The organism is Herminiimonas contaminans (genome assembly GCF_015645465.1).
Taxonomy (GTDB): Bacteria; Pseudomonadota; Gammaproteobacteria; order Burkholderiales; family Burkholderiaceae_D; genus Oxalicibacterium; species Oxalicibacterium contaminans.
Genome location: NZ_JADOEL010000014.1, coordinates 57,672 through 101,708, shown reverse-complemented (window position 1 = coordinate 101,708; position 44,037 = coordinate 57,672). Strand labels below are relative to the sequence as shown.

The following is a 44,037-nucleotide window of genomic DNA, read 5'->3' as shown; positions in this document are numbered from 1 at the left end:
CGTCGGAAAAAAGTTTGAGGGCTTTCGGTTTCTTGGGCTTTTTTACTGTGCTCATCGATGTAGTCATGGTGTTTCCCTTTCGGTATCATCTCATGACCTTCGGCACACAAAAAATCTGACAGGCTCGAATTCCATGGTCTGTATCAGCCCCGCCAGCATTCTGGCAGTTCACGCATTACTGCGTCAGCTTGTTCTTTGCTTCCTGCAGTTCGGTTTCAGCTTCCTGCAGTTTCTTTTGTTGCTTGGCGATTTTTTTGGTTTTGCCGCTGGCCTGGACTTTTTCCAGTTCAGCTTTGCGTTCAGCTACATTGTTTTCTTTTTTCTTGATGTCGGCTTCGCGTTCTTTACGCAGGCCTTCATCGGTGCAGTGATCGACGATTTGCTTGAGCGCGATATTCAATTTCTTTTCCTGCGCCTTGTTGCCATGTGCGCGCGCATGCTCGATCTGGGTTTCTACTTCCTGCCGTTTGGCGGCGCAGCCAGTCAAGGGTTCGGCTGCATGTGCGGTGATGATGACGGCTGCCAACAGCAGGCCGGACAAACAGCTGGTCTTGATGATCTTCATTACGCAACTCCTAGCTAGGTTGGAAGTCGCTTTACTGTATAGGAACTGTAGGAAACCTGGCAACACAAATAACGTGCCGCAAATGATTACGGCGACCATCAAGGTCGCCGTAGAAGTAGGGAGCTGGCAAGCTGTGATGCTTGCCGGTGCCGCCTCAGTGATTACTGTGCAGCTGGTTTAGCGGCTGCTTTGGCTGGTGCTTTTTTCTTTTTAGGTGTCGGGCTGTCGTCACCTTGTACCTTGAGCTGACCACCGGTACCCAGGCCACCTTTTACCGTTTGTTGACGGTAGTTTTTCACAGCGCGTACGACGTTGTTATACGAGTCGGTGAAAGCGGCGACGATAACCTTACCTTCAGCGGTATTGGAGTAACCACCCATGCTGCCACCAGCGCTGGAGCCGAACAATTGGCCCATAGCGCCAAAGTCCATGCTTTTCGCGCTGCCTTCAGCCGCTGCGATTTGTACGCTGGAACGGTTATCGACGACGCTCAGCAGTGTGCTGGCTTCCTTGCTGTTGATGTTGCCTGCGATGCCAGCGACTGCGCTACCCAGACCGCCACCCAGCAAACCGGCTACGCTGCCGCCCATGCCGCCAGCATTGTTGTTGCTGAAGGTGATCGATGGAACCAGACCGTAGTCGGCGGAAACCATTTTGCCTTTGCCGAAATTCGATTTCTTGCGCAGTTCACCGGATTGTTCCAGCGCGCGTTCGCCCATGATGGCGTTCATGCCACGGCCGCGTTCAACCACGACGAAGCAGTTAGATTGTTGTACCAGCAGTTTGAGGACAGGCACGGTCGAACCGAGTTTGTATTGGCCGGTCAGGACGCCATACCACGGTGCGCTCGTGTCTTCGATAATGGCGATGGTGCCCATAGGCGCATCGCAACGTTCCAGTGCGGCGTTGGCATTTTGTGCATTGGCACCACCGGCGGAACCGGTCGCTGCTGTTTTAGCACCGCTGTTGCCCATGTCCATGGTGGAGCAGGCACTCAGCAGAACGCCGGTCAGACAGAGCGGCAAGATACGCAATAAACGTTTCGACATTTCTTTCTTCCCCTAAAGATCAAATAAGCAAATCAAAATAAACAAAAATCTAATTCTTTTAACTACTCCCCGGTATATCGGAGTTGCGAATGTGAAATATTACGCGATTTTTTTGTAAATTTTGCTCAGCGGAGATGGAAAAGTCTCGTATTAGCAAATATTTACCTTTTTAGCGAACAGTCTCCCTGCGCTGACAAATAGAGATTTTCACCGTGGAAATAAAAAAGCCGCGTGAGGTACACGCGGCTTTTTAAATGTGGGCAGTTGTGAATACGTAAATCTTATTTGCTGGCCAGCCCCAACAGCATTTCATTCAGGCGCTTCACGAAGCCAGCCGGATCGTTGAGGTTGCCGCCTTCAGCCAGCAAAGCCTGGTCGAACAGGATATTCGACCAGTCGTCGAATTTCGCATCTTCGTATTTCAGGCGCTGCACCAATGGATGATCCGGATTGATTTCCAGTGTCGGTTTGGCATCCGGTGCGTCCTGTCCAGCCGCTTTCAGCATGCGCATCAGGTTGCCGGACAATTCATTCTCACCTGCAACCAGACAGGCTGGCGAGTCAGTCAGACGGAAGGTGACGCGTACTTCCTTGGCTTTGTCGGCCAATGCAGTTTGCATCTTCGCGACCAGTTCTTTGTACTGGTCTTCGGTTTCCTGGTGCTGCTTCTTCTCTGCTTCGTCTTCCAGCTGGCCAAGGTCGAGATCGCCTTTGGCGACTGATGACAATTCCTTGCCGTCGAATTCTTCGAGGAAGGACAGCATCCATTCATCGACGCGATCCGTCAGCAACAGGACTTCGATGCCTTTCTTGCGGAAGATTTCGAGGTGCGGGCTGTTCTTCGCTGCGTTATAGGATTCGCCGGTTGCGTAGTAAATCTTGCTTTGGCCTTCCTTCATGCGTGCGACGTAGTCGGCGAAGGAAACGGTTTGCGCATCGCTATCGTTATGGGTGGATGCGAAGCGCAGCAGTTTGGCGATGCGTTCCTTGTTCGCTGCATCTTCGCCTATGCCTTCTTTCAATACCTGGCCGAAGGCATTCCAGAAGGTGACGTATTTATCCTTGTCCGCCTGCTCATCGCTGTTGGCCAGCTCTTCCAGCATGGACAGCACGCGCTTGGTCGAGCCTTCGCGTATGACTTTGACGTCACGCGACTCTTGCAGGATTTCACGCGAGACGTTGAGTGGCAAATCAGCTGAGTCGATTACGCCTTTGACGAAGCGCAGGTAGACCGGCATCAGTTGTTCAGCATCATCCATGATGAAGACGCGTTTGACGTAGAGCTTGATGCCGCCACGTTTGTTGCGATCCCACAGGTCGAACGGTGCCTGGGTCGGGATGTAGAGCAGTTGCGTGTATTCGCTGCGGCCTTCGACGCGGTTATGCGTATAGGTCAGCGGTTCGCCGAAGTCGTGCGATACGTGTTTGTAGAACTCGGTGTATTGCTCAGGCGTGATTTCGTTCTTGTTGCGTGCCCACAAGGCGCTGGCCTGGTTGATGGTTTCCCATTCGTCACGCACCACGGTTTCCTTTTTCTCTTCGTCCCATTCTTCTTTCTGCATCATGATAGGCAGCGAGATATGGTCCGAGTACTTGCGGATGATGGATTTCAGTTTCCACGACGAGAGGAATTCATCTTCACCTTCGCGCAGGTGCAGGATGATGTCGGTGCCGCGATTTGCTTTGTTGATGGCTTCCACCGTGAAGTCGCCTGCGCCTTCCGACTCCCAGCGTACGCCTGCGCTGGCATCAGTACCGGCGCGACGGGTTTCGACCGTGATGCGGTCAGCGATGATGAAGCCGGAGTAAAAGCCGACGCCGAACTGACCGATCAGTGCTGCATCCTTTTGCTGGTCGCCGGACAGTTTCGAGAAGAATTCCTTGGTGCCGGATTTGGCGATGGTACCCAGATGCTCAACCGCGTCGTCGCGGGTCATGCCTATGCCGTTATCCGAAATGGTGATGGTGCGTGCGTCCTTGTCGAAGCTGACTTTGATTTTCAGGTCAGCATCGTTTTCAAACAAGGCGCCGTTGTTGATAGCTTCAAAGCGCAGTTTGTCGGCAGCATCGGAAGCGTTCGAGATCAGTTCGCGCAGGAAGATTTCCTTGTTCGAGTACAAGGAGTGGATCATCAGTTGCAGCAGTTGTTTGACTTCAGCCTGGAAACCCAGGGTTTGTTTTTGTTCTGAACCAGCCATTTTTACCTCAAAAATCAAAGAATTAGGGGGATTGCTAGTGCAAGCCTGTCTATGCGGCAGGGTTTTGCAAGCCGCTATGATGTTGCCTCGCCGCGGGCGGGTCAATCCAGACTTTCAAAAGCCTGGGCAGCAAATGGGGCTGCCCTTACTGATTTCAAGCCTTGCCCAGCTCACGTTCCAGGAAGCGCAAGATGCCCGGATCGGCCATGGCGGCGACGTTGAAGCGCATATTGGTGGACGGCAGCTGGTGCGGTGAAAACAGGCTGCCCGGTGCCAGCAGATAACCTTGCTCCATCGCTTTCTCGGTCAGGATGTTGGCATCGCAGCCTATGTCGGTCCAGGCAAACATCCCGGCCGGGGTGTGGAAATGGACCTTGATGCCTATGCGTTCCATCTGCCGGATGGTCTTGTCGCGTACTGCGGTCAGCTTGGTGCGTAGCCGGTCTGCATGCTTGCGGTAATGCCCTTCCGACAGGATGCGATACACCACGCGCTCGGTGATTTCGGTCGTTGTTAATGCGGTCAGCATCTTGCGATCGGCCAGTTGTCGCGCGATCTCCGGCGACGTGGCGATGAAGCCGACACGCAGGTTGGCGGCCAGTGTCTTGGAGAAGCCTCCGAGATAAATCACGCGATTCAATTGATCCAGCGCCGCGATGCGGGTCGCGGCTTGCACTGCGGTGCCGGGATGCATATCGCAGTAGATGTCGTCTTCCACGATCATGAAGTCGTATTGTTCGGCGATCTTTAATACCTGGAAGGCCTTGGCCGCTGACAGTGAAGTCGAGGTCGGGTTGTGCAGGATGGAGTTGATGATAAACAGCTTGGGGCGATGCAGCTCAGCCAGCGCGGCCAGTTGCGCGATGTCCGGCCCGTCCGCCAGACGTGGAATGCCGACCACCTTGGCGCCCAGCGCAGCGAAAGAACCAAACATCAGGAACCAGCCCGGGTCATCGACAAAGATGGTATCGCCCGGCTGTATGTAATGGCGTGCCACCAGATCCAGTGCTTGCGTCACACCAGCGGTGGTGACGAATTGCTCCGGCGTCGCAGCGATTTCCAGCTCCGCCATTTTCAATTGCAGTTGCTGGCGCAGTGGCAGGAAGCCTTGCGGGATGCCGTATTGCAGCAGCAGGCTGGGGTTTTGCCGGCTGACTGCGCGCAAGGCATTCGCGACCAGGTCGCCATCCAGCCATTCATTCGGCAGCAAGCCTACGCCCGGCATTTTTTGCGGTGGCAACTGACGGAACATATTGCGTACCAGCCAGACCACATCGACCGGTTGCGGTGTTGCCGTGAGCGTGCCTTGCGCGCGCGGCGTCAGCATGGGCGAGCGATCACGGACGTAGAAGCCGGAGCCGCGCCGCGATTCCAGCAAGCCGCCAGCGACCAGGCGATCGTAGGCTTCGACCACGGTAAAGCGCGAGACCTGGTGCTGATCCGAGAACTGGCGTATCGACGGCATGCGTGCGCCGGTGCGCAGAATTTTGTCATCGATGCGGCTGGTGATCAGTTGCACGATTTGCTCTATCAGCGAGCTGCCGGACGTACGCGACAGCAGCGGGCGTTGTGCTTCGGCAGGGGCGGGCGAGGCTGATGCGGATTTGGCTGTATTGGTCATTTTGCCATGACAGTGAGTAAATTAATTCCTTAAGTGTACTGGTACTGTATTGGTTTTGTCGATTACGATGTTTTCCTGAAAAATCGGTAATCAACACTTGTTAAGTGTTTTGCCATACCCGTGGAAAATTATGGAATCGCTGCTGCCACTTTCCTTATTCGCCTTCGTTTCGTCGATTACGCCGGGGCCGAATAACATCATGCTGACTTCGTCCGGCATACGCTTTGGCTTTATGCGCTCGCTGCCGCATATGTTTGGCGTAGTCTTTGGTTTCAGCGTGATTCTCGCACTGTGTGCAGCGGGCATAGGCAGCCTGATCGTTGCGATGCCGGCTTTGCATATCGTATTAAAAACGATAGGTTCTACTTACCTCGTGTATCTGGCCTGGCAGTTGCGCAGCATGGCCTTTACGCAGGAGGTGGATGCCGATGTGCGTCCGATGTCATTCATCGGTGCTTCCCTGTTCCAGTTCGCAAATCCGAAGGCGTGGGTGATGGCGGTGACCGGCGCTTCGGCTTTCCTGCCGCCGGTACAACCGGTGTGGCTGTCGATCGCCGTGTTTTGCTTCATCTTCGGCATCATCAATTTTCCATGCATCAGCATCTGGGCCGGTACCGGCGCAGTGTTGCGGCGCTATCTGACGCAGGCTAAATGGCGGCGCGTGTTTTGCGCAGTCATGATCGTCCTCACTTTGTACTCTGCTGTGGCAATCTGGCTATGAATATCCAATCAAAAATAATGACAAGGTCATCTGTAATGACACAAGAAACCAAAGGCATGTGGCTGGGCGCAATCGGTGTGGCGATGTTTAGCCTGACGCTACCGTTTACCCGTATCGCGGTCGCTGAGTTGCATCCGGTATTTGTTGCGCTCGGACGTGCGGTGGTGGCAGCGGCGTGCTCGGCCATTTTGCTGTGGTGGAGTGGTGCGGTGCGTCCGACCAAAGCGCAGATGAAATCCTTGCTGATTACCGCGCTGGGCGTGGTGGTCGGTTTTCCGGTGTTTTCTTCGATCGCGATGCACTATGTTCCGGCGTCACATGGCGCGATCATCCTCGGCATCCTGCCGTTGGCGACTGCCTTGTTCGGCGCCTTGCGTTTTGGTGAGCGGCCTTCAATCGGTTTCTGGATTGCGGCAGTAGTGGGCAGCGCATTGGTGGTTGGCTTTGCCTTGCAGCAGGGCGGTGGTGAATTGCACATTGCCGACCTCGCATTGTTTATAGCGGTGCTGGCGGCGGCCATGGGCTATGCCGAAGGCGGACGTTTGTCGCAAACGATGGGCGGCCAGCAAGTCATTTCGTGGGCGTTGGTGTTATCGATGCCTGTAGTTTTGCCGGTAACGGTATGGCTGGGCTGGAAGCACGGGGTGACTGCGTCGCCTGCAGCCTGGGCAGGTTTTGCCTATGTGTCGCTGTTTTCGATGTTTATCGGCTTCTTCTTTTGGTACAAGGGTTTGGCGCTGGGCGGTATCGCACGCGTCGGGCAGGTGCAGTTGATACAGCCGTTCCTGACCCTGCTGGGTGCGGCCGTGATCCTTGGTGAATTGCTGGAACTGCGCACCTTTTTGTTTGCGCTCGCCATTATTGCTGTGGTGGCAATAGGGAGAAAGATGCCGATCAGACGTCTAAGTTGATGCCCATTCCTGGACGAATTCCGCTTTAGCGGCGATTTTGTGACGATAGTTCGGAAGGAAAGCCGCGGATTTGAGATAATCGCAGGATTCCTTCCGTGAGCCATATTGCTGCGATGGCAATTTGCCATCATCGTAGCCACGGACTTCTGTTCATTGCCATTCCTGCTTTGCACGGAGTGGCATCAATTTTTTGGAGTACTTATGTCTGTTTACGACAAGCTGAAAGCCTTGAACATCGAATTGCCAGCTGTCGCTGCACCAGTCGCAGCCTACGTCATGCATGCGCAAACGGGTAACACGGTTTTCCTGTCCGGCCATATCGCGAAGAAAGACGGCAAGCCATGGGTAGGCCAATTGGGCAAGAACATCACAACTGATGAAGCCAAGCTGGCAGCACGCGGCGTGGCGATTGACCTGATCGCGACCTTGCAGGCAGCATGCGGCGGCGATCTGAATCGCGTCAAACGCATCGTCAAAATCATGGGTCTGGTGAACTCCACCGGTGATTACACCGAGCAGCACCTGGTCACTAACGGCGCCTCCGAATTGCTGGCTGAGGTATTCGGCCCGCAAGGCTTGCATGCCCGTTCTGCATTTGGCGTCGCGCAAATCCCGCTGGGCGCATGCGTAGAAATCGAATTGATCGCTGAAGTGATCTAAGCAGTACCCATGCCCCGGAGTGCCGGGGCGTGAGCCTTGTATATACCGTGAAGTAATCATGAAAATCGAACACCCAACGCCGATTAACTGGCAATTCGCCAAACGTGCAGAACAACTGCAAAGCTCGGTCATCCGCGAAATCCTGAAAATCACGATGCGCCCGGACATCATCTCCTTTGCCGGCGGACTGCCATCACCGGCAACCTTCCCGGTCGAGCATATGAAAGCGGCGTTCGATAAGGTGTTGTCGCAACAGGGCAAGATCGCGCTGCAATACGGACCGAGCGATGGCTATGCGCCCTTGCGTGAATGGATAGCGGATTCGCTGTCCATCCCGGGTTCGGTAATCACGCCGGATCAGGTCTTGATGGTGTCCGGTTCGCAGCAGGCGCTGGATCTGCTCGGCAAAGTACTGATCGAAGAAAACAGCAAAGTGCTGGTTGAAACTCCGAGTTACCTCGGTGCCTTGCAAGCGTTCTCCGTGTACCAGCCGCAATTCGTTTCGGTGCCTACCGACGACTACGGCTTGTTGCCGGAAGCAGTCGATGGCATCGCCGACGGTGCGCGTCTGCTGTATGCCTTGCCTAACTTCCACAATCCGACCGGACGCACCATGTCGGTGGAACGTCGGATGGCATTGGTGGAAACTTGCGCGCGCCATGGCTTGCCGCTGATCGAGGATGATCCGTACGGCGCACTCAGCTATCGCGCTGAACCGCTGCCGAAGATGCTGACCATGAATCCTAGCGGCGTGATTTACATGGGTTCGTTCTCCAAGGTGCTGACACCGGGCATACGCCTTGGTTACGTCGTTGGCCCGACCCCATTGATACGCAAACTGGAGCAGGCGAAGCAAGCTGCTGATCTGCACACCTCGCAACTGACACAGATGGTGGTGTATGAAGCGATCAAGGATGGCTTCCTCGCGGAACACATTCCATCGATCCGTACCTTGTACGCGAACCAGTGTCAGGTGATGCTGGATGCGTTGGCTGAATTTGCACCGGAAGGCGTGAAGTGGAACAAGCCTGAGGGCGGCATGTTCATCTGGGTCACGCTGCCTAAGCATATTGATTGCATGCAGTTGCTGGAAGAGGCGATTGCGCAGAAAGTGGCATTCGTACCGGGTGCGCCTTTCTATGCGAATGAGGCGGAGAAAAATACTTTGCGCTTGAGTTTTGTGACTGTGCCGCCGGAGAAGATACGTGAAGGCGTGGCTACATTGGCCAAGTTGATTGCTGCGAAGATTTGATTGGTTGCTTGGGATTTAAAAAGCCGCTCTGTATAGAGCGGCTTTTTTATTGTCTGTTCGCACAGTCGACCTGACACTACGTGGGCTTACCGCCTGTCGTGCGTTCTTTCGCTAAACCCGGCTGTCACCATACTAAAAATAATATGATTTAGGCAACAAGATAATTGTCTTGACAAAAAAATCCATAGATATAATCTTTCGCAAGCATGTGCGATTGTATACATGGACTCATGTTCTTGTATGCAAATGACTTCTTAATATAAAAAATACAATTTTGGAGACAAGATCATGAAACTCAAAATCCCCCTCTTGCTGCTTGCCGGACTGTGCCTATCCGTCAGCGCGTTTGCTCAGTCCTGGCCGACCAGGCCGGTGACCTTGATCGTACCGTTCCCTCCGGGTGGCGGAACGGATGCTTTTGCACGTCCGCTGGCGGCGCAGCTGACCAAACAGCTGGGCAAGACGGTCATCATCGATAACCGTGGTGGTGCAGGTGGAACGCTTGGTGCGGGCGTTGCAGCGAAATCTCCGCCTGATGGATACACGTTTTTCATAGGCGCAGCGCATCATGCAATTGCACCGGCGCTGTATCCTAAGCTCGCTTACGATCTGCAAAAAGATTTCATCCCGATTACCGTCATTGCCACGCCACCACAGGTGATCGTAGTCAACACGCAGCGCGTTCCGGTGCAGGATCTGAAAGGCTTGCTGGATTACGTAAGAAAGAATCCAGGCAAGCTGAACTTCGGCTCGGCCGGTAACGGTACTTCGCATCATTTGGCGGGTGAACTGTTCAAGATACAGACCAAGACCTTCATTACCCATATTCCATACCGTGGTGCAGGGCCTGCGTTGCAGGACTTGATCGGCGGCCAGCTCGATATGATGTTCGACGGCCTCGGTTCTTCGGCCAGCCATATCAAGAGCGGCCGCATTAAGGCACTTGCCGTCGCATCGCCCAAGCGCGCACCGGGCTTTCCTGACGTTCCGACAGCTGCAGAAGCCGGTGTACCAGGCTATGAAGTATCTACCTGGTACGGTCTATGGGCGATCAAGGGCACGCCGCCCGAGGTGGTCGAGCGTATGACGGAAGAAGTCAAGAAAGCGCTGGCATCTCCGGAAATCCAGCACAACTGGACGAGTGCAGGCTCGGATATTCCGCACATGTCACAGGCAGAATTTACTGCGATGATCGCGTCCGAAATAGCGCGCTGGGGGCAGGTGGTCAAGAGCTCCGGCGTCAAGCTGGAATAGATGGGTAAAACAGCCGCCACTTGGCGGCTGTTTTCTTATATGGAGAAGCATGCCTGGGGTCGTAAGCAAATGTCTGCTTACGTGTGGATTTGCATCGAGAACTGACCCACGTTTAGAACCCAATCCTACTTACCAAAGTGAGTAGGAGATTGGAGTGATCGACGTTCCCCGACTTCTCTCGATAAATATGCGTTCAAACTTTCAGCCTGGTTAAAGACCGATGCAACGAAGTCACGCAAGCAAAGACGGACTTTGAAACAGATGTACATCGACTTGTGTGCATTGGGATTTGAAGGGTCGTATGACCGGTTCGCAGCCTTCGCCAGACAGTGGAAGGTGGATCAATTAGAGAGGGGCAATTCTGCGAGCAAATCAACAGACGGTATACACACCATTGCTTGCGGATACTCCAGCGTGATCGCTATGTCAGCTATCGGCCAATAGCGGACACGCAGAGATGTAAAAAAAGCGACCAAATGGTCGCTTTTTTTTGGGGCACTTCTAAGGCGTCAGAACGCCCACTTCGCCCGAACCGATGCGGTGTGATTCAGGTATTCCGAACGACCTTCTGCATCGTAGCGGAAACTAACTTCCGTACTATTGGCAGCCAACATGCTGTAGCCGATGCCACCACGCACCAGCCACGGGGAGTGGTCAATGCCGGTCGTCACAAATGCTTGTCCAGGCGCACCAGCATAGGTAGAAATGATATTGCCCCGCTCATTGATGGCGTCGTAGCCGATACCAAGATTGGCATCTAGGCGAGATGTGTTCGAGAAGCGATGCTGCAGATACCCATCCGCACCAATCACAAACGCTTCTGCTTTGTTCGAACCCACGGCCAGGTTTAATGCATCCGCACCATTCTCGGTGTAGCCCTGAGATTTGAGCCATGTGTAATCGGCACGCAGTGTCGGCGTCAGCGTCGTCTTTTCATTTAACGCGAACGCTTGCGAAATAGCTGCACCAACATGCGCGCTATAAGTACGGTAATCGGCACGTGCTGTGCGGTTTAATCCACCAAAGTCGATGTGGCGTGTGGATTCGTTGTTACTGACGCCAAGGTCACCTTGAAACGAGAAAGTGCGATTGTCACCAATATCTTTACTCCCATACAACGCAACAATGTGCGAACCGATATTGGCACGTTGTGCGGACCCATTCAGTTCGGTATTGCCGTTGACCGAGGTCTTGGCGTAAGCGTAGGCCACACCAAAGCGAGCACCCTGCGCGACTTGTGCATCGGCACCCAATGCCAGCCCCCAGGTATCTGCTTTGAAGCCAGCAGCGCCACTGCGGTCATCCTGCTCAGCACGGGAGCCAAATACCTTGCCCCATGCATTTTTATTGGACAGTGCATCGCCTGATGACAAACCGGTTGTGTTGCCATTACCCTGCATCTGGTTCTGCACCACTTTCTGGAAGCTGCTCAAGGTGCCTTGCACAGCGTGATTGCCGGAGATAAGCGGCAGTGTCTGGGCCACGGCGCGGGCCACACTGCGCTCGTCCGGTTGCCGGCCAAGTGCAGTGACGACGTTGGCCATATCGCCGGTTGGAGTTCCCTGAACCTGGGTGTCAAGGACGCTGGCTGCACCTAAGGCTGAGTACAGACCATGCTTGAGTGCCGAACCGTAGACGGTGGTGCCGGATGTGCCGCTACCACTGGCAATGACATTCAGGTCAACGCTGTTGCTGTTGACGGTGGCGTTGAAGTCGAACAATGCGGAGTTGTCAGTTACGATGAAGCTCGTTGCGTTCAGCGTACCGGCCGTGACTACACCCGTCAAAGTGAGGTTGTTGGCCAGCGTAGGGCTGCCAATGACATTGACGGCGAGGTTGCTGTTGTTGAAGTTGGCCACGCCACTGACTTGCAGCCTGCCGTAGTTCGTGCTGTCGGCGACGCCAATGGTCAAGGTCTGGCTGCCACCCTGGGTGTAACTGCCTAGTGCCAGTGTGCCAGCGTTTACGGTCGTGTCACCACCCCAGGAGTTGTTGCCGGCGATGGTGAGGGTACCTGCGCCCAATTTGGTGAAGCCACCGGTGCCGATTAGGATGCCGGGCCTTTGCACACCAACGTTATAGCCATTGGTATCGAAGAAGGCACCGCCACCGTTAATAACAATTTCCCCGGAACTGAAATTGGGGAAGAATTCGAACTCATCGGATCTGGCCTGCAGAATACCGCCATCCCAATGAAGCTCCCCCGTACCGATACCCTTAAAAATGTAAGGTGTTGATAACACGCCACGAGAGCCGCTGGTGCCGCTGATTGTCAACTGAGAGTAGGCGGTGGGATTCGCTGCAAGGATCGTCGCAGTACGAGCGATGATGCTTGCACCATTCTCAACCATGACAAAAGCGTTCCCATCCCAGCCTACATAGAGATCGCCGCTCGTTGTCCATGTTGCGCCTGTGCCGCTAACGAATACTTCGCCCTGGCTAGTATTGCTCAAGCCGATAAAGGCATTGGTATTGGTCACTGTGCTGCCGCTCGTAACATTCAGTCGAGCGGTAGTATTTAGGCCAACATAAAGATCCCCTGCAGCATCAAGACTCGTACCTGAGGGCACGGTCTGGGTAACTCCGTCAATGGTTGCATCTGCTACTGCAGTGCCTGCTGACAGTCCAAGCAAGGTAGCGAGCGCCAGTTTGTTGACTGATTTACCTGTTCTGCCTCCATTGCGTGCTTTTTCTGAAGTAACCTGAGAGGTGCCTGAACATAGATTAAGGACAGATTTAAAGCAGTGGTTCATGAGTATTTTCCAGGTTAGATGGATAGCCTAGGGCGGCAGATGACAAATGAATTACGGGCCAATTGGATCGACAAGAAAAATATGTCGTCGGCCGCCTGTGTTACTGATGTTTTATTTAGGCAACATTAGACAGCAAAACTAGAAGGTTGAACATCCCCGAAATCAGTGATGTTCAGGGAGTATGTGGCATTGATGAAGAGAGGCACTTCAAGACGAATGTCTGCATTGGGTCGAAAGCGGACATTCTTTCTTAGCGCGCTTGCGATTGAGTGGCAGTGTAGGCGTTCTTGCTGTGCATATAAATAAAAAGGGCAGACATTTATATGTCTGCCCTTTTTGCTTCCGGCGCACTAAGCGCCAGCCTTAAAGCTAGTTCCGAATTTCCAGTGCTCTATTCAGACTCAGTGCCGCCAGCGAACCAACTGCACCAGACAGCAGGTAGAGGCTGACATAACCCAGGCCGAAGTGTGCCGACAGGCCCAGTGCGACCAGCGGTGCAAATGCAGCACCGACCAGCCATGCCAGATCCGAGGTGAGGGCAGCGCCGGTGTAGCGGTACTTCGCGTGGAAGTTGGCCGATACTGCACCAGCAGCCTGACCATACGACAAACCGAGCAGCGCGAAGCCGATCAGGATGAAGAGGTCTTCACCGCGGGTGCCGCCATTGAGCAGCATAGGAACGAAGCCGCTGAAGATGGCGATCAGGCAGGCCAGCGTACCGAGTGTGGTGCGACGTCCGAATCTATCCGCAACCAGGCCGGAGATGACGATGCCGACTGCTGCCAGCGCTGCGCCCATCATTTGTACGTGCAGGAAGGCACTGATGGAGCGATCCGAGTACAGGCTGATCCACGACAATGGGAATACAGTTACCAGATGGAACAGGGCATAGCTGGCCAATGCTGCCAGTGCGCCGATGATCAGGTTGCGGCCTTGTTTTTGCACAATTTCAGTCGCGCTGACCGGCTCCAGCTCTTGTTCATCCAGCAGGTGCGAGTATTCAGGTGTGGACACCAGACGCAAGCGGGCGAACAGTGCCACCACGTTGATCGCAAACGCTACATAGAACGGATAGCGCCAGCCCCAGTCGAGGAAGTCGGCGCGCGACAACTCGGACAGGAGATAGGAGAACAATCCGGCAGCAATCGCGAAACCAACCGGCGCACCGAGTTGACCCAGCATCGCATACCAGCCGCGGCGGTTTTGCGGTGCATTGAGTGCCAGCAGCGAAGGCAAGCCGTCCCACGAGCCGCCCAGCGCGATGCCTTGGCCTATGCGCAACAGCGACAGGGCCAGGATGGCGCTGGCACCCAGTTGGGCGTAATTCGGCAGGAAGGCAATACCAGCCGTGGAGAAGCCGAGCAGGAAGAGCGCCAGCGTGAGCTTGGCTTCCCGGCTAAACCGGCGTTGAATTGCCATAAAGATAACGGTCCCTAGCGGTCGGGCCAGGAAAGCGAAGGCAAACACGGTAAATGAATACAGTGTGGCTTCTAGAGGTTGTGCAAATGGAAAGAAAACAGCTGGGAATACCAACACCGAAGCGATGGCGTATACAAAGAAGTCGAAATACTCTGATGCGCGACCAATAACAACGCCAATGGCAATTTCCCCCGGGGCAATGTGACCACCACGAGTGTTGATCAGTCTAGGACCATTACCAGGCGAGGCAAGTTTGGAGTCATCTGGAAGTACGGTGTCATACGTGTTAGCCATAATTATGTCTCCAATCATGTTGAACACCGCGCTGACGCCGTCCCACACCACAAGTCCCTTACCCGTAGGGTGGGACAAAACGTCCAATCGGCAACGCGCGCTGTTTGTATTACATTATCACGATCTCCCAACCTCCGTAATGCATTGAATGACTTCTTTGATAACTCGTCGCGGATTAATGCTGTTACCACTCACATTGCTGGCCGGATGTGACTGGGTAGTATTGAATCCATCAGGTGACATTGCCGCTCAGCAGGGACAACTAATCGTTGTTTCCACGCTACTTATGTTGTTGATTATTGTTCCTGTCATCGCCCTGACGATTTTATTCGCATGGCGCTACCGCAAGAGCAACACCGAAGCTAAATACGACCCAGACTGGGATCATTCTACACAACTCGAATTGGTGATCTGGGGCGCTCCGCTGCTGATCATTATCGCATTGGGTCTGATCACCTGGATCAGTACTCACAAGCTCGACCCATATCGTCCGCTCGACCGCCTGGATGCCAACCGTCCGATTTCGGCTGCTGCTGAACCGCTGACGATTGAAGTTGTGGCGCTCGACTGGAAGTGGTTGTTCATCTATCCGGAACAAGGTATTGCAACTATTAATGAGTTGGCGACACCTGTTGACGTGCCTATCCGCTTCAAGATCACGGCATCGACAGTCATGAACTCGTTCTATATTCCTGCACTGGCTGGTCAGATCTACGCAATGCCAGGCATGGAAACCCAGCTGAACGCGGTTATTAATAAGCCAGGTACGTTTGACGGCTTCTCGGCGAACTTCAGTGGCCCGGGCTTCTCGCACATGCGCTTCAAGTATCACGGCATGGACGTAGCTGACTTTGATCAATGGGTGAAAGACGCGAAGAAAAACGGCCAGACCCTGGATCGTGCGGTTTACACCGAACTCGAACAGCCTAGCGAACGTGAGCCGGTACGTCACTTCGGTAAAGTTGCGCCAGACCTGTATCACGCTGTCCTGAATCGTTGCGTCGCTGAAGGCACTGTCTGCATGAATAAAATCATGCACGAAGACATGACCCGTATGAAGGTTCAGGCTGCAGCGAAGAATTTCCTCAGAGACGACAAAACAGCCCTTGCTGAAATCGATGCAGCGGTATGTACTCCGTCCACCAATTTATTGAAGAGTAACTAATGCAAGACCATACTGATCTGACGAAGCTTATCTTCGGCCGTCTGAATTGGGACGCAATTCCGTTCCATGAGCCTATCCTGCTGGTGACGTTTGCAATGGTTGTCCTGGGCGGCATCGCTGTCCTGGGCGGCATTACATACTTCCGTTTGTGGGGTACTTTGTGGCGTGACTGGATCACCAGCATCGATCACAAGAAAATCGGCATCATGTACATGATCCTCGGTTTGATCATGCTGATGCGCGGCTTTGCCGATGCATTGATGATGCGCGCCCAGCAAGCGATTGCTTTCGGCGACAACCCAGGCTTCCTGCCACCACATCACTACGACCAGATCTTCACCGCGCACGGCGTGATCATGATTTTCTTCGTGGCGATGCCATTGGTTACCGGTCTGATGAACTACGTAGTGCCACTGCAAATCGGTGCACGCGACGTTGCTTTCCCATTCCTGAATAACTTCAGCTTCTGGATGACCACCTTCGGTGCTGTCCTGGTGATGGCTTCACTGTTCGTTGGTGAATTCGCAAAAACCGGCTGGCTGGCTTATCCACCGCTGTCGGGTATTCTGGCGAGTCCGGACGTCGGGGTTGATTACTACATCTGGTCATTACAGATTGCCGGTGTCGGCACGCTGCTGTCAGGTGTCAACCTGATCGTCACCATCGTCAAGATGCGTGCACCAGGCATGGACATGATGAAGATGCCAGTGTTCAGCTGGACCGCTCTGTGTACCAACGTTCTGATCGTTGCTGCGTTCCCGGTACTGACCGCAGTACTGGCGATGTTGTCGCTGGATCGTATCTTCGGCACCAACTTCTTCACCAATGATCTGGGCGGCAACGCGATGATGTATGTCAACCTGATCTGGATCTGGGGACATCCTGAAGTCTACATTCTGATCCTGCCGTTGTTCGGCGTGTTCTCGGAAGTGGTATCGACCTTCTCGGCCAAGCGTCTGTTCGGTTACACCTCGATGGTGTACGCGACCGTGGTTATTACCATCCTGTCTTACCTGGTGTGGCTGCATCACTTCTTCACCATGGGTTCAGGGGCCAGCGTCAACTCGTTCTTCGGTATCACCACGATGATTATCTCGATCCCTACCGGCGCGAAGATTTTCAACTGGTTGTTCACGATGTATCGCGGCCGTATCCGTTTCGAACTGCCTATGATGTGGACCATCGGCTTTATGATCACTTTCGTGATCGGCGGTATGACCGGCGTCTTGCTGGCAGTACCACCAGCTGACTTTGTATTGCATAACAGCCTGTTCCTGATCGCTCACTTCCATAACGTGATTATCGGTGGTGTGTTGTTCGGCCTGTTTGCAGGTATCAACTACTGGTTCCCGAAAGCATTCGGCTTCAAGCTGGACGTGTTCTGGGGTAAATGCTCGTTCTGGTTCTGGATCGTCGGTTTCTGGATGGCCTTCATGCCGTTGTACGTACTCGGCCTGATGGGTGTTACCCGTCGTATGAGCCAGTTCCAGGATCCATCGCTGCAAATCTGGTTCCAGGTTGCTGCGTTCGGTGCGGTCCTGATCGCGCTGGGTATCGGTTCGATGCTGATCCAGTTCTACGTCAGCTTCCGTCGTCGCGATGAATTGCGTGACGTGACTGGTGATCCATGGGATGGCCGTACTCTGGAATGGTCGACTTCGTCGCCACCACCAGACTACAACTTCGCGTTCACACCTAAGGTCTACGATAACGATACCTGGGCTGACATGAAGAAGAATGGTTACAAGCGTCCGCTGGAAGGTTTCACCGCTATCCATATGCCGAAAAACACTGGCGCAGGCTTCATCATTTCGGCGATCAGCGCAGCGATTGGTTTCTGCCTGATCTGGCAAATGTGGCTGGTGGCAAGCGTGACCTTTGTGGTCCTGCTGGCAGCGATCATCATCCATACCTTTAATTACAAACGCGATTATTACATTCCGGCGGAAGAAGTAGCCCGTACCGAAAATCTTCGCACTCGCTTGTTGGAAAGCCATGTCTGAAATTACCGCAAACTCAAGCGCTCTGAGCGCTGACCCAAGCGCGCGTTACTACGTGCAAGAGCATCATCCGGAAAACGGCACCTTGCTGGGTTTCTGGTTGTACCTGATGAGCGACTGCCTGATTTTCGCGTGTCTGTTCGCAACCTACGCAGTATTGGGTCGCAACTACGCAGGCGGTCCTACCGGTGCTGACCTGTTTGACCTGCCACTGGTAGCGATGAATACGGCTTTCCTGCTGTTGTCGTCGATTACCTACGGCTTCGCCATGCTGGAAGCACAACGCAAACGCCTGAACGCCACCATGATCTGGCTGGCAGTCACCGGTTTGCTCGGCGCAGCCTTCCTGGCACTCGAACTGTATGAGTTCAGCCACCTGTTGCACGAAGGTGCAGGTCCGCAACGCAGCGGCTTCCTGACGGCCTTCTTTGCCCTGGTTGCTACCCACGGTCTGCACGTGACCTTCGGTATCGTCTGGCTGGTTACCCTGATGTTCCAATTGAAACGTCACGGTCTGATTCCTGAAAACGGTCGTCGCCTGATGTGCCTGTCGATGTTCTGGCACTTCCTGGACGTGATCTGGATCGGTGTATTTACCTTTGTTTATCTGATGGGAGTGTTGCCATGAGCGATCATCACGCACACGGCGCGCATGGCGCCGACCACGGCCATGGTCATGGTCACGACGACGGTCACGCACACGGCAGCCTGAAAAGCTACGCCATCGGTTTCATCCTGTCGGTCATCCTGACAGCGATTCCGTTCTGGCTGGTCATGGCCAAGGTGTTTGACAGCTCCAGCACTACCGCATTTGTTATCCTCGGCTTTGCTGCGGTACAAGTTGTAGTGCATATGATTTACTTCCTGCACATGAACACCAAGTCGGAAGGTGGCTGGTCGATGCTGGGTCTGATCTTCACCGTGATGGTGGTTGTGATCATGCTGGCTGGTTCGATCTGGGTCATGTACCACATGAACCACAACATGATGCCGCACCTGATGGATCCTACCAATGAGCTGCACACTTCATCGAATGCGATGACGGGCGCAGCCCAGCAGATGAATCATCGCTAATGACTGATCAGTCTGCACAGACGAGCGGCTCGGTTTCGAAGGAAGCCGGGCCGCTTTCACGTTCGACCACCACCTTGACGGTGCTGGCCGTGATAGCGCTCGTTTTGTTCACCGGCCTGGTCGCCCTTGGCACCTGGCAGGTATATCGGCTGCAGTGGAAGCTGGCGTTGATCGAACGTGTCGAACAACGCGTGCATGCTGCCGCTACCCCGGCACCGGGACCTCAAGCATGGCCGCAAGTCAGCGCAGCCAATGATGAGTACCGGCATGTCAGCGTCAGCGGCAATTTCCTGTATGAGCAGTCGGTCAAGGTACAGGCAGTCACCGAACTGGGTGCAGGTTTCTGGGTGTTAACACCGTTGCGTAGCGCAGACGGCAATATCTTCCTGATCAATCGTGGTTACATACCGGAACGCAGCACACCGGCGGCAGGTGATCCGCAGCAAGTGGTCAGCGTCAGCGGCTTGTTGCGTATCAGCGAGCCGGGTGGTGGTTTCCTGCGTCACAACGATCCGGCCGGCAATCGCTGGTATTCGCGTGACGTGCAGGCGATCGCTGCGCAACACCAGCTGGCACCGGTCGCACCTTACTTCATCGACGCGGAAGCGGCCAAGCCTACAGCTGGCAGCGCGGTCGCAGATCGGACTATCGCTGAGCCGGTCGGTGGTCTGACCATCATCTCATTTCATAATAACCATCTCGTCTATGCACTTACTTGGTATGCTCTTGCCTTGATGGTGGCGGGCGCGGCTTTTTGGTTCAGGCGCGAAGAGCGCAAGGCGCGCGCTGCCGGCACCCGTGCTGACCGTATAGACCGAGAAACCGAAGATGTTGGGAAAAACCGAAGCGCCAGCGAATAAGGACGCCGTAAAAGAGCGGGATCGCTGGTCGACCACGGATAGCGAAAATTCCGTAGGCCACAAAAACATGCAACAGTTGATCCAGCTGCGCTGGATCGCCGTCGTTGGACAAATTACAACGATAGCTGTGGTCACGCTGGGTCTGGGCATCGAGCTACCGGTACGGCATATGCTGGAGGTGCTGGTCTGCCTGGTTGCTTTCAATATTGCCAGCCACCTGCGCTGGCACGAACGTCCCCGGGTTTCGAATAGCGAGTTGTTCCTCGCCCTGCTGGTCGACGTTGCTATCCTCACAGCCCAGCTCTATCTCAGCGGCGGCACCACCAATCCTTTCATCTTCCTCTACCTGCTACAGGTCATCCTCAGCGCCGTGTTGCTGGAAGCGTGGTCGACCTGGATTATCGTCGCGATCACCAGCGCCTGCCTGGTCGCCTTGTCGATACTCTCCAGCCCGCTGACGCTGCCTTACGATCACGAATACCTGGTCTTCAGCATGTATGTGCAAGGTGTGCTGATCTGCTTTTCGCTGAACGCCATCCTGCTGGCTTTTTTCATCACGCGTATCAATCGCAACCTGCGTACCGGTGCGACGCAACTGGCCGACCTGCGCAAGCGTGCGACGGAAGAGGAAAACATTGTGCGCATGGGGCTGTTGGCTTCCGGCGCTGCTCATGAATTGGGTACGCCATTGGCGACGCTGTCGGTGATCCTGGGTGACTGGCGTCGCATGCCAGAGTTCACCAACAATCCGGAACTGCGGGCTGAAATCGTCGAGATGGAAACGCAACTCAAGCGTTGCAAGGCCATCGTCAGCAGCATCCTGTTGTCGGCCGGTGAAGCGCGCGGTGAATCGTCGGTGAAAACCACGCTCAACACTTTCCTGAATGATTTGGCGGCAGAGTGGCGCAGCAGTCGTGCGATTACCTACTTTGAATACAAGAACCGCATAGAACAGGACGTACCTGTTGTATTCGATTCGGTATTGAAACAAATGATCTGCAATGTATTGGATAATGCGGTCGAAGCGTCGCCACATTGGGTTCGGCTGGAAGTATCAAGCAAGGAAGATGTGCTGACTTTGCTGATTACCGATGCAGGTCCCGGTTTTCCACCCGACATGTTGTCGCAGATAGGCAAGCCTTATCAATCGACCAAAGGACGTCCGGGTAGCGGTCTGGGCTTGTTCCTGGTGGTGAATGTTGCACGCAAACTGGGTGGTACTGTTGCCGCCCGTAACCGTAAAGAGGGTGGGGCGGCTGTGGAGCTGACCTTGCCGCTCTCTGCTATCAGTCTCGACGAGGATGATGAAGATGTCGGCTGATAACCGTCTATTGCTGATTATTGAAGATGACGCGGCGTTTGCCCGCACGCTGGGTCGTTCGTTTGAACGACGCGGTTACACCGTGCTGCTCGCCGCCAACCTGGAAGCAGCGAGTGCGCTTTTGCGCGAGCACAATCCCGGCTATGCGGTAGTCGATCTCAAGCTGGAAGGAAATACCTCCGGTCTCGCTAGCGTACAGATGTTGCACAAGCATGATCCGGCGATGCTGATCGTGGTCCTGACCGGTTTCGCCAGCCTCAACACCGCAGTGGAAGCCATCAAGCTGGGTGCCTGCCAATACCTTGCCAAACCATCGAATACAGATGACATCGAAGCAGCCTTCGGTCATGTAGCAGGTGTGGTCGAGATCGAAGTGAGCAATCGTTCGACTTCGATCAAGACGCTGGAGTGGGAGCGCATACATGAAGTGCTGGTGGAAACTGACTTCAATATTTCGGAAGCGGCACGACGTCTTGGTATGCATAGACGGACGCTGGCGCGCAAGCTGGAAAAGCAGCGTATCAAATAGTGGTTCTATATCGCTCCTTGCATAGATAACTCAGGGGCTTGTCTGTATGACAGCTTATTTGCTAGTGCTGACAAGCTTTCCGGATTTCCTTTAAGCTTCTGCTATGTCATCCGCAGATTTTCCTACTCCCGCCGCAGTTTCCGCTGTTCCGCCCAAATATCTCAATACTTCAGCCTTGCTCCTGATGGCACTGGCTTCTGGTCTGTGCGCGGGCGGCAATTATTTCAACCAGCCTTTATTGCATTCGATTGCACTTAGCCTGGACGTCAGTGAAACGACGGCCGCGCTCACAGTAACCATGGCGCAGGTGTCATATGCGTTGGGCCTGGTGTTGCTGGTGCCGCTGGGCGACAAGCTGGAGCGGCGCGGCCTGGCAGTCACGCTTATGTTGCTGGCTGCCACCGGACAATTCATTAGCGGTTTCTCTGTCAGCATCACGATGCTGTCCATCGGCATCATCATGGCGGGTTTGTTTTCCGTGGCGGCGCAGATCATGGTGCCGATGGCGGCGACCCTCTCTGATCCCGGTCGTAGTGGTCGTGCGGTCGGACTGGTGATGAGCGGTTTGCTGATCGGTATCCTGACTGCGCGCAGCCTGGCCGGTTTGTTGTCAGAGCTGGGTGGCTGGACCACCGTGTATCGGGTTGCAGGTGTCATCATGTTGCTGGTGGCGCTGGCTTTGTGGCGTTTGCTGCCACCTTCGCGCAATCCGGCACAGGTAAGTTATCTGCAAGTACTGCGTTCGATGACAACACTGATCGGACGTTATCCACGCCTGCGCAGTCGCTCGCTGATGGGAGCGTTGACCTTCGCTTCGGTGAGTGTGTTGTTCTCCACCATGGCCTTGTTATTGTCGGGCCCGAATCACGGTTTGAGCGATGCAAGCATTGGCCTGGTGGGTCTGGTCGGTATCGCTGGTGCATTGATGGCCAGCGTGGCCGGGCGTCTGGCCGACAAAGGCTTTGGCGTGACCACCAGCATTACTTGTCTGCTCTTGCTTTTGCTGGCCTGGGTTTGTTTCTGGCTGGGTAGCACCAGCCTGCTGTGGTTCCTGGTCGGCATGCTGGTAATCGACCTGGCGCTGCAAGGTTTGCACATCACGAATCAAAGCGTGGTCCTGCAACTGGAACCGCAAGCGCGTTCACGTCTGAATGCGGTGTATATGACCAGCTATTTCATCGGTGCCGCTTCTGGTTCCGCGCTGGGTTCGCTGGCGTGGCGTCTCGGTGGCTGGCATGCAATCTGTATCGTCGGCGTGGTGCTGACCTTGCTGGCGGGTGCGGTGTTTTTGTATGATCGCAAACTGGCACGTGCAGAGTTAAAAGCAATATGAGTACTTATCCAAACCAACATCTCTCCACCGTCGACAATAGCGAATTCGCGCTGTTGACGGAGATCTGGGAACAGTCGGTGCGTGCGACGCATGACTTCCTGAGCGAAGCAGATATCAGGGATCTCAAGCCAAGAGTATTGAACGACTATTTGCCGCTGATGGCTTTGCGCGCATATCGCGATGAGGCTGGCAATGTACAGGGATTCATAGGTGCTTTGAATGGCAAGATAGAGATGCTGTTCATCGCACCCGGGAGTCGCGGTCGCGGCATAGGCAAGGCACTGGTGCGCTATGCAGTCGATATCATGGGCGCGCATGAACTCGATGTGAATGAACAAAATCCGCAAGCGCTGGGTTTTTATCAGCGCATGGGGTTCGAGGTAGTGGGGCGCTCCGCACTGGATGGGCAGGGTAATCCTTTTCCCTTGCTGCATATGAAATTGGCTGCGACTCCGGCTTAAATTTTCCTGTTCAAGACACTTCTGTCCAGACACCGGTGCGTGCGGTAGTCGGTGCAATTTCGCGCAGGCTCCAGCGCAGCGGGATCGCATGTGCCTGCCACCAGCCGCCATTGATGTGAAAGCGCCATATGCGTTCCGCACCAGTCAAGGCAGCAGCCTCCTTCGATTGCCACAGTACTTCGGTCCGGCCTTGCAGATGCAGCAAACCACCGCTGGCGTAGTCAACGAAGAGCAAGGCTGCACGCGGCTCCAGCAACATATTTCCGAGCGTATTGAAGTACTTGTTGCCGTTGAAGTCCGGTATCGTCAGCGTGTTGCCATCAATCCGGATGAAACCTGGCATACCGCCACGGTGCGAGATATCCGGCCCGCCCATGCTGGTTTCATGCGTCCCTGAAGTGGTCGCTACAAAAAGACTGTCCGCGTTGTGGATCAGCTTGCGTGCGGCCGCATCGAGGTCGGTAAAACTTTGCACCGGTTGTGCAACTTCACCCGGCGGCGCTGCATACACATCGCGTAGTTGTATATAGCGTGGGCAGTTGCCGAACGATTGCGTCACGCTGATGCTCACACCTTCATCACCTGTCTGCTGTATTACACCGTTAGCGCGATTACGCCTGCGGGTGTTGAAGTCTATGCCCAGCATGCCTACCTGCTTAGCGCTTAAAAATTGCTGCTTGCTGCTGCCCGGCCAATGCGCATCTGCGGTGATGTGCAAATGCTGCGGATCGGGCGACGAGACGAAACCTGGCGCGCCGGTCACGATGTTGGCGACCGGCCAGCCGCTGTCGTCCGTCGTTGCCAGCATCAGATAGGGCAACAACGGAAAGAATTGCCGGTGCTGTTCCGGCATGAAGTTGCGTATCGCAGCGGCAGGCGTACCACTACCTGCCAGTGCATGCGCCTGCACTTCTCCAGTATGAAAGAGCTCCGGCTGGATGTTCATGCTGCTTCCGGTATCGCTGAACGTGGCATTGCCACAAAGCCTGGCAGTTGCTCTATGCGTGCCAGCCATGAACGTACTGCCGGATATTGATCCAGCGGAATGCCGCCTTCCGGTGCGTGCGCTATATATGAATGACAAGCCAGGTCGGCGATGGTTGGATGATGGGTCGCGAGATAGTTGCGGCTAGCGAGATGCTGTTCCATGAAGCCGAGCAAATCGTGACCGATCTCGGCTGCACGGACTGGATCATCCTTGCCCATTTTCCATAAGCGATAGATACGCGCATTGGCCGGGCCGTAACGTAATTCGCCCGCCGCAATCGACAACCAGCGCTGCACTTGTGCTGCACCTACGGCATCTTCAGGCAACCACAGGCTGCCTGCAGCGTAACGTTTGGCCAGATAAACCAGGATGGCATTGCTGTCGCTCAGCACCACGTCGCCATCGCACAGCACCGGAATCTGACCGAGTGGATTCAGTTGACGGAAGTCAGCAGAGGCGCGCACCGTCGCATCGGCATTCACGGCTTCAAATGGAATATTGAGCAGATTCAGGAAGAGGGCGACGCGATGGCAGTGACCGGACAGGGTGACGCCATAGAGTTTGATGCTGGGGGTGGTCATGATTTACTCCTTCGGTTTGGGTGACTAAATCTTAGTTATTCCTTAAATTGATGTAAATTAGGCGAAATTGAAATTTACTGTTTCAAAATTAGGAAGAATTAAATGGACAGACTGGACGAGCTCGAAGTCTTTATCGCCATCCTGGATAGCGGCAGCCTGATAGGTGCCAGCCGTAAACTACGACGCTCCCCGCCAGCCATCACGCGGGCCTTGGGTGCGCTGGAAGAACGTGTCGGCACCCGTCTGATTGAACGCACCACGCGTCACCTGGTGGCGACCGAGGCAGGCTTGCGCCTGGCGCAACATGCGCGGCGCGTACTGAGCGATTACGAGGAAACGGTGCAGGAAGATGCGTCTGCGCCTTTGCGCGGTGTGTTGAAGGTGACGGCGCCGGTTGTGTTCGGGCGGCGTCATGTCGCGCCTATCGTTAATAGCTATCTGGATCTATATCCCGAGATGCGGGTGGAGCTGGTTACCAATGACCGTAACCTGGATTTCATAGAAGAAGGAATAGATGTCGGCGTGCGCATAGGTGCAATGGCCGATACCAGCATGGTGGCGCGGCGGGTCGGGCAAGTGCAGAGCCTGCTGGTCGCCAGTCCTGACTATATTGCGCGCAAGAGTGCGCCGAAATCGATCGCGGAGATTGCTGAGCACGATGTGATTTTTACCGCCATCCGCGAGAAAGCACCGGAGTGGCGCTTCCGGCATAACGGGCGTGAACAAATTGTCGCGCTGACGCCGCGCCTGATTGTGAATGAAATCGATGCGGTGTTACTGGCGGCCAAAGCCGGACGCGGTCTGGCGCGGGTGTTGTCGTATCAGGTTGCAGATGAATTGCTGGCAGGTACTTTGTTGCGCGTGCTGCCTAAAATTGAATCGCCTGTTTTGCCGGTTCAGCTGATCGTCCCCAGCGCACGCCTGATGGCACCCAAATCCCGCGCCTTCCTTGACCTTGCCATCAGCAAATTGAGTACATTGAACGTTATCCAGACTTCCTGATATTTGGCGTTTGAATTCGCGCACTTATATTTGCCGAACAGTCCGCATTACCAGTTTTTTGCCACTTCCGGCGGGGACAGTCACGCTACTGTTTCCGCCCGTTTCATTCCCATCGTTTTAACCGGCTGTAGCCGTTTTGCTGAATCCGTTTTTTCATTTCCTCAGTATAAGTATCCGTGACGAATTAGTTTTCATTTGTCAACGCTTGTTGTGTAAAGTACGTTGGTATTAAAGTTGACAAATGTAAATGAACTTATTCACCATTTGTGACTCATGTTATAAATGTTTATAACGAGAATTTAATACTTTGGTTCACGGGCTGTTTTCTTTGCAAGAGACAGAAGAAGCACCCCGGCTTCAAGCGCTGCAAATCTAAGAAACCAATCAATAAGTTGTCGAGTTAGTTTTCAAATGACAACTTTTTTAGAAAGGGCAATAGGCGCATGAAAGTACTTTCCATTTTCGGTACCCGTCCGGAAGCCATCAAGATGGCTCCTTTGGTACGCACCCTGGAGCAGGCTGCCAGCGTAGACTCGGTGGTTTGTATCACCGGGCAACACAGAACCATGCTGGAACAGGTGATGAACCTGTTCGATATCAAGGCGCATCACGATCTTGATGTGATGGTTCCCAATCAATCGCTGAATTCCTTGTGCTCGCGCATCTTTGCCAAGCTCGATCCGATACTGGAAAGCGAGCGGCCGGATCGCGTGTTGGTGCACGGTGACACGTCAACCGCAATGGTGGCGGCAACTGCTGCCTTCCACCGCCGCATCCCGGTCGGTCACGTCGAAGCGGGTTTGCGTACCGGCGACCTGAGCCAGCCGTGGCCGGAAGAGATGAATCGCCGTGTGGTGGATGTGATGAGCGATTTTCTCTTTGCACCTACCGTCAGTTCGCGTGACAACCTGCTGCGCGAAAACCTTGCCGGCCGCATCGTCGTGACTGGTAATACGGTCATCGATGCCTTGCAACTGACCGCGCAGCGCCTGGATAAGGATGCAAGCCTGCGCGCCAGGCTCGATACAAAGTTTCCTTTTATTTCACCGCAACGCCGTGTCTTGCTGGTGACTGGCCATCGCCGCGAAAATTTCGGTGATGGCTTCGCGCACATCTGCGAAGCGCTGGCCGAACTGGCCCAGCGTCCTGATATCGATATCGTTTATCCGGTGCATCTCAATCCAAATGTACGCGGCCCGGTGCAGCAATTGCTCTCGAATTTGCCGCGTGTGCATTTGATAGAGCCGCTGGATTATCTGGAGTTTGTGCGACTGATGCAGCTATCGCACGTGGTGTTAACCGATTCCGGCGGCGTGCAGGAAGAAGCGCCGTCGCTCGGCAAGCCGGTACTGGTCATGCGTGATGTTACCGAACGTCCGGAAGCGGTAGCGGCCGGGACTGTGCAGCTCATCGGCACCAGCAAGAAACGCATAGTCGACGGCGTCAGCCTCTTGTTCGATGACGAAAAAAAATATCAGCAATTTTCGAATGTAGTGAATCCCTATGGTGATGGTCATGCGTCATCCCGTATCGTGCGTGCCCTGTTGGGTAAGGATTTCGAAGAATTCAATGCTGCTACCGATGCATCCCTAAGCGAATTTATCTCCCGAGGAAATTATGCGCGTACTTAATCGCATCTCCCACCCATCCCGTTCTTCCATGTTAGTGCCGCTAGCGGCCGCTATCCTTTTATCTACCGTGACCGCTACTGCATCGTCAGCGGATGGCGTAGGACGTCACTTCCTGCAAATGGCATCCGACCAGTCGGTGCAGCGCCAGGTGACCCTGAAAGAACTGGGCATTACCACGCCGCTGATTTTTACCGGTGTTGAAAGCCAGCGCGAATTATTCCTGCCGGTGCCTGCCGGTGTGCAGGTGACGAACGCTGCGCTGCAATTCAATGCGAGTTATCTGCGGGCTGACGGTGGCCGTACTTCGATGGCTTTGTCGGTCGACGGTTATCCGACCGTGGCGCGCAGGCTGGCGGAAGAGCAGGGTGATCTGAGCCAGGGCATTGCGATTCCGGGGCAGGCGCGCGCCGATGGTTTTGTAAAGTTCGGGGTCAAGTGGTCTTCGGTCATATCTGAGACGGTGTGTAGCGACCAGCGCGCGCCGGGTAATGCTTTAAGGATAGAGCCCAGCACCAGATTTACCTATAGCTACGATCGCAGCGCGATCAAATCGATCGCTACCGCGTGGAGCGCTTTGCCACCGAATCCGGTCTTGCTGGTATCTGGGCGCAACCTTACGCCTGACGCGTATGACACAGCATGGCGTATGGGCCTGACCATCAAGCGCGCAGGCAAACGGCCACGCTGGATGGCGATGCCGGCAGTGGGGGACACCGTCAATCTTTCCGAGATTAGCGTGCCACCTGAATTGCGTAGCATCCCGTCTTTTGCTTCCCTGATGAATGGCGATGCGAAATACAAGATCAAGAACAATGCCGAAATCGCCGCTTTGTTCATCCTGGGAAACCAGGGACAGTTCCGCGCTGACCTGGTGGTGGCTGATGCAGCGATGAAGACCAACTTGCGTAATGCGATGAATGCGCTGGGCGCAGAGATACAGGCCAGCTCGCCCGACGCCAGCACCATCTTCCAGAATTGGTTAAAAACCGATGTGGCCATCCTAGATCAGAAAGACGAAGCCGACCAGCTTAGCCTGGTGTCCTTCGTTGGTAGTCCCGTCATCATGGTGTCTGCCAAAGGAGGCAAGAAAGCCGCCGCATTGCTGGATACCTTGTGGCGCCCGATTGCAGCGGCCAAGGATTTAACGGTAGAGACCGCCGAAGCATTACCGGTCAAAGCGTCCACTGTATTGCTTAGTCAGTTTGGCGGTATCAACGGCACGATGGACGTATCGGAAAAAGCCGAACGTGCAGTGTCATTCGAGATAGGTGAACTGGTCGGTAGTGGTCGCCTGCCTAGTCAGGTGGTGTTTGACTTATCCGCCGCTCCAGGCACGAATGGCGAAGCGCCGGTGGTGTCGATTTTTATGAATGACTATTTGCTCGGTGCACGTGTGATGACGGCGGATGGACAGCCGCATCGTGTGATAGTGGATATTCCGTACTACACGCTGGCGGCACGCAACATCATCCGTATCGCGTTTATACGTCAGTCTTCCAAGCTCCAATGTCATGACGTGACTTCGTCGTTCCCGGTTACGATTTTCCCGGGTAGCCATTTGAAACTGAAGCAAATGGCACCAGGCAATAACTTCGTCGGTATTGCAGCACGTTACGCGAAAGAAAGCACGCTTATCGTCAAGGATGCCTGGTTGCAGGATGCGCTGGCCATGTTGCCGATGACGGTACGTATGGCCGATGCAGCCGGTCTGTCATCGATACATACACAATTCTCCGTGCTGAAACAAGGCGAGCCACTGAAACCTGCTACTCCGTTCCTGGCATTGGACGTAGCACCGGAAGGCAAGCCGACGGCCGAAGAACATAACGGTGCACTGGTGCTGAACGGTGCGGAGAAGACACCTATCCTGCAGTTAAAGGGACTGGATCGTATCGGTGTGGCAGAAGTGGTCGAAGTCAATGGACAGAGCGGTATACGCTTTTACAGCGTGGGCAAAAACATGCCGGTACTCACCAGTTCATTCCGTCTCGCGCATGGCAATCTGGCGGTGATCACCGATGCCGGACCTGTGCTGCAAATTGATAAAAACGACCCGACCGACAGCCGCTTCGCGAAAGAAGATAATCCGCAATCCTTGTGGCAGCGCCATATGGAATGGTGGCTGGCTGCGATCGCAGTCATTATCTTTATCCTGATCTCTGCGCGTGTGGCACAAGTCCGTCGCAACAAGCGCAAAGCGTTGGAAGCACAACAGGGCCTATGATTTGAGTGCCGATTCTCTATTCTGGCCGATTTTCTTCGCGCAGTATTACAGCGCACTGGAGAGTATCGCCGTCGTAGTGGCGGTACTCATCATGATTTCCAGTTTCGATGATTTGTTTATCGATGGTTGGTATTGGACGCGTGAAATCATACGTAAATTCCGCTTCAGGAATAACGACAGCTATCGCCCGTTGACACCGGAACAGATCAAGGAGCGCGAAGAACAGCATCTGGCCATCATGGTGCCAGCCTGGCTCGAATACGATGTGATCGCACAGATGATAGAAAGCATGGTGGCAACGCTCGACTATCGCAATTACACCGTCTTCGTCGGTACTTACGTCAACGACCAGCGGACGATAGAAGAAGTCGAACGCATGCGGCGGCGCTACAAGCAATTGCGGCGCGTCGAAGTGCCGCATGATGGTCCCACCTGCAAGGCCGATTGTCTGAACTGGGTGATCCAGGCCATTTTCCTGCATGAGCAGCAAGCCGGGATCGAGTTTGCCGGTGTCATCCTGCACGATAGTGAAGACGTGCTGCATCCGCTGGAACTGAAGTTCTTCAACTATCTGTTGCCACGTAAAGACATGATCCAGTTACCAGTCGCTTCGCTGGAACGAGAGTGGTACGAGCTGGTGGCAGGTGTTTACATGGATGAATTCGCCGAGTGGCATGCCAAGGATCTGGTGGTGCGTGAAAGCGTCACCGGTACCGTGCCATCGGCTGGTGTTGGCACCTGCTTCTCGCGCCGCGCCTTGCTGGCACTGGCGGCGACTACCAATAACCAGCCCTTCAATACGGAAAGCCTGACGGAAGATTATGACGTCGGTAATCGCCTGGCTGCGATGGGCATGAAATCCATCTTTGCTGTATTCCCGGTTGATTTCGTGACGCGTGGGCGGCGCTGGTTTGGCCTTGGGCCGGATAAGGAGCGTGTTATCCGCATGCCTTTATGTGTGCGCGAATTTTTCCCGGATACCTTTCGCACTTCCTATCGACAAAAAGCACGCTGGGTGCTCGGTATCAGCATGCAGAACTGGGAGCAGATGGGCTGGCGCGGTTCGTTCGCGCATAAATACCTGTTGTTCCGCGATCGCAAAGGGATAGTGACCTCTATCGTCAGCGTGGTTGCTTATGTGTTGTTCTTCCAGTTCATCCTGTTTTATCTTGCCCATCTGGCCGGGATCTGGACCCTGGAGTTCCCCAGTCTCTTCGTCGAGGGAAGCTGGTTGCAGTGGGTGGCGCAGTTCATTCTGTTTGCGCTGGCTTTGCGTGTAATCCAGCGCTTCTATTTTGTCGCGCGGCTGTATGGCTGGGAACATGGACTGATGTCTATCCCGCGCATGGTGGTCGGTAACATCATCAACTTCATGGCGGTATGTCGTGCATGGAAACTATTCTCCGGCCATATGCTGATGGGGAAAAAGATGGTGTGGGATAAAACCATGCACGACTTCCCGACTACCTCGCAATTGGTGCAGAAGCGGCAATTGCTGGGTGAAGTGCTGACGGCATGGCAAGCAGTCGATGCGCAAAAGATGAGCGATGCATTGCAGGAGAGGGATAAAACACACAGGCCGCTCGGTCGCATCCTGATTTCAAATGGCTGGCTGGATGAAGAAACACTGGCCGAAGCGATAGCCTTCCAGTCTGACTTGCCGCGTGCGACTCTGGATGCAGAGCTGGTGGAGAAGTATGCCGGGTATGTCCCGCTGGAATTATGTGTGCGCCTGCGTATGCTGTATATCGGCAACGATATGCACAATCGCCCGCTGGTCGTAGTGGCAGCACCGTTGACCCCCGAGGAGATGCAGGAAGTATCCATCGTATTCGGTCAGGATCCGGCGTTGCGTATCGCGCGTGATAGCGAGATCGCTGCCGGTTTGCGTTACTTGCGAGGGGAAACAGATGCCTTCAGGCCGTTGCCGGAAGGTGCGACCAGCGTACCGTTGCTCGGCGATCTGCTGATAGAGCATGGCCTGGTAAACAAGGAAGCCTTCGATGCAGCGATGGACGCTTACCGGCCAGAAGAGCATGGTCGCATCGGTGATTATCTGGTGGAGAGCGGTGTGATCGAACGGCATGTCATAGAACAGGTAGTGGAAGAACAACGTCGTCTACGTGCAGCACAAGAGAGCCAATCATAATGAAAAAAACAAATCTTCTTTTATTGCTGCTGATGAATGCAGGGATGTTGACACATGTCGCTGCGGAGGAAACAGATTTGCCACTGAGCGGTCCCGCTTATGAAATGGCAGATGCAGCATACAAGTCATACGCAAAAGGTGACTATGCGAAAGCGGCCGAGCAGGCACGCGAAGCCGTGCGCCTGCGCCCCGATGTAGCACGCCTGAAACAGTTGCTGACACAGGCGGAAGCCTCGCAAAAGAGCCAGCAACAAGCGATAGCCGCAGCACGAAAGCCAGCGTCAGCTGCCACCCCGGCAAACAATCCCGCCTATATCGCTGCTGATAAGGGCTATAAGGCCTATAACAAAAAGGATTACGTCGCAGCCATCGACCATGCACAGCATGCGGTGCGACTGGCACCGGCTAATTCAGCGTACTGGACCTTGCTGATCAATTCCCAATTGGCAGCGCAGCGATTTGATGAAGCGGACCAGACCGTGACGCAGGCCTTGCAACGCTTTGGCCCACGTTCTTCGTTCGCGCAAGAGCGCGTAGTGGTGAATCAGAATCTCGCGAATGCAGCAGGCACGCAGATATACCAGGCACTGGATAAGCAGAATTACGCGCAGGCCATCGACGCAGCACAACGTGCTGTGAAGTACGCACCGGAGCGTCGCGTTTATCGCTTGCTGTTGGTGCAGTCATTGTTGGGTGCGGACAGGCTGGATGAAGCATCGCAGGCGCTGGAACCCTTGCTGCAAAAAGGAAATGATCCGGTGGCTTTGACCTGGCACGGCTATATCCGGCAACGCCAGGGCCAGCGTGCGGCCGCGACTGCTGATTTTGAACAGGCACTGACGCTGCGTGGCAGCATGACGACTGAGGATATGGTCAATCTGCGTTTGATCATTGCCGATACCGATTTATACGCGGGTGAACCGGATGCTGTGTTGAAGGTACTGGAATCGCTGGATGGCAATGCTGCAGTCGCAAGCCGCAAGCGCAGCGCCGCCGAGTTACGCTTACGCCGAGCGAGCCAGCAACAAATAGTCAGCTCGCAGGTGATGCCACCGCCTGTCTTGCGTTGTCGTGGCGAGATGAATGCCGAAGTTTGTGGTTTGATGCCAGGTAGTCCGCCACCTGACCCGGCATATGCTAGTGCAGATGCTGCGTACAAGGCACTCGCCAGTAATGACTACCCGCTGGCGCTGAGCCAGACCCGGGCAGCCTTGCAGAAGTCGCCAGGTAATCCCGCCTATCAATTACTGCTGGTGAATATCCTGAGCCGCGATAAGCAGCTGGAAGCCGCCGAACGCGAAGCGACACTGGCTATCGATGGTGGCAACCGTGATCCGGAGATGCTGGCGCAACGCGGACGGGTGCGTGAAGCCTTGGGTAAAAAAGAGCAGGCCGAACAAGACTACAAAGATGTCCTGCAGCTGGGTACCGCTTCGGTGCCGTTGCAAATCAATATGCTGTCCCGCCTGCATGAGCGCAAGGAAGCCAGTCGTCGCTACAACGCTGCTGAAGAAGCTGGTGTGTTCGACGGCATGCCGAAAGTCGAACAAGCTTACGTCGCTGCATCAGCAGGTGAAAGCAAGCGCGCCTTTAGCTTGTTTGACCAGGCGGATCAGGAAGTCGGCCTGCCACCGGCAGCGATACCGGATACAGCCTATGCAGCATTGAGTGCACGACGTGATCCGGATGCATCCAAATACTTCCGCCGTACCGTTGATGCAGTAGACAAAGGCGATATCGCGCTCACGCTGCAGCAACTATTTGAAACCCGACGCGCGATTGCAGATATAGAGCGTACCTGGGGGGCGACCGCCTCTCTTAACTATCGCGGTGCCAGCCTGCAGCCAGGTTCCGGTATTACACCTAGCGGCACCAATAATAGTGCGCAGATAGGTGGTGAAGTTTACTGGCGGCCATTCGGTTATCGCAGCGGGCGTCCGATAGAGATTTACGCCAGTGTGTTTGAGACCGTGTACAACAAAAACAATGCCGTCACCGGTGCACCAACCGCGCAAGGTGGTATCGGTATCCGCTGGAAGCCATTCAGCGAAACCAACTTCATCATGGCCCTGCAGCGCCAGATCAAGATAGGCTCAGCCTCCGGTGAGGGCGACTGGATCGCACGTCTCGCCTATTCGAATTCTTTCGGTACCGATTTACGGGTCGATCAGCCTAGCTGGTGGACGGGACAGATCTTCGGTGAGGTCGGGCGGTATATAGACAATAAACAGACCTACTCGGTGTTTGAAGGTCAGTTGGGGCGTACCTACCGACTGGATAACATCAATCCGAAGCTGACCATCACGCCGCATGTCGTTATCGGTTCGGATTTCAATTCGAGCTTGAAACTGCCAGCCGATAAAACCGCGATCGGCATGGGGCCCGGTGTCAGCATGCGTTACTGGTTCCGCGAAGATCACTACAAGGCACCGCAATCGTATGTTGATTTCTCGCTGCAGTATCGCTTCAAGTTGTCAGGTGATGACAGGGCAGAAGGGGTGGTCTTTCGTACCACACTTGCTTACTGACATCTTGCTGCGCGGACATGAAGCAGGTGCCGATTTCCCCCTGACGCGTAAAGAGTGCACAATGAACTACTTTGTCGTCAGGGATCACTATGTCGTCTGCAGTTGAATCCAGCTTCTTTCCTTCCGCACGACCTTTCCTCGCTCGCTGTTTGTTGCTGTCTGCATTGTTAGGTGGCGTCAGCATGCTTACCGCTTGTGCCTCGACCATCAGCGGCGTCGTATGGCAGCCTGAGAATGCAGTCATCGATCCCAAAGGTAAATGGGATCAGATAGGCGCGCGTCAGCTATTGGTGCAGTGGACAGCCGTCGACAACCTGGCATTCGTCAGCGGTGCCGGGATTCCGACCGCACCCAAACTGCCTGACTGGAAACGCATAGCAGCGGAACCATGGGCCAAGGAAGTGATACTTGGCCTGGCCGGGAATTTTGATGAGACCAAGGCGCGTGCCAATGTGGAACAGCTGGGTGCCTTGTCGGAACGCCTGGCAAAATTGCCGACACCGTTGAATGTAGTCGGCTGGTATTTCCCGGTAGAGATAGATCCGACCTGGGGTGATGCTCCCAAGCTGGCCACCATCCTCAACAAGTTGCCGCGCCCTTTGTGGATCAGCGTGTATGACAGTGCAAATGTCGGGCCGGATGATGTGGCGAAGTGGCTGGAACTCTGGTTACCCAAGGATGTAGGCGTGTTTTTCCAGGATGGTGTCGGTGTGCATGCGCGTGAAGCCAGCGTCGCGCTTGATTATGTGACCGCGATGGAAAAGCGGCTCGGCAAGAATCGTGTACGCGTGATCGTCGAGGCATTCCGGCCACAGGTGGGTGGTGGTTTTCGCGCCGCGACCGCAGCCGAGCTGATGCCGCAACTGAATACCTACGGCGCACGTCAGGTGTATTTATTTGACGGGCCGCATTACGTGCCGGATGCGCTGGTGGATGAACTCAAGGCTGGCCTGGCAAAAGGTGGCAAGCAGCCTTGAGCCAGCCAGGTCAGGAGTAAATCGAAGGCGTGGGCACCTCTCCGGTCAGCACCCAATGGCCGACATCCTTGAGTTTGTAGTCCAGTGAATCGTGCAGTGTGTGTACCCGCACATTGCGCCAGTAGCGATCAAAGCCATACTTGGCCGCCGTAGCGCGCGCGCCCATGACTTCAAATATCCTTGCGGTGATATCCAGTGCGACGCGCGCTGCCGCTATCTTGGTTTCATAGATAGCTACTGCCAGCGTGCCGCGTTCTTCTGCGGTCAGTGCATCGCCACGTTCCCATGCTTTCTGCAATCTGGTCGCTGCATCCTCTGCCAATGCGATTGCTCCGCGCAGCGCGATGCGCAAATCACCGTAGTGTTGCTGTGTAAACGGATCGTCTATCGCACGCGCCACACCGGAAGTTAACCACGGGCGACCCTGCTCATGCGTGTACTTCCACGCGTTCAGCAACGCACCTTGCGCATTGCCGATATAAATTTCGATCAGTATCAGTTGCGAGACCAGTGTACGTAGCGTCGCGCGTGGTGTACCGGAAGTGCCCGGTGGGCCGAGTACTTCATGTGCTTCCACCCACACTTTGTCGAAAGTAACAGAGCCGCTGTCGGTCTGTCGCTGACCCAGGTTGTCCCAGTCATCGAGTACATTGACACCGTCTCGTGCGGTCGGGATGGATAGAAAGACGCGATCCGCCGGATCAACTGAACGCGGCGCGGTGATGTTGAGCATGTCGGAGCCGGTTGCACCCGAGCAGAATGACTTGATGCCATTGAGCTCGTAGTAGCCTGCATCGCCATCCTTGCCATCACGCCAGACCAGTGTGGCACGCGTATCTAGCCCATTCGTCGCATTGCCCCAGAACCAGTTTTCACTGACGGTTTTGCCGAGGTAGCGGGCTTTTTGTTCCGGATTGCCGAACAGCGCGACACTGGCTACCTGCAAATGCTGGAAGCCAAACAAATGTGCGAGCGAGCTGTCGACTTCGGCAAAGCGACGGATGATTTTGTATATAGTCGGCCATGGAGTCTCCGGCCCACCGAAGGCGGCAGGTACCGCCAGCTTCAGCAAACCACTGTCACGCAATACCTGGCGCTCGGTCCAGGCGGTGCCGCCGCTGCGATCGCGCTCGGTTGCAGTGAGTGCCAGTGCAGCCGCGGTTTGCTCGACCGCATCTGTCAACGCACCGAAATCGCGTGCTACCAGATGATCCGGCGTATAGCGTGCTGCGGCTTGCTCATCGAGCTTCAGTATTTGACCCATGATCTGATTATTCCAATGCTGGTGTTACGTGAATTAAAAAACGGGTACGGCAGTCGCGTTGACCTTCTTCGGCAATAAACCTTCAGCCAGGAAGGCGTCGGCGATTTTTTGTTGTTCGCCCAGACGTTCCGGCAACACGGCGCGTACTTCGTAGCTGCGGCGTGCATTCGCTTGTTCAACCGTTGCTACATCCAGACCCCAAACCGGTGCCAGCAGCGCAGCAGCGTCTTTGGGGGATTGCTTGACCCACTTACCGGTCTCGGACAATGAGTCGACGATGACTTTGACGATATCGGGACGTGCTTTCGCATACGGTGTCGATGCCAGGTAATAGCGCTGGTAATCAGCCAGGCCACGACCATCGGTCAGTACGCGTACTTGCGCCTGGCGTTGTACGGCAGCGAGGAAAGGGTCCCAGATGACCCATGCATCTATCGAACCACGCTCAAAGGCAGCGCGACCATCGGCCGGGGCCAGGTAGGCAAGTTGGATATCCTTGAGTGAGAGACCAGCTTTTTCCAGTGCAGCGATCAGCAGATAGTGTGCGCCCGCAGCCTTGGCAAAGCCGATGCGTTTGCCGCGCAAGTCGGCCAGTGTTTTGATATTCGAATCAGCCTTGACGACGATGGCTTGTGCGCTCGGCGATGGCGATTCCTGTGCGATATAGGTTAGTTGCGCACCTGCTGCTTGTGCGAATACCGGGACGGTATCAGCGACGTCTGCGGAGACATCGATTGCACCGACGTTCAGTGCTTCTAGCAGTGGCAGGCCGCTGGCGAATTCATGCCAGCTTACTTTTACGCCCAATGCGCCGAGGCGTTGTTCCAGCGTGCCGCGGGTTTTCAGTACGGTGATCAGGGTCGACGACTTTTGATAGCCGATGCGTACGGTATCGCCGGCTTTCTGCGCATGTGCCGGCAGTGCAAACAGCGGGCTGAATGCCAGCAGGGTCAGTAGTGTACGGCGTAGTTTGGAATTGGTTTTCATGATTACTCCCGATGTTGAATATTTAAATGGCGTGGATTTCTTCCAGCACCCTGAGGATGTTGTCGCGTGCAGTGGCCAGCTCCGGCGAATGACGATTGCGCGGACGTGGCAGGGCGACGCGGGTGTCTTCGATGATTTCACCTTGTCCCATGGTCAGCACACGGTCACTGAGGTAGGCTGCTTCATCGATATCGTGTGTCACCAGCAGCACGGCAAAGCCATGTTCAGCAGCCAGCGTCAGCAGCAAGTCCTGCAGGCGCATGCGGGTAAAGGCATCGACTGCTGAGAACGGTTCATCCAGCAATAGCAGGCGCGGCTGGTTGAACAGGCCGCGCGCTATGGCGGCGCGTTGCGCCATGCCGCCGGATAATTGCTTGGGTAAATAATCAATCGCGGCGCTCAGTCCGACTTCATGCAACAAGGCCTGTACTTGCGGGTTGTCATGTGCACGAGTGCGGTCCTGATCCGGACGGTTGAAGCCGACGTTCTCTGCGACGCTAAGCCAGGGCAATAGACGCGGCTCCTGGAAGATCAGGCCGATGTCGGGCGTGACACCTTTGAGCGGTACGCCAGCCAGTGAAATCTCACCGCTATAGTTTTGGTCGAGACCGGCGATCAGGCGCAGCAAGGTACTTTTTCCGCAACCGGATTTACCGACCAGGCTGACCACTTCACCGGCGGCGAGTGTCAGTGTGACCGGGTCGAGGACGATATGGTCGCCGAAGCTCTTGCTGCGTACATGCAGGTCGAGTAAAGGTTTAGTTGCTGTGTTCATCGTTACGACCTCACACCGACCGTGTGGCGAGGGAATCAGACCACGCCAGCTTGCGTGTTTCCAGCCACTTCAATAAGCCATCAGTTACTTTGCCGAGTATGGCCAGCAGGAAGATCGCTGCCAGTACCACATCCGGGCGGCTGGTTTCGCGACCATCGGTGAGCAGATAGCCTATGCCCTTGGTTGCGGCAATCAGTTCTGCTGCGACCAGGAACATCCATGCCAGCGACAAGCCGTTGCGCAAGCCGGTGAACAGGCTGGGCAGTGCGGCAGGCAACACGATGCGACGCGCCAGTGCCGGGGCAGACAGGCCATAGATTTCACCGAGTTCGATCAGCTTGCGATCAACGTTACGGATGCCGGAGACCAGGCCGAGATAGATAGGGAAGAAAGCGCCTATGGCGATGAGGGTGATCTTCGGTGTCTCATCGATACCGAACCACAGCAGGAGCAGCGGTACCCAGGCCAGGCTGGGAATGGCGCGCAAGGCCTGGAAGGTCGGTTCGAAGAAGGCTTCTGCATGTTTGCTGAGGCCGACGAACAAGCCGAACAGGACAGCGAGCACGGCGCCGATGGCATAGCCGGAAAACACGCGCGCAACGCTGGCGCTGATATGCGTCAGCAAGCCCTGATCGAGTAATGCGGACAGGGTTTGCACGACTTCGGAGGGTGGTGGCAACAGGCGTGCCTGTATCCAGCCCAGGTGGGCGGAGACTTCAACCAGGCCCAGCGCAGCCAGCGGCAGTATCCAGCCCAGCCAACCCAGGCTGCGCCCCGTGGCTTGGACAGTCGCAACTGGCGCATCCTTGCTCGTTGCGTGCGTGTTTGTGCTTGCATGCGACGAACGGATAGGGCTGGTGTTGACAGGTATAAAGCGGGCGCTGTGACTGTTATCCATGAGCTGGGTATCCGGTGAGATCAGGCCGCCGATTTCTTCGGTGCCAGGGTTTGCACGAAGCTCGGATCGATCAGGTCGTTAATGACTTTATTCAAGTCCGTTCCTTTCTTGACCAGGTCTTCCTGCAGCAGGATAGGTGCGGCCGCCTGCAAGGCTTCACGATGTTCACGGCCGATATACGGATTCGAGAAGTCGGTGCGGTTCAATTGCACTTTGGCGACAGCCAGCGAAATCTTCGCTTCATCCGCCTGGATTTGTGATGCTTCACGCGGGTTGGCCAGTATCCACAAGCGTGCGCGTTCATATGCTTGCAAGACTTGTTTGACCTGATCCGGATACTTCTTCGCGAAGTCTTCGGTCACATTGAGGAAGCCATAGGTGTTGAAGGCGACATTGCGATACAGCAGGCGCGAGCCAGCTTGCAACTCGCTGGAAGCCATATGCGGATCCAGGCCTGCCCAGGCGTCGATACGGCCGCTTTCCAGTGCTGCACGACCATCGGCATGTTGCAGGTGGACGATTTCAACATCGGATTTTTTCAGGCCGTTGACCTTCAGTGTGCGCAACAGGAAGAGGTAAGGGTCGGTGCCTTTGGTGGCGGCGATTTTCTTACCCTTGAGGTCGGCCACGGTTTTGATCGGTGAGTCTTTAGGTACCAGCAGTGCGGTCCATTCCGGACGCGAGTACACGTACACACTCTTGATCGGATTGCCGTTGGCGCGCGACAGGACGGCGGCAAGGCCCGCGGTGCTGCCGAAGTCTATGCTGTTGGCGCTCAGGTATTCGAGTGCGCGGTTACTGCCTTGCGACAGTGTCCATTTCACTTTGATGCCGCTGGATTTGACTTGCTCTTCGAGCCAGCCGAAGTGTTTCAGTACCAGGCTGGTAGGTGAGTAGTACGCATAGTCGAGACGAATTTCATCGGGTGCTGCGGCGGCACGTGCCGAGAGTGAGAGACCTGAACCCAGGCCAGCCAGCGTCAGCAATGCGGTATTTTTGATAAAAAATCTGCGATCCATGTTCTACCTTGAATAGTGAAGCAGGCACGAGTGCGTGCCCGGTTTATCGAGTCGTATCGGATGTGAGATTGCCGGAGGCGGCTGCTGGATTGGATGCCTGCGTTTGCGCACAGGAAGATGACCAAATCAGTGTTTACTCAATCGTTATCGTTGTTGGGAATAAGATTAACGACAGCTGTAAATTAACGGAACGAATCTCTTCGTTGATGCATCATCGGTTTTCGCATAAGTCGCTTTCGTCATAAGCACATGCGAAAACTATGGGTAGGATCGGGTAGGCGCTGTGTGGTCTGCTATGCTAGCCGGCAGATAGCAGGACTATCCTGTTTACTTCATTATGCAGAGGGAAATATGAGTGGGATCGACGTCGATGTCATGGCGCTGTGCGCGAGTGGTGTGTTGTTGCTGGCTTATTACCTGTACCTGATGATGCGGGTACGGCGTGATCCTGATTTTTCCGTGCACTCGGTCAATCATCGTGCCCGTGCCTTGTGGGTCAAAGATGTGATGGCCAGCGGCGGCAAGAAGGATGTGATGGCGGTTCAGACGCTGCGCAACTTCGGTATGACTGCCACCTTCAAGGCTTCTTCTTCCATCCTCCTGATCCTCGGTACGCTGACCTTGTCCGGCCAGGCCGAGAGTTTGTCGCGTACCTGGCATGTGCTCGACTTTGCCGGTGGTTCGCGTGCGGCCGAGTGGTGGGTGATCAAAATCATCTGCCTGTTGACAGTATTGCTGGTGGCGTTCTTTGCCTTTGCTATGTCGCTGCGCCTGCTGAACCATGTGGTGTTTATGGTCAATCTGTCGCAAACCGATGCACAAGGTTCGCTGTCTCCGGAGCGGGTAGGGCAGCGTCTGAATAGCGCCGGAGTGTTTTATACGCTGGGTATGCGCGCCTTCTTTGTGGCGGTACCGCTGACCTTCTGGCTGTTTGGCCCGCTGTTCCTGTTCCTGTCGACGCTGGGTCTGATCGTGGCGCTGTATCACCTGGATCGCAGTCCGCTGGCGGAGAACAATTAGGAGTGCTCTTCAGCAAATAAGCGCGCTTTGCAGTAGTCTTTACTTCTTACAGTCTAATCAGGATCAACCCATGACGACCCGTACAGAACGCGACACATTCGGCCCGATAGAGGTGGATAGCCAACGCTTGTGGGGCGCGCAGACGCAACGTTCACTCGAACACTTCAAGATATCCACCGAGAAGATGCCGCAGGAATTGATAGTGGCGCTGGCCGAAGTCAAACGTGCGGCCGCCATCGTCAACCTGGATCTCGGCAAGCTGTCCAAGGACAAGGCACAAGCCATTGCCCAGGCAGCGGAGGAAGTCATCAACGGCCAGCATCCGCATGAATTCCCGCTGGCCGTGTGGCAAACCGGCTCCGGCACGCAAAGCAATATGAATATGAATGAAGTGCTGGCGAATCGCGCTTCCGAATTGCTCGGTGGTGAGCGTGGCGAGCAGCGTCTGGTGCATCCGAATGATGATGTCAACCTCGGCCAGTCATCCAACGATATCTTTCCGACCGCGATGTATGTCGCGGCCAGCGTGGCCGTCGTCAAGACGCTGTTGCCAGCGACGCAAGCATTGCAAACCACATTGAACGGCAAGGCTGAGGAGTTTGCCGATATCGTCAAGATAGGCCGCACCCATTTGCAGGATGCGACACCGCTGACGCTGGGGCAGGAGTTCTCCGGTTATGTCGCGCAATTGGCGCAGTCTGCTACCGCCATCACTCACTTGCTGCCACCGTTGCAGGATCTCGCGGTAGGTGGCACAGCTGTTGGTACCGGCCTGAACACGCATCCCGAATTCGGTGTGCGTGTCGCCGCTGAGCTGACGCATCGCACCGGTGTGACGTTTAAAAGTGCACACAATAAATTTGCTGCACTGGCCGCGCATGATGCGATGGTGAGTGTGCATGGCGGCTTGAAAACCTTGGCCGCCAGCATGATGAAGATCGCCAACGATGTGCGCTGGCTGGCTTCCGGGCCGCGCTCCGGTCTCGGTGAAATCAGCATCCCGGAAAATGAACCCGGTAGTTCCATCATGCCGGGCAAGGTCAATCCTACGCAGAGTGAAGCGGTGACGATGTTGTGTTGTCAGGTGTTTGGTAATGATGTGGCGCTCAATTTCGGCGGTGCTTCCGGCAATTTTGAGTTGAATGTGTTCAAGCCGCTGATGGCACATAACTTTCTGCAAAGCGTACGCTTGCTGGCCGATGGCATCCATAGCTTCGATGAGCATTGCGCGCACGGCATTGTCGCCAATCGCGATCGCATCTCGGATTTGATGGAACGTTCACTCATGCTGGTGACCGTACTGGCACCACATATCGGTTACGACAAGGCGGCGAAGATAGCGAAGCAGGCGCATCAGCAAGGTGCCAACCTGAAGGAAACTGCGCTGGCGCTCGGCTACGTGACGAGTGAGGAATTCGATTTGTGGGTTAAGCCGCAGGACATGATCCATCCGGGCTGAAGATAAGCAGACGGATACGGCAGGCATACAAAAACGGCCCCGGTAGTGATACCGGGGCCGTTGTCTTCCAAGAGTCAGACTGGATAAGGTTATGCGACCTTATCGGTCATCAGTGCTTACTTGCCAGCGTTAGCGGCGGCGATACAACGTGATTTCTCGTCGCCCGCCAATGCTTCACACTTCTCTTTTTGCACGGCTACGTGCGCATCTTTCTTTTCATCGCGTGCATCTTTACGTGCATCGCTTACTTCTTTCGATGCTTTGGCATCAGCAACAGCGGAGTCATGCGTAGCTTTTGCTTCTTTTACGCAGACATCTTTTTTGTTGCCGCTAAAGTCATCACATTTTTCCTTGGCCACTTTGTAGTTGGCGTCGGCAATGTCAGTACGTGCTTTCTTTTGAGCTGCAGGCGTACCTTTATAGGTCGCTTCCGCTTCGGCTTTGGCTTTTACTTCACCAGCCTTGGCTTCTTCCTGGCAGACGTCTTTCGCATTGCCTTTCATATTGTCACAGGCTGCGCGTGCGACTTTGTAATCGGCTTCCGCGCGGGTTTTGGCCGCGTCATAGTTGGCCTTGGCTTCAGATGGTGCTGCGTAGGAAGCGCTCATAAAACCGAAGCTGGCTGCAGCCATGACTATCATAGAGAGGGATTTTTTCATTTGGCATCCTTATAGTTGTTTAGAAGGTCTTGCTGCTGGCGAGCCATAGGCCCGCACTGCAAAGCGTTGCATCGCTACTGTCTGCTAACTACATGTAGCGCTTGTCGTTGCGGTTGCGGTCTTCGAAAGCCTTGATCTGCTTCTCGGCTTCATCCTTGTTGATGCCGTAGGCTTCCTGTATCTTGCCCGCGAGCTGGTCGCGCTTGCCGGCGATCGTGTCCAGATGATCATCGGTGAGCTTGCCCCATTGCTCTTTGATATTGCCTTTGAGTTGTTTCCAGTTACCTTCAATAACGTCCCAATTCATAGCATTCTCCTTGTTCAAATTTCTCACGAGTAAATCGCGGTAAGGCAAAGTGCCTGCCTTTTACTACGCAAGGTGCAGGCCAGCTTTTGCGCCTATATAAATCAATGACTTATGTTTATTTTTTGATAT

At 54.9% G+C, this 44,037-nt stretch carries 37 protein-coding genes; 22 read left to right on the top strand and 15 right to left on the bottom strand.

Going from position 1 to position 44,037, the window contains the following annotated elements:
• Positions 1-175: 175 nt before the first annotated feature.
• The 4 genes from IXC47_RS15395 to IXC47_RS15380 form a co-directional block, all read right to left on the bottom strand.
• Positions 176-565 carry a DUF1090 domain-containing protein gene (locus IXC47_RS15395; protein WP_195876201.1) on the bottom strand — a complete coding sequence of 130 codons (390 nt, stop codon included), beginning with the start codon at positions 563-565 and terminating at the stop codon, positions 176-178.
• Positions 566-726: 161 nt separating this feature from the next.
• Entirely contained in the window at positions 727-1,614 is an 888-nt protein-coding gene (locus tag IXC47_RS15390) for a CsgG/HfaB family protein (RefSeq protein ID WP_175626236.1), read from the bottom strand.
• 281 nt (positions 1,615-1,895) lie between these two features.
• A complete protein-coding gene (gene htpG, locus IXC47_RS15385; protein ID WP_195876200.1) occupies positions 1,896-3,812 on the bottom strand; it encodes a molecular chaperone HtpG in 1,917 nt (638 codons plus the stop codon).
• Between the two features lie 154 nt (positions 3,813-3,966).
• The gene (locus IXC47_RS15380) at positions 3,967-5,433 is read right to left on the bottom strand and encodes an aminotransferase-like domain-containing protein (RefSeq protein WP_175626238.1); all 1,467 of its coding nucleotides are present in this window, start codon (positions 5,431-5,433) and stop codon (positions 3,967-3,969) included.
• A gap of 130 nt (positions 5,434-5,563) precedes the next feature.
• Between IXC47_RS15380 and IXC47_RS15375 the strand changes: the two genes are divergently transcribed.
• From IXC47_RS15375 to IXC47_RS15355, 5 genes are all read left to right on the top strand, one after another.
• Positions 5,564-6,154, top strand: a complete 591-nt coding sequence (locus IXC47_RS15375; protein ID WP_195876199.1) for a LysE family translocator — start codon at positions 5,564-5,566, stop codon at positions 6,152-6,154.
• Positions 6,155-6,189: 35 nt separating this feature from the next.
• Positions 6,190-7,065 carry a DMT family transporter gene (locus tag IXC47_RS15370; protein WP_230089593.1) on the top strand — a complete coding sequence of 292 codons (876 nt, stop codon included), beginning with the start codon at positions 6,190-6,192 and terminating at the stop codon, positions 7,063-7,065.
• 201 nt (positions 7,066-7,266) lie between these two features.
• Positions 7,267-7,725, top strand: coding sequence for a RidA family protein (locus IXC47_RS15365; protein ID WP_124574876.1), 459 nt, complete (start codon positions 7,267-7,269; stop codon positions 7,723-7,725).
• A gap of 58 nt (positions 7,726-7,783) precedes the next feature.
• Positions 7,784-8,977 (top strand): aminotransferase-like domain-containing protein, encoded by a 1,194-nt coding sequence (locus IXC47_RS15360; protein WP_195876197.1) that lies wholly within the window; start codon positions 7,784-7,786, stop codon positions 8,975-8,977.
• A 288-nt stretch (positions 8,978-9,265) separates the two neighbouring features.
• Positions 9,266-10,231, top strand: a complete 966-nt coding sequence (locus IXC47_RS15355) for a Bug family tripartite tricarboxylate transporter substrate binding protein (RefSeq protein ID WP_175626245.1) — start codon at positions 9,266-9,268, stop codon at positions 10,229-10,231.
• 509 nt (positions 10,232-10,740) lie between these two features.
• Here the strand turns inward: IXC47_RS15355 and IXC47_RS15350 are convergent.
• Together IXC47_RS15350 and IXC47_RS15345 are read right to left on the bottom strand one after the other, a co-directional pair.
• Positions 10,741-12,711 (bottom strand): autotransporter outer membrane beta-barrel domain-containing protein, encoded by a 1,971-nt coding sequence (locus tag IXC47_RS15350; RefSeq protein WP_195876196.1) that lies wholly within the window; start codon positions 12,709-12,711, stop codon positions 10,741-10,743.
• A gap of 642 nt (positions 12,712-13,353) precedes the next feature.
• Positions 13,354-14,697, bottom strand: coding sequence for an MFS transporter (locus IXC47_RS15345; protein WP_195876195.1), 1,344 nt, complete (start codon positions 14,695-14,697; stop codon positions 13,354-13,356).
• Between the two features lie 148 nt (positions 14,698-14,845).
• Between IXC47_RS15345 and cyoA the strand changes: the two genes are divergently transcribed.
• The 9 genes from cyoA to IXC47_RS15300 all read left to right on the top strand — a co-directional run bounded on the left by cyoA (position 14,846) and on the right by IXC47_RS15300 (position 23,440).
• On the top strand, positions 14,846-15,862 hold the full coding sequence (cyoA, locus tag IXC47_RS15340; RefSeq protein ID WP_175626248.1) for a ubiquinol oxidase subunit II: 1,017 nt from the start codon (positions 14,846-14,848) through the stop codon (positions 15,860-15,862).
• The gene (gene cyoB, locus IXC47_RS15335) at positions 15,862-17,865 is read left to right on the top strand and encodes a cytochrome o ubiquinol oxidase subunit I (protein WP_195876194.1); all 2,004 of its coding nucleotides are present in this window, start codon (positions 15,862-15,864) and stop codon (positions 17,863-17,865) included. Before cyoA ends, cyoB begins: the two co-directional genes overlap by 1 nt.
• Positions 17,858-18,490, top strand: a complete 633-nt coding sequence (gene cyoC / locus IXC47_RS15330) for a cytochrome o ubiquinol oxidase subunit III (protein WP_175626250.1) — start codon at positions 17,858-17,860, stop codon at positions 18,488-18,490. The genes cyoB and cyoC overlap by 8 nt, the downstream gene beginning before the upstream one ends.
• Positions 18,487-18,936 (top strand): cytochrome o ubiquinol oxidase subunit IV, encoded by a 450-nt coding sequence (gene cyoD, locus IXC47_RS15325; RefSeq protein ID WP_175626251.1) that lies wholly within the window; start codon positions 18,487-18,489, stop codon positions 18,934-18,936. Before cyoC ends, cyoD begins: the two co-directional genes overlap by 4 nt.
• Entirely contained in the window at positions 18,936-19,796 is an 861-nt protein-coding gene (locus IXC47_RS15320) for an SURF1 family protein (RefSeq protein ID WP_195876193.1), read from the top strand. The genes cyoD and IXC47_RS15320 overlap by 1 nt, the downstream gene beginning before the upstream one ends.
• Positions 19,765-21,117, top strand: a complete 1,353-nt coding sequence (locus tag IXC47_RS15315; protein WP_195876192.1) for an ATP-binding protein — start codon at positions 19,765-19,767, stop codon at positions 21,115-21,117. The genes IXC47_RS15320 and IXC47_RS15315 overlap by 32 nt, the downstream gene beginning before the upstream one ends.
• Positions 21,107-21,646: a response regulator transcription factor gene (locus tag IXC47_RS15310; protein WP_195876191.1), complete on the top strand. Its 540-nt coding sequence runs from the start codon at positions 21,107-21,109 to the stop codon at positions 21,644-21,646. Before IXC47_RS15315 ends, IXC47_RS15310 begins: the two co-directional genes overlap by 11 nt.
• A 103-nt stretch (positions 21,647-21,749) precedes the next feature.
• The gene (locus tag IXC47_RS15305) at positions 21,750-22,979 is read left to right on the top strand and encodes an MFS transporter (protein ID WP_195876190.1); all 1,230 of its coding nucleotides are present in this window, start codon (positions 21,750-21,752) and stop codon (positions 22,977-22,979) included.
• Positions 22,976-23,440 carry a GNAT family N-acetyltransferase gene (locus IXC47_RS15300; RefSeq protein ID WP_195876189.1) on the top strand — a complete coding sequence of 155 codons (465 nt, stop codon included), beginning with the start codon at positions 22,976-22,978 and terminating at the stop codon, positions 23,438-23,440. Before IXC47_RS15305 ends, IXC47_RS15300 begins: the two co-directional genes overlap by 4 nt.
• A gap of 10 nt (positions 23,441-23,450) precedes the next feature.
• Here the strand turns inward: IXC47_RS15300 and IXC47_RS15295 are convergent, their stop codons facing one another.
• Together IXC47_RS15295 and IXC47_RS15290 are read right to left on the bottom strand one after the other, a co-directional pair.
• Positions 23,451-24,386, bottom strand: coding sequence for a pyridoxamine 5'-phosphate oxidase family protein (locus tag IXC47_RS15295; RefSeq protein WP_230089591.1), 936 nt, complete (start codon positions 24,384-24,386; stop codon positions 23,451-23,453).
• A complete protein-coding gene (locus tag IXC47_RS15290; RefSeq protein WP_175626258.1) occupies positions 24,383-25,009 on the bottom strand; it encodes a glutathione S-transferase family protein in 627 nt (208 codons plus the stop codon). The genes IXC47_RS15295 and IXC47_RS15290 overlap by 4 nt, the downstream gene beginning before the upstream one ends.
• Before the next feature lie 102 nt (positions 25,010-25,111).
• Here IXC47_RS15290 and IXC47_RS15285 point away from each other — a divergent pair, with 102 nt between their 5' ends.
• The 6 genes from IXC47_RS15285 to IXC47_RS15260 all read left to right on the top strand — a co-directional run bounded on the left by IXC47_RS15285 (position 25,112) and on the right by IXC47_RS15260 (position 35,520).
• Positions 25,112-26,011, top strand: a complete 900-nt coding sequence (locus IXC47_RS15285; RefSeq protein WP_195876187.1) for a LysR family transcriptional regulator — start codon at positions 25,112-25,114, stop codon at positions 26,009-26,011.
• 443 nt (positions 26,012-26,454) lie between these two features.
• Positions 26,455-27,642 carry a non-hydrolyzing UDP-N-acetylglucosamine 2-epimerase gene (gene wecB / locus IXC47_RS15280; RefSeq protein ID WP_195876186.1) on the top strand — a complete coding sequence of 396 codons (1,188 nt, stop codon included), beginning with the start codon at positions 26,455-26,457 and terminating at the stop codon, positions 27,640-27,642.
• Positions 27,629-29,866: a cellulose biosynthesis cyclic di-GMP-binding regulatory protein BcsB gene (locus IXC47_RS15275; protein ID WP_195876185.1), complete on the top strand. Its 2,238-nt coding sequence runs from the start codon at positions 27,629-27,631 to the stop codon at positions 29,864-29,866. Before wecB ends, IXC47_RS15275 begins: the two co-directional genes overlap by 14 nt.
• 1 nt (position 29,867) lies before the next feature.
• Complete coding sequence (locus IXC47_RS15270; protein WP_195876184.1) at positions 29,868-32,015, top strand: glycosyl transferase family protein; 2,148 nt, start codon at positions 29,868-29,870, stop codon at positions 32,013-32,015.
• Complete coding sequence (locus IXC47_RS15265; RefSeq protein ID WP_195876183.1) at positions 32,015-34,543, top strand: bacteriophage N4 adsorption protein A; 2,529 nt, start codon at positions 32,015-32,017, stop codon at positions 34,541-34,543. Before IXC47_RS15270 ends, IXC47_RS15265 begins: the two co-directional genes overlap by 1 nt.
• A gap of 89 nt (positions 34,544-34,632) precedes the next feature.
• Positions 34,633-35,520 (top strand): alpha-amylase family protein, encoded by an 888-nt coding sequence (locus IXC47_RS15260; protein WP_195876182.1) that lies wholly within the window; start codon positions 34,633-34,635, stop codon positions 35,518-35,520.
• 10 nt (positions 35,521-35,530) lie between these two features.
• On the opposite strand, the gene IXC47_RS15255 is transcribed toward IXC47_RS15260, so the two are convergent.
• From IXC47_RS15255 to IXC47_RS15235, 5 genes are read right to left on the bottom strand one after another with little or no spacing between them, the layout of a single operon-like run.
• Entirely contained in the window at positions 35,531-36,784 is a 1,254-nt protein-coding gene (locus IXC47_RS15255) for an acyl-CoA dehydrogenase family protein (protein WP_195876181.1), read from the bottom strand.
• A gap of 33 nt (positions 36,785-36,817) precedes the next feature.
• Positions 36,818-37,771 (bottom strand): aliphatic sulfonate ABC transporter substrate-binding protein, encoded by a 954-nt coding sequence (locus IXC47_RS15250; protein ID WP_175626266.1) that lies wholly within the window; start codon positions 37,769-37,771, stop codon positions 36,818-36,820.
• A 22-nt stretch (positions 37,772-37,793) separates the two neighbouring features.
• Positions 37,794-38,546 (bottom strand): ABC transporter ATP-binding protein, encoded by a 753-nt coding sequence (locus IXC47_RS15245; protein WP_195876180.1) that lies wholly within the window; start codon positions 38,544-38,546, stop codon positions 37,794-37,796.
• Positions 38,547-38,556: 10 nt separating this feature from the next.
• The gene (locus tag IXC47_RS15240; protein ID WP_195876179.1) at positions 38,557-39,444 is read right to left on the bottom strand and encodes an ABC transporter permease; all 888 of its coding nucleotides are present in this window, start codon (positions 39,442-39,444) and stop codon (positions 38,557-38,559) included.
• 20 nt (positions 39,445-39,464) lie between these two features.
• The gene (locus tag IXC47_RS15235) at positions 39,465-40,463 is read right to left on the bottom strand and encodes an aliphatic sulfonate ABC transporter substrate-binding protein (protein WP_175626269.1); all 999 of its coding nucleotides are present in this window, start codon (positions 40,461-40,463) and stop codon (positions 39,465-39,467) included.
• A 351-nt stretch (positions 40,464-40,814) separates the two neighbouring features.
• On the opposite strand from IXC47_RS15235, the gene IXC47_RS15230 reads away from it, so the two are divergent.
• A complete protein-coding gene (locus IXC47_RS15230) occupies positions 40,815-41,483 on the top strand; it encodes a DUF599 domain-containing protein (RefSeq protein ID WP_175626270.1) in 669 nt (222 codons plus the stop codon).
• Between the two features lie 70 nt (positions 41,484-41,553).
• Entirely contained in the window at positions 41,554-42,942 is a 1,389-nt protein-coding gene (gene fumC, locus IXC47_RS15225) for a class II fumarate hydratase (RefSeq protein WP_195876178.1), read from the top strand.
• Positions 42,943-43,058: 116 nt separating this feature from the next.
• Here the strand turns inward: fumC and IXC47_RS15220 are convergent, their stop codons facing one another.
• Positions 43,059-43,601, bottom strand: coding sequence for a hypothetical protein (locus tag IXC47_RS15220; RefSeq protein WP_195876177.1), 543 nt, complete (start codon positions 43,599-43,601; stop codon positions 43,059-43,061).
• Positions 43,602-43,689: 88 nt separating this feature from the next.
• A complete protein-coding gene (locus IXC47_RS15215; protein WP_175626273.1) occupies positions 43,690-43,908 on the bottom strand; it encodes a CsbD family protein in 219 nt (72 codons plus the stop codon).
• Positions 43,909-44,037: the final 129 nt, after the last annotated feature.

Bases quoted from the DNA above. Each gene is read 5' to 3' on its own strand.
- IXC47_RS15285 (WP_195876187.1), top strand. From the start codon at position 25,112: ATGGACAGACTGGACGAGCTCGAAGTCTTTATCGCCATCCTGGATAGC.
- IXC47_RS15390 (WP_175626236.1), bottom strand. From the start codon at position 1,614: ATGTCGAAACGTTTATTGCGTATCTTGCCGCTCTGTCTGACCGGCGTT.
- IXC47_RS15240 (WP_195876179.1), bottom strand. From the start codon at position 39,444: ATGGATAACAGTCACAGCGCCCGCTTTATACCTGTCAACACCAGCCCT.
- IXC47_RS15275 (WP_195876185.1), top strand. From the start codon at position 27,629: ATGCGCGTACTTAATCGCATCTCCCACCCATCCCGTTCTTCCATGTTA.
- IXC47_RS15220 (WP_195876177.1), bottom strand. From the start codon at position 43,601: ATGAAAAAATCCCTCTCTATGATAGTCATGGCTGCAGCCAGCTTCGGT.
- IXC47_RS15300 (WP_195876189.1), top strand. From the start codon at position 22,976: ATGAGTACTTATCCAAACCAACATCTCTCCACCGTCGACAATAGCGAA.
- IXC47_RS15290 (WP_175626258.1), bottom strand. From the start codon at position 25,009: ATGACCACCCCCAGCATCAAACTCTATGGCGTCACCCTGTCCGGTCAC.
- IXC47_RS15305 (WP_195876190.1), top strand. From the start codon at position 21,750: ATGTCATCCGCAGATTTTCCTACTCCCGCCGCAGTTTCCGCTGTTCCG.
- IXC47_RS15370 (WP_230089593.1), top strand. From the start codon at position 6,190: ATGACACAAGAAACCAAAGGCATGTGGCTGGGCGCAATCGGTGTGGCG.
- cyoB (WP_195876194.1), top strand. From the start codon at position 15,862: ATGCAAGACCATACTGATCTGACGAAGCTTATCTTCGGCCGTCTGAAT.
- cyoD (WP_175626251.1), top strand. From the start codon at position 18,487: ATGAGCGATCATCACGCACACGGCGCGCATGGCGCCGACCACGGCCAT.
- IXC47_RS15360 (WP_195876197.1), top strand. From the start codon at position 7,784: ATGAAAATCGAACACCCAACGCCGATTAACTGGCAATTCGCCAAACGT.
- wecB (WP_195876186.1), top strand. From the start codon at position 26,455: ATGAAAGTACTTTCCATTTTCGGTACCCGTCCGGAAGCCATCAAGATG.
- IXC47_RS15395 (WP_195876201.1), bottom strand. From the start codon at position 565: ATGAAGATCATCAAGACCAGCTGTTTGTCCGGCCTGCTGTTGGCAGCC.
- IXC47_RS15320 (WP_195876193.1), top strand. From the start codon at position 18,936: ATGACTGATCAGTCTGCACAGACGAGCGGCTCGGTTTCGAAGGAAGCC.
- IXC47_RS15230 (WP_175626270.1), top strand. From the start codon at position 40,815: ATGAGTGGGATCGACGTCGATGTCATGGCGCTGTGCGCGAGTGGTGTG.
- IXC47_RS15315 (WP_195876192.1), top strand. From the start codon at position 19,765: ATGTTGGGAAAAACCGAAGCGCCAGCGAATAAGGACGCCGTAAAAGAG.
- IXC47_RS15215 (WP_175626273.1), bottom strand. From the start codon at position 43,908: ATGAATTGGGACGTTATTGAAGGTAACTGGAAACAACTCAAAGGCAAT.
- IXC47_RS15355 (WP_175626245.1), top strand. From the start codon at position 9,266: ATGAAACTCAAAATCCCCCTCTTGCTGCTTGCCGGACTGTGCCTATCC.
- IXC47_RS15260 (WP_195876182.1), top strand. From the start codon at position 34,633: ATGTCGTCTGCAGTTGAATCCAGCTTCTTTCCTTCCGCACGACCTTTC.
- IXC47_RS15310 (WP_195876191.1), top strand. From the start codon at position 21,107: ATGTCGGCTGATAACCGTCTATTGCTGATTATTGAAGATGACGCGGCG.
- IXC47_RS15345 (WP_195876195.1), bottom strand. From the start codon at position 14,697: ATGGCTAACACGTATGACACCGTACTTCCAGATGACTCCAAACTTGCC.
- IXC47_RS15265 (WP_195876183.1), top strand. From the start codon at position 32,015: ATGAAAAAAACAAATCTTCTTTTATTGCTGCTGATGAATGCAGGGATG.
- IXC47_RS15235 (WP_175626269.1), bottom strand. From the start codon at position 40,463: ATGGATCGCAGATTTTTTATCAAAAATACCGCATTGCTGACGCTGGCT.
- IXC47_RS15250 (WP_175626266.1), bottom strand. From the start codon at position 37,771: ATGAAAACCAATTCCAAACTACGCCGTACACTACTGACCCTGCTGGCA.
- fumC (WP_195876178.1), top strand. From the start codon at position 41,554: ATGACGACCCGTACAGAACGCGACACATTCGGCCCGATAGAGGTGGAT.
- IXC47_RS15380 (WP_175626238.1), bottom strand. From the start codon at position 5,433: ATGACCAATACAGCCAAATCCGCATCAGCCTCGCCCGCCCCTGCCGAA.
- IXC47_RS15375 (WP_195876199.1), top strand. From the start codon at position 5,564: ATGGAATCGCTGCTGCCACTTTCCTTATTCGCCTTCGTTTCGTCGATT.
- htpG (WP_195876200.1), bottom strand. From the start codon at position 3,812: ATGGCTGGTTCAGAACAAAAACAAACCCTGGGTTTCCAGGCTGAAGTC.
- IXC47_RS15365 (WP_124574876.1), top strand. From the start codon at position 7,267: ATGTCTGTTTACGACAAGCTGAAAGCCTTGAACATCGAATTGCCAGCT.
- IXC47_RS15255 (WP_195876181.1), bottom strand. From the start codon at position 36,784: ATGGGTCAAATACTGAAGCTCGATGAGCAAGCCGCAGCACGCTATACG.
- cyoC (WP_175626250.1), top strand. From the start codon at position 17,858: ATGTCTGAAATTACCGCAAACTCAAGCGCTCTGAGCGCTGACCCAAGC.
- cyoA (WP_175626248.1), top strand. From the start codon at position 14,846: ATGACTTCTTTGATAACTCGTCGCGGATTAATGCTGTTACCACTCACA.
- IXC47_RS15245 (WP_195876180.1), bottom strand. From the start codon at position 38,546: ATGAACACAGCAACTAAACCTTTACTCGACCTGCATGTACGCAGCAAG.
- IXC47_RS15295 (WP_230089591.1), bottom strand. From the start codon at position 24,386: ATGAACATCCAGCCGGAGCTCTTTCATACTGGAGAAGTGCAGGCGCAT.